General features: G+C 67.2%; 47 protein-coding genes and 13 pseudogenes (1 of these 60 running past the window's edge). 39 read left to right on the top strand and 21 right to left on the bottom strand.

All coding sequences use genetic code 11. The features are described from left to right. From ACTWP8_RS23190 to ACTWP8_RS23170, 5 genes and pseudogenes are all read left to right on the top strand, one after another. Positions 1-93, top strand: partial view of a serine hydrolase gene (locus ACTWP8_RS23190; protein WP_443324070.1) — the 3' portion only. It extends 108 nt beyond the left edge of the window; 93 of the gene's 201 nt are visible here — the last part of the coding sequence; the start codon falls outside the window, past its left edge; the stop codon is at positions 91-93. Positions 94-672: 579 nt separating this feature from the next. Next, a complete protein-coding gene (locus ACTWP8_RS23185; RefSeq protein ID WP_443324069.1) occupies positions 673-1,617 on the top strand; it encodes a PAS domain-containing protein in 945 nt (314 codons plus the stop codon). A gap of 105 nt (positions 1,618-1,722) precedes the next feature. Then, a pseudogene (locus tag ACTWP8_RS23180) lies at positions 1,723-1,884 on the top strand (hypothetical protein); the annotation flags it as partial. A gap of 53 nt (positions 1,885-1,937) precedes the next feature. After that, positions 1,938-2,237: pseudogene (locus ACTWP8_RS23175) on the top strand (aldehyde dehydrogenase family protein); the annotation flags it as partial. A gap of 673 nt (positions 2,238-2,910) precedes the next feature. Next, the gene (locus ACTWP8_RS23170) at positions 2,911-3,831 is read left to right on the top strand and encodes a PucR family transcriptional regulator (RefSeq protein ID WP_443324068.1); all 921 of its coding nucleotides are present in this window, start codon (positions 2,911-2,913) and stop codon (positions 3,829-3,831) included. A gap of 898 nt (positions 3,832-4,729) precedes the next feature. Here ACTWP8_RS23170 and ACTWP8_RS23165 read toward each other — a convergent pair. Further along, entirely contained in the window at positions 4,730-4,966 is a 237-nt protein-coding gene (locus ACTWP8_RS23165) for an IS3 family transposase (RefSeq protein ID WP_443324159.1), read from the bottom strand. Between the two features lie 180 nt (positions 4,967-5,146). Then, positions 5,147-5,446: pseudogene (locus tag ACTWP8_RS23160) on the bottom strand (transposase); the annotation flags it as partial. Between the two features lie 405 nt (positions 5,447-5,851). Between ACTWP8_RS23160 and ACTWP8_RS23155 the strand changes: the two are divergent. The 3 genes and pseudogenes from ACTWP8_RS23155 to ACTWP8_RS23145 all read left to right on the top strand — a co-directional run bounded on the left by ACTWP8_RS23155 (position 5,852) and on the right by ACTWP8_RS23145 (position 6,293). Further along, complete coding sequence (locus tag ACTWP8_RS23155) at positions 5,852-6,022, top strand: hypothetical protein (protein WP_443324067.1); 171 nt, start codon at positions 5,852-5,854, stop codon at positions 6,020-6,022. Positions 6,023-6,034: 12 nt separating this feature from the next. After that, positions 6,035-6,145, top strand: a pseudogene (locus ACTWP8_RS23150) (hypothetical protein); the annotation flags it as partial. Between the two features lie 13 nt (positions 6,146-6,158). Then, positions 6,159-6,293, top strand: a complete 135-nt coding sequence (locus ACTWP8_RS23145) for a hypothetical protein (protein ID WP_443324066.1) — start codon at positions 6,159-6,161, stop codon at positions 6,291-6,293. 204 nt (positions 6,294-6,497) lie between these two features. Here the strand turns inward: ACTWP8_RS23145 and ACTWP8_RS23140 are convergent, their stop codons facing one another. Further along, a complete protein-coding gene (locus ACTWP8_RS23140) occupies positions 6,498-6,785 on the bottom strand; it encodes a hypothetical protein (protein ID WP_443324065.1) in 288 nt (95 codons plus the stop codon). A gap of 307 nt (positions 6,786-7,092) precedes the next feature. Here ACTWP8_RS23140 and ACTWP8_RS23135 point away from each other — a divergent pair, with 307 nt between their 5' ends. After that, positions 7,093-7,386: a LuxR C-terminal-related transcriptional regulator gene (locus ACTWP8_RS23135; protein ID WP_443324064.1), complete on the top strand. Its 294-nt coding sequence runs from the start codon at positions 7,093-7,095 to the stop codon at positions 7,384-7,386. A gap of 308 nt (positions 7,387-7,694) precedes the next feature. Here the strand turns inward: ACTWP8_RS23135 and ispG are convergent, their stop codons facing one another. The 3 genes from ispG to ispH form a co-directional block, all read right to left on the bottom strand. Then, the gene (gene ispG, locus ACTWP8_RS23130; protein ID WP_443324063.1) at positions 7,695-8,837 is read right to left on the bottom strand and encodes a flavodoxin-dependent (E)-4-hydroxy-3-methylbut-2-enyl-diphosphate synthase; all 1,143 of its coding nucleotides are present in this window, start codon (positions 8,835-8,837) and stop codon (positions 7,695-7,697) included. After that, positions 8,834-10,657 carry a 1-deoxy-D-xylulose-5-phosphate synthase gene (locus ACTWP8_RS23125; protein ID WP_443324062.1) on the bottom strand — a complete coding sequence of 608 codons (1,824 nt, stop codon included), beginning with the start codon at positions 10,655-10,657 and terminating at the stop codon, positions 8,834-8,836. The genes ispG and ACTWP8_RS23125 overlap by 4 nt, the downstream gene beginning before the upstream one ends. 239 nt (positions 10,658-10,896) lie before the next feature. After that, the gene (ispH, locus tag ACTWP8_RS23120; RefSeq protein ID WP_443324061.1) at positions 10,897-11,847 is read right to left on the bottom strand and encodes a 4-hydroxy-3-methylbut-2-enyl diphosphate reductase; all 951 of its coding nucleotides are present in this window, start codon (positions 11,845-11,847) and stop codon (positions 10,897-10,899) included. A gap of 645 nt (positions 11,848-12,492) precedes the next feature. Here ispH and ACTWP8_RS23115 point away from each other — a divergent pair. Continuing rightward, on the top strand, positions 12,493-13,401 hold the full coding sequence (locus tag ACTWP8_RS23115; RefSeq protein ID WP_443324060.1) for a methyltransferase domain-containing protein: 909 nt from the start codon (positions 12,493-12,495) through the stop codon (positions 13,399-13,401). 416 nt (positions 13,402-13,817) lie between these two features. Here the strand turns inward: ACTWP8_RS23115 and ACTWP8_RS23110 are convergent, their stop codons facing one another. After that, the gene (locus ACTWP8_RS23110) at positions 13,818-14,021 is read right to left on the bottom strand and encodes a hypothetical protein (RefSeq protein ID WP_443324059.1); all 204 of its coding nucleotides are present in this window, start codon (positions 14,019-14,021) and stop codon (positions 13,818-13,820) included. Between the two features lie 156 nt (positions 14,022-14,177). On the opposite strand from ACTWP8_RS23110, the gene ACTWP8_RS23105 reads away from it, so the two are divergent. From ACTWP8_RS23105 to ACTWP8_RS23095, 3 genes and pseudogenes are all read left to right on the top strand, one after another. After that, positions 14,178-15,008 (top strand): methyltransferase domain-containing protein, encoded by an 831-nt coding sequence (locus ACTWP8_RS23105; protein ID WP_443324058.1) that lies wholly within the window; start codon positions 14,178-14,180, stop codon positions 15,006-15,008. A 256-nt stretch (positions 15,009-15,264) separates the two neighbouring features. Beyond that, positions 15,265-15,880 (top strand): annotated as a pseudogene (locus ACTWP8_RS23100) (transposase family protein); the annotation flags it as partial. 103 nt (positions 15,881-15,983) lie between these two features. Further along, positions 15,984-16,442: pseudogene (locus ACTWP8_RS23095) on the top strand (transposase family protein); the annotation flags it as partial. A 316-nt stretch (positions 16,443-16,758) separates the two neighbouring features. On the opposite strand, the pseudogene ACTWP8_RS23090 reads toward ACTWP8_RS23095, so the two are convergent. The 9 genes and pseudogenes from ACTWP8_RS23090 to ACTWP8_RS23050 form a co-directional block, all read right to left on the bottom strand. Continuing rightward, positions 16,759-18,276 (bottom strand): annotated as a pseudogene (locus ACTWP8_RS23090) (MDR family MFS transporter); the annotation flags it as partial. Then, a complete protein-coding gene (locus ACTWP8_RS23085; RefSeq protein ID WP_443324057.1) occupies positions 18,276-18,551 on the bottom strand; it encodes a hypothetical protein in 276 nt (91 codons plus the stop codon). The gene ACTWP8_RS23085 and the pseudogene ACTWP8_RS23090, both read right to left, overlap by 1 nt. Next, a complete protein-coding gene (locus ACTWP8_RS23080; protein WP_443324056.1) occupies positions 18,552-18,755 on the bottom strand; it encodes a transposase in 204 nt (67 codons plus the stop codon). Between the two features lie 190 nt (positions 18,756-18,945). Next, positions 18,946-19,944, bottom strand: coding sequence for an ABC transporter substrate-binding protein (locus tag ACTWP8_RS23075; protein WP_443324055.1), 999 nt, complete (start codon positions 19,942-19,944; stop codon positions 18,946-18,948). A 73-nt stretch (positions 19,945-20,017) separates the two neighbouring features. After that, complete coding sequence (locus ACTWP8_RS23070) at positions 20,018-20,761, bottom strand: ABC transporter ATP-binding protein (RefSeq protein ID WP_443324054.1); 744 nt, start codon at positions 20,759-20,761, stop codon at positions 20,018-20,020. A 7-nt stretch (positions 20,762-20,768) separates the two neighbouring features. Further along, positions 20,769-21,485 carry an ABC transporter permease gene (locus ACTWP8_RS23065; protein WP_443324053.1) on the bottom strand — a complete coding sequence of 239 codons (717 nt, stop codon included), beginning with the start codon at positions 21,483-21,485 and terminating at the stop codon, positions 20,769-20,771. Between the two features lie 334 nt (positions 21,486-21,819). Next, positions 21,820-21,945 (bottom strand): annotated as a pseudogene (locus ACTWP8_RS23060) (hypothetical protein); the annotation flags it as partial. Between the two features lie 62 nt (positions 21,946-22,007). Next, a pseudogene (locus ACTWP8_RS23055) lies at positions 22,008-22,232 on the bottom strand (IS3 family transposase); the annotation flags it as partial. Between the two features lie 295 nt (positions 22,233-22,527). Continuing rightward, positions 22,528-23,898 carry a cytochrome P450 gene (locus ACTWP8_RS23050; protein WP_443324052.1) on the bottom strand — a complete coding sequence of 457 codons (1,371 nt, stop codon included), beginning with the start codon at positions 23,896-23,898 and terminating at the stop codon, positions 22,528-22,530. Between the two features lie 687 nt (positions 23,899-24,585). Here ACTWP8_RS23050 and ACTWP8_RS23045 point away from each other — a divergent pair. The 12 genes and pseudogenes from ACTWP8_RS23045 to ACTWP8_RS22990 form a co-directional block, all read left to right on the top strand. After that, positions 24,586-25,623 (top strand): polyprenyl synthetase family protein, encoded by a 1,038-nt coding sequence (locus ACTWP8_RS23045; RefSeq protein WP_443324051.1) that lies wholly within the window; start codon positions 24,586-24,588, stop codon positions 25,621-25,623. Positions 25,624-25,663: 40 nt separating this feature from the next. Continuing rightward, on the top strand, positions 25,664-25,927 hold the full coding sequence (locus ACTWP8_RS23040; protein WP_443324050.1) for a hypothetical protein: 264 nt from the start codon (positions 25,664-25,666) through the stop codon (positions 25,925-25,927). Next, positions 25,924-27,096: a cytochrome P450 gene (locus tag ACTWP8_RS23035; protein WP_443324049.1), complete on the top strand. Its 1,173-nt coding sequence runs from the start codon at positions 25,924-25,926 to the stop codon at positions 27,094-27,096. The genes ACTWP8_RS23040 and ACTWP8_RS23035 overlap by 4 nt, the downstream gene beginning before the upstream one ends. Positions 27,097-27,175: 79 nt before the next feature. Further along, positions 27,176-28,003, top strand: a complete 828-nt coding sequence (locus ACTWP8_RS23030; protein ID WP_443324048.1) for a 4-hydroxybenzoate octaprenyltransferase — start codon at positions 27,176-27,178, stop codon at positions 28,001-28,003. A gap of 14 nt (positions 28,004-28,017) precedes the next feature. After that, positions 28,018-28,848, top strand: coding sequence for an arylamine N-acetyltransferase family protein (locus tag ACTWP8_RS23025; protein WP_443324047.1), 831 nt, complete (start codon positions 28,018-28,020; stop codon positions 28,846-28,848). Next, positions 28,848-30,950, top strand: coding sequence for an aminodeoxychorismate synthase component I (gene pabB / locus ACTWP8_RS23020; RefSeq protein ID WP_443324158.1), 2,103 nt, complete (start codon positions 28,848-28,850; stop codon positions 30,948-30,950). Before ACTWP8_RS23025 ends, pabB begins: the two co-directional genes overlap by 1 nt. Positions 30,951-30,958: 8 nt before the next feature. After that, a complete protein-coding gene (locus ACTWP8_RS23015) occupies positions 30,959-31,774 on the top strand; it encodes an aminotransferase class IV (RefSeq protein ID WP_443324046.1) in 816 nt (271 codons plus the stop codon). A gap of 13 nt (positions 31,775-31,787) precedes the next feature. Next, on the top strand, positions 31,788-32,717 hold the full coding sequence (locus ACTWP8_RS23010; protein ID WP_443324045.1) for an AurF N-oxygenase family protein: 930 nt from the start codon (positions 31,788-31,790) through the stop codon (positions 32,715-32,717). Between the two features lie 40 nt (positions 32,718-32,757). Next, positions 32,758-34,182 carry a class II 3-deoxy-7-phosphoheptulonate synthase gene (locus tag ACTWP8_RS23005; protein WP_443324044.1) on the top strand — a complete coding sequence of 475 codons (1,425 nt, stop codon included), beginning with the start codon at positions 32,758-32,760 and terminating at the stop codon, positions 34,180-34,182. A 28-nt stretch (positions 34,183-34,210) separates the two neighbouring features. After that, a complete protein-coding gene (locus ACTWP8_RS23000; RefSeq protein ID WP_443324043.1) occupies positions 34,211-35,449 on the top strand; it encodes a cytochrome P450 family protein in 1,239 nt (412 codons plus the stop codon). A gap of 234 nt (positions 35,450-35,683) precedes the next feature. Continuing rightward, complete coding sequence (locus ACTWP8_RS22995) at positions 35,684-37,345, top strand: carbamoyltransferase N-terminal domain-containing protein (protein ID WP_443324042.1); 1,662 nt, start codon at positions 35,684-35,686, stop codon at positions 37,343-37,345. A gap of 387 nt (positions 37,346-37,732) precedes the next feature. Then, positions 37,733-38,173, top strand: a pseudogene (locus ACTWP8_RS22990) (hypothetical protein); the annotation flags it as partial. Positions 38,174-38,495: 322 nt separating this feature from the next. Here ACTWP8_RS22990 and ACTWP8_RS22985 read toward each other — a convergent pair. Both ACTWP8_RS22985 and ACTWP8_RS22980 read right to left on the bottom strand, forming a co-directional pair. Then, positions 38,496-39,158, bottom strand: coding sequence for a 3-oxoacid CoA-transferase subunit B (locus tag ACTWP8_RS22985; protein ID WP_443324041.1), 663 nt, complete (start codon positions 39,156-39,158; stop codon positions 38,496-38,498). Then, positions 39,155-39,940, bottom strand: coding sequence for a CoA transferase subunit A (locus ACTWP8_RS22980; RefSeq protein ID WP_443324040.1), 786 nt, complete (start codon positions 39,938-39,940; stop codon positions 39,155-39,157). The genes ACTWP8_RS22985 and ACTWP8_RS22980 overlap by 4 nt, the downstream gene beginning before the upstream one ends. Before the next feature lie 209 nt (positions 39,941-40,149). On the opposite strand from ACTWP8_RS22980, the pseudogene ACTWP8_RS22975 reads away from it, so the two are divergent. After that, positions 40,150-40,479, top strand: a pseudogene (locus tag ACTWP8_RS22975) (helix-turn-helix domain-containing protein); the annotation flags it as partial. Between the two features lie 226 nt (positions 40,480-40,705). On the opposite strand, the gene ACTWP8_RS22970 reads toward ACTWP8_RS22975, so the two are convergent. Beyond that, the gene (locus ACTWP8_RS22970) at positions 40,706-42,361 is read right to left on the bottom strand and encodes an IclR family transcriptional regulator domain-containing protein (protein WP_443324039.1); all 1,656 of its coding nucleotides are present in this window, start codon (positions 42,359-42,361) and stop codon (positions 40,706-40,708) included. A gap of 561 nt (positions 42,362-42,922) precedes the next feature. On the opposite strand from ACTWP8_RS22970, the gene ACTWP8_RS22965 reads away from it, so the two are divergent. From ACTWP8_RS22965 to ACTWP8_RS22935, 7 genes and pseudogenes are all read left to right on the top strand, one after another. After that, complete coding sequence (locus ACTWP8_RS22965) at positions 42,923-44,110, top strand: thiolase family protein (protein ID WP_443324038.1); 1,188 nt, start codon at positions 42,923-42,925, stop codon at positions 44,108-44,110. Between the two features lie 12 nt (positions 44,111-44,122). Then, positions 44,123-44,905: a protocatechuate 3,4-dioxygenase subunit beta gene (pcaH, locus tag ACTWP8_RS22960; RefSeq protein ID WP_443324157.1), complete on the top strand. Its 783-nt coding sequence runs from the start codon at positions 44,123-44,125 to the stop codon at positions 44,903-44,905. Further along, the gene (gene pcaG, locus ACTWP8_RS22955) at positions 44,905-45,519 is read left to right on the top strand and encodes a protocatechuate 3,4-dioxygenase subunit alpha (protein ID WP_443324037.1); all 615 of its coding nucleotides are present in this window, start codon (positions 44,905-44,907) and stop codon (positions 45,517-45,519) included. The genes pcaH and pcaG overlap by 1 nt, the downstream gene beginning before the upstream one ends. Beyond that, positions 45,506-46,918, top strand: a complete 1,413-nt coding sequence (pcaB, locus tag ACTWP8_RS22950; RefSeq protein ID WP_443324036.1) for a 3-carboxy-cis,cis-muconate cycloisomerase — start codon at positions 45,506-45,508, stop codon at positions 46,916-46,918. Before pcaG ends, pcaB begins: the two co-directional genes overlap by 14 nt. Beyond that, complete coding sequence (gene pcaDC / locus ACTWP8_RS22945) at positions 46,915-48,081, top strand: bifunctional 3-oxoadipate enol-lactonase/4-carboxymuconolactone decarboxylase PcaDC (RefSeq protein WP_443324035.1); 1,167 nt, start codon at positions 46,915-46,917, stop codon at positions 48,079-48,081. The genes pcaB and pcaDC overlap by 4 nt, the downstream gene beginning before the upstream one ends. Continuing rightward, positions 48,081-49,273, top strand: a pseudogene (locus ACTWP8_RS22940) (4-hydroxybenzoate 3-monooxygenase). The gene pcaDC and the pseudogene ACTWP8_RS22940 overlap by 1 nt, the downstream one beginning before the upstream one ends. A gap of 204 nt (positions 49,274-49,477) precedes the next feature. Further along, positions 49,478-50,035: a DoxX family protein gene (locus ACTWP8_RS22935; RefSeq protein ID WP_443324034.1), complete on the top strand. Its 558-nt coding sequence runs from the start codon at positions 49,478-49,480 to the stop codon at positions 50,033-50,035. Between the two features lie 91 nt (positions 50,036-50,126). On the opposite strand, the gene ACTWP8_RS22930 is transcribed toward ACTWP8_RS22935, so the two are convergent. Beyond that, positions 50,127-50,555, bottom strand: a complete 429-nt coding sequence (locus tag ACTWP8_RS22930) for an ATP-binding protein (protein WP_443324033.1) — start codon at positions 50,553-50,555, stop codon at positions 50,127-50,129. A gap of 503 nt (positions 50,556-51,058) precedes the next feature. On the opposite strand from ACTWP8_RS22930, the pseudogene ACTWP8_RS22925 reads away from it, so the two are divergent. Continuing rightward, positions 51,059-51,145: pseudogene (locus tag ACTWP8_RS22925) on the top strand (DUF5326 family protein); the annotation flags it as partial. 15 nt (positions 51,146-51,160) lie between these two features. On the opposite strand, the gene ACTWP8_RS22920 reads toward ACTWP8_RS22925, so the two are convergent. After that, a complete protein-coding gene (locus tag ACTWP8_RS22920; protein ID WP_443324032.1) occupies positions 51,161-51,664 on the bottom strand; it encodes an ABC transporter substrate-binding protein in 504 nt (167 codons plus the stop codon). Positions 51,665-52,308: 644 nt separating this feature from the next. On the opposite strand from ACTWP8_RS22920, the gene ACTWP8_RS22915 reads away from it, so the two are divergent. The 5 genes from ACTWP8_RS22915 (at position 52,309) to ACTWP8_RS22895 (ending at position 57,383) form a co-directional block, all read left to right on the top strand. Then, positions 52,309-53,277, top strand: coding sequence for an ABC transporter substrate-binding protein (locus ACTWP8_RS22915; protein WP_443324031.1), 969 nt, complete (start codon positions 52,309-52,311; stop codon positions 53,275-53,277). After that, positions 53,274-54,128 (top strand): ABC transporter permease, encoded by an 855-nt coding sequence (locus tag ACTWP8_RS22910; RefSeq protein ID WP_443324030.1) that lies wholly within the window; start codon positions 53,274-53,276, stop codon positions 54,126-54,128. The genes ACTWP8_RS22915 and ACTWP8_RS22910 overlap by 4 nt, the downstream gene beginning before the upstream one ends. Before the next feature lie 2 nt (positions 54,129-54,130). Continuing rightward, the gene (locus tag ACTWP8_RS22905) at positions 54,131-54,913 is read left to right on the top strand and encodes an ABC transporter permease (RefSeq protein ID WP_443324029.1); all 783 of its coding nucleotides are present in this window, start codon (positions 54,131-54,133) and stop codon (positions 54,911-54,913) included. Between the two features lie 34 nt (positions 54,914-54,947). After that, complete coding sequence (locus ACTWP8_RS22900) at positions 54,948-55,787, top strand: ABC transporter ATP-binding protein (RefSeq protein ID WP_443324028.1); 840 nt, start codon at positions 54,948-54,950, stop codon at positions 55,785-55,787. Between the two features lie 402 nt (positions 55,788-56,189). Next, the gene (locus ACTWP8_RS22895; protein ID WP_443324027.1) at positions 56,190-57,383 is read left to right on the top strand and encodes an IS3 family transposase; all 1,194 of its coding nucleotides are present in this window, start codon (positions 56,190-56,192) and stop codon (positions 57,381-57,383) included. Positions 57,384-57,671: the final 288 nt, after the last annotated feature.

The following is a 57,671-nucleotide window of genomic DNA, read 5'->3' as shown; positions in this document are numbered from 1 at the left end:
ACCGTAACCAGCGATCCCCGAGCCCAGGCACTCGTCCACGCGGTACGAGGGGCACTGGCCCACCCCCGCCTTCTGACAGCGGTACGAACCTGATCGAGCCGACTCAGTCGGCGCGGCGGATGCAGCCGTGAGGCATCAGCCGTACAGCCCGCCGTGTCAACGGCCATTCACTTCCGGGTGATCGATCACGCTGCGACGCTTCCCGCCACGGCCTCGGGCCGCGAGGGCGTCCGTCCGACCGCGTACCCGTGCAGGTGCATCACCGCCGCGCCGGAGCGCAGTTATGAGATTTGGAACATCACCGACAGCGGCGCCAACTCCTGTGGATGTATCCGTTTCGTCGTAGGGCGTCGGCCACGACGTGCCCTGCGGCCGGATGCCAGGTCTGTCAGCAAGCCGTGCGTTTCTACGGCACCACTTGGCGTCCGACTTCGGGTGCGTCCACAATTTCGTCGGATGGGAGGCCGGATCAGGCACTGTTGGGCGTCCCCGCCAGGCTGCCGCTCGGAGGCCGCAGGGTCCGCGACCGGGATGAACGCAGCGGTGATCCGTACGGAGCTCATGTCCCGCAACGTATCCCCATCCACCAATCGGAGGCGAGCCGCCGACAGGGTTCAGAGGCATCATGGGAATGGTCGGGGAGAGACATCATCAAGGGCGAGATGAGCGGTGATGATGCGATGCCGAACCAATCCCGGTAACTGGTCGGATGACATTCCCGACGCGGCGTTCGCAGCCACGGCCACCACCGATGAGTGGGGCATTGTGACGGGGTGGAGCGAAGGTGCCCAGCAGCTGCTCGGCTATCGTCCCGAGGCCATCGTGGGGCGGGCGGCGGCCGACCTGCTCGCCGAGGACGTGAAGGAGATGGCCCGGCAGCCCCGGGACGGACGGGTGGAGAGATGGAGTGGAAGGGCGACGCTCCGGCACCGGGACGGCCACCGAGTGGGGGTGAGGCTACTCGCGAACCGCCGGGTGACAGAGGACGGAATCGCCGAGTGGTTCCTGGTCTCCGCGGTGCCGCGTCACCTGCACCCCCATCGCAGCAACGCGCTGGTGGAGTGGACGTTCAGCCAGTCGCCGTACGCCCTCGCCATCTACGACATAGATCTGCGACTGGAGCGGGCGAACGCCGACATGGAACGCGTACTCGCCCTTCCCGAGGACCAGATTCGCGGGCTCCGTATGACCGAGATCGCGACTGGCCCCGAGGCCGACAGGACTGAGGGGGCTATGCGGCTGGCACTGGCCAGCGGCGAACCGCAGCACCTGGAGAGCTACTTCCGTGCACCCGGCGAGAGCCGTAAGCACGCCTGGTCGGTCTCTGTCGCCCCGCTGAAGGACGGGACCGGCCGGCTGCGCGGTGTGTGCCACGTGGTCTATGACATGACCGAGCGGTACGAGGCCCAGCAGCGTCTGATGCTCGTCAGCGAGGCCGGTATCCGCATCGGCACCACACTGGACATCACACACACCGCACAGGAACTGGCCGACGTGACCGTCCCCCGGCTCGCGGATTGCACATCCGTCGACCTGTACACGTTCTTGCAGCGCGGCGACGAGCCACGCGCCGGCCTGCCGACCGGCCAGCCCACCCTGTGCCGCGCCGCCCAGTAGTCCGTCCTCGAGGGCTGTCCCGAGGCGCTGGTCGGGACGGGAGCCATAACGACCTATCCGGCGTTCTCGGCACCGGCCGAGTGCCTGGCCACGGGCCGACCAGCGATGTTTGAGATGACCGACTCCGCCATCACCCGGTGGGCGGCCCACGATCCTGCCGTGGCCGCCTGGATCCGCGAGTACGCGATGCACTCGGTGATGGTGGTGCCGATGCGTGCTCGCGGCATCACCCTCGGCGTAGCCCTCTTCGTTCGCCACCGGCGCCCTGAACCTTTCGAACAGGACGACCTGCTGCTCGCCGAGGAAATCACCGCCAGAGCGGCGCGGTCATCAAGGGGTTCGTCTACAACACCGGGCAGTTCTGTATGGGCGCCCCCCGGCTGCTCGTCCACGGTTCCCTGCACGACACGATCGTCGGCATCCTCACGCAGGCCGTGCCCGGGGTACCCGTCGGCGACCCCTTCGACCCGGCCGCCGTGGTCGGCCCGATGGCAGGCGAGCGGCACCTGGAGAACGTCGAGAAGTACGTCGAACTCGCCAGGAAGGACGGCGGCCAGGTCGTCGTCGGCGGTGAACGACTGGAACTCGGCGGGGGCTACTACTACAAGCCCACCGTCATCACCGGACAGCCAGCTCGCGGCCCTGCCATGGCGGGACATTCCCGTCCAGCACACCGCCTCCGCCTCCGGGCACGGCAGGCGGGAGTCCCGCTCGATCAGGACCTGCGCCATCGCGGACCAACTCGGCGGGATCTCCTTCCCTCACGCGTCTAGTAACTGGCGGGTAGTTGAAGGGTAATTGAACGGACCTCGTGGGGTTCGCGTATCAGCAAGCGCCTGTCGCGGTTGTGGCCCATTGGCTTGACAGGGACGACGTGTGGCTGGCACTGGAAAACGGAGCGGCCAGCTACATGCTGGAGAACCAAGATGCATTTGAGTCCCTCGACGAGATGTTGCTGTGCACGGTACGCGGGGACAGTTGTCTCCCCCGTGATCGTCGCCGAGTCGTTCCGAGTCGCCGTGCGGGCGAGAGTCGGCGGGTCGGAGGCGGACGGCGGCGGCGTCGGCGCAACCGACTCCGGGGGTGAGGGGAAGGCAAAAGCGTACTGTCCCGGCTGTCGCACCGGGAAAAGCGGATTATGGCGCTGCTCGCTTCCGGCTTGCTGACCCGCGAAGTGGCCTCAATATGTGCCTGACCGAAAAGACCGTCAGGAACTATCTGAGCGTCATCTACAGAAAGCGTCAGGTGCGGGCTTATGGGGCAACCGCGCCGTTCGGACAGATGAGGTAAGAAATGACCGAAATGAGGGGCGGATCGTCATCTCCGATCGAGGCGCTCCGCTCGACGCCGGAGGAGGACAGGGCCGCTGACTTCAGGGCGAAGATGCGGGCCGCAGGGCAGGAGTGGACCGGTAACGAGCCGGACGAACTGGTTGAGCTGCTGACCAAGGCGGCGGCAGGTGATCCGAGGCTGGCCGCCATCGTGCGCGCCGTGGGTAGCCTGCTGCAGGACTTCCTCGATGGCTACCGGCAAAAAACCACTGCGAATGTTTCGCGTGATCTGGCAGGCGACCTCGCCGACGGTCATCCGCTGCCCGCGGACGTGCTCGAAGGGCTTACTCCTCGATACCTGATCGCCGTGGTGAGGCTTGCGGAGCCCGGCCGTGAGGTGGATGCGTTGCGCGCGGTGGCGGGAGAGGACACGCTGCTGACGCACCGGGACGGCAACGTCGTTCTCTTCATCCCGGCAGCCGGTCCAGGCATCGGCGAACGCTCGGTGACGAGGCTGACCCAGTGTCTTGGCGGCAGGGGCTGGCTCGCGACTGCGGAACGAGACAGGGCACGCCTCGTCGATGGGTTCAACGAGGCGTCCTACGTGCTGAGGCTGGTGGTGGCGGGACTTCGCCCGAGCGGTGCCTACACGATCTCGGACGTGTTGGTCGAGTATGCGGTCACGCTGAACGAGAAGGTGCGGACCGACCTGGCTGCGGTGATCAGGCCGCTTCGGGCGCACAAGGTCCTGTGGGAGACGTTCACTGCCTTCGTCGACTCTGACTACAGCAGGAAGAAGGCGGCCCGCAGCCTGTTCATCCACCGCAGCACGCTGGACTACCGCCTGAGGCGGATCGGAGACGTCACCGGCTGCGACCCGACCAGTGGCAGGGGCGCGCAGATGCTGACGGCGGCGATGATCGCCGAGGCCCTGCAGGGATGACCAGGTGTGCGCTGATCGCTGTGCAGGACGGCGCGTAGCCGACCGCGCGTCGCTGCTTCCACAGCGGACCTGCAGCGGTCGGACGACGCTCACGACTTGGGCGTGATCGCGTGCGTGCAGATGTAGTGGTAACAGGGACCCAGCGGCGTTCCCGTACCGGATCGCACACTCACGCACCGTGGACAGGTCCGCCCCGACAGCACTACCGCTCGGTCAGCGATTCCGCCGCGGACCGGCTCGCGGCAGACTCGAGCACCTCTACCAATCCTGCCCTGCTCCGACTACGAGCTTGCGACAGCAGATGATGAGGTTTCTCGACAGCACGCCTGCTGGCCTCGAGCGTTGCAGCGATCTCAGTGTTGGTTCTCCCTGTCGCGAGGAAGCACGTTCGTGACCGGGTGACCCTGCGTCGCGAAGCCTGTTCGCAAGCGACCGCAGCGCCGCGGCGAGCTCCCAATGACGGTCCGACGGCGCTAGCACGTCGACGGCGTCCTGCAGCAGCGCCATGCCGCGGGCCCCTTCGGTCAGCTCACCGAGCATCCGCAACGCCCGCCCGTGGGCACCTGGTGCACCCCAGGCAGCCACCAGTTGACATTGTTCCTCGGCGAGCCGCCAGGCCTGCGGCGTGTCAGCGAGTCGGCGGTGCAACCGCGACGCCCACGACGGGATCAGGACCGGATTCCGCCAACCGATTCGGTCGAACAAGCGCCCGACCTCCATCACAGTGCATGATGCAGTCGTTTGCCAGGCCACCTCGCCCGGCTGCCATCCGCAGGGCGGCGACCCCAGCCCGGCGCGGTGGTGGTCGGCCATCGCCCAGCCGACCACCTCCCGCGTCGCGAGATCGATACAGGTCGCCAGTTACAACTTCCCTTCCAGCTTGAGTAGTTCCGTCATGTCACCAACCAGCCGCATCCCGGGGCGGGATGTGGCGAAGTCCCGGCCGATCAGGTCGACGGCGAACACCGCCCGCTTCGCCTGCCGGGTCAGGCCCCCGACGGCGGGTGATCCCGACAATCCGGTGCTTGCGGACCAGCCGCTCGCCCCTCTTCGGGTTCACCACCCGTCCGACCCGCCGCAGGTCGGCATGGATCCGCGGGGCTCCGTAGGTGCCGCGCGATCCAGCGTGGAGCACGTGGATCTCGTCCACAAGACGTTCCTCCTCGCGCCGTGCGGCCCGCCGCGCCGATACGGCCGCCTGGTGCGCATAGTAGGTAGAGCGTGGCACTCCCAGCGCAGCAGCGCCATGCTGTGACCTGCAAGATTTCCGTCCGAGGCCGTCTCCGCGTCGATGAAGCGGCACCCGCGGCAGTGTCTACCTCATCTTGTCCTGCGCGAAGAAGGCGGTCGCTTTTCCCGGAATGTCCATGAGCAGGACGTCCGCGTCGGTGGCCAGGGGGGCGGGCGAGGCCGAACCGTCTTCTCCAACTCGCGGACTTTGCGCCGCGACTGGGCGAGTTCTTCCCGCTCGGCGCTGGGTCAGAGCCCCGGCATGCCCCTCGCCCCGATCGACCTTGGCCTGCTTCACCCAGCCACGCAGACACTCCGGACTCACCCCCAGGTCCCGGGCGACCGCGGTGACCGTCTTGTCCGACGACAGTGCCAACACGACGGCATCCCGCTTGAACTACGCCGTGTACCGCTTGCTCATATTGCTCTTCTTGCCCACTACCTGTGACTGCTTCCTCCGGAACCTTCCGTCCCAGGATCAGGCTGTCCAGGTCAAAGGCTGGGCTGTGACCGCAGTTCGACGAGCCGGACAGGTTCGCCGCCTGGTGGTGCGGCCTGAGTGACGCCATCCAACTGGCGAGCCGGCCGCTGTGCCGGAGAAGAGGCGTCCGCGAAGCCGGTGCGACTGGTGGCCGACTTCAATGAGTTCTCGGGCGGTTCTCCGCGAATTGCGGAAAATCGGAGCTGAGTCACGATGAACCCTGCGCGGGCGCCTAGCATTCGTTCTCCCGAGCGGAGAAATTTGAGGACTGAATGGACTGGTTCGATTGAGTGGACTAAACAGATGGTTATGCTCATCGGCTCGTTCGTGGCCTACATGTTTGACGCGCTGGAAATCTTGCTGATGTCGTTCACGTTGCCTGTGATCCGCGCCGATCTGGGACTCACGACGACACAGGGCGGCCTGCTCGCCACGGCGACGTTGCTCGGGATCGGGGTGAGCAGCGTAACTGTCGGCTAGCTCGCCGACAACTACGGCCGCAAACGGGCATTGATGGTTTCGCTCGCGGTGTTCGGCGTGTTCACCGCGGCGATCTTGGTGGTTCATAGTTTCACGATGTTCCTGGTGCTGCGTTTCGTGGCGGGCGCTGGGTGTGTTGGCTGTCAACGCGGGGTTCGGTGCCGGTCTGCTGGTGTGCGCGGGCTTCATGGCTTACGCGGCGATCGCCATGACCTTCCTGCCTGACCTGCCCGGCACGACCCAGCTGCGAGCCTCAGGGGCACGCAGCTGACAGCTGGCCGTGAGCCCAGCCGGAAGCCGGTGGCGAAACTGGCGTTCGTCGATCTGTCGAACGCCAGCGTCGCGCACGTAATACCAGCACTGGCGCCTCGTCAGTCAAGTGTTTCAACCGGCTTCTTCGCCACTGTGTCGTCCGGGTGGGGGTCGCCCTGCGAGGAACAGCTGAGCGGCCACTTCTTGTGGCGGCTCGAGCATCTCACTTCCGGTCTACCCGATCGTTGTCACCGGTCCGCCACAGGTAGCTGCGTACCGAGAGCGACGCGGCGCGCATGGCCGCGCGGATGTCGTCGAGGTCTTCGCCGGCGAGCTCGCCACGCGCCGGGGTGAGCGTGGGCAGCATCAGCCTGGCCGCCTCCAGCAGGCACAGCATCGCGTCCAGCTGTGCGCTGGCCGGCAGTCTGCTCAGGTCCTCGTACAGGGTCTGAATCTGGGCGTCCGGTTCTGCCGGCGCTGCGGTCTTGGTATCGCGCGCGAAGTTCGTCACGGCCGTTCCTCGAAGCTGCTCCACTGTGGACACAAGGCTGAGTCTCCTCCCCGGGGTTGGATGCGCGGGAACTGATGATCTTCATGTCGTAACTCATCGGTCAACGCCATTCCCTGGCACACGTCAATACGAACAAGGCCGGAATTCCGCAAAATTTGGAGAGAATTCCGAGGTGGACGGAAATTGATGGGTTGCGACGGCGTAACAGTGACAAGAGTGAGGGGTCCGCCTAGGATATTATGCCAGTACTTCTCGCTCCTGCATTTCTCCGTTTACGGTCTTGGCCTAGCCGGGCTGTACGGAATGGATGGGTACCATGGATAATGATCAGAACGGCTGCGAAGTGTCCCAGCCGGTCGATGGCTTGGTTCTCAGCTCGGTCCAGGCCAGGATCCTGGAGGGTGTTGCGGCCGGCTTCTCCAGCGGGCGACTTTCGAGAGAGTTATACCTCAGTTCGAAGACCATCGACTATCACGTCCGCGTCATGTCCGACAAGCTGCAGGCGCCGAATCGTGTCGCGTTAGTTTCGAGGGCGTTTGTCCTCCAGATTCTGAGAACAGATTCGTGGCCCCCGCGCATTGGGTGTGAAACTGTGGATTAATGCTCGGTGGTTCGCGAGATCGTAATCCGTACGTTCATGCATGAACTGCATTTTGTGTCATGTTTCCTGGACGTTTACTTTATGTCGCTCCTCGGAGGTCAGGGGCTGACCGGCCACGAGTGCGCGGGCCACGCCGTGACCTGTGACGAGCCAGTCTCCGCGGCCGTTGGCGAGGGCGGCGTGGGTCAGCGGGCGGTGGTGGGGACAGGTCAAGTTCCGGTGGAGGGAGACGAGTTGCGTTCCCCGTGAAGCTCGTCGGGTTCGTCATGGAAGACCTCTCCTCTCGTCGTCGGACCGGGTGCGGCCGGTCACGCCTCGACGTCCACGCCCATCTCCTCGGCGATGCGTGCGGCCTCGGCCAGGAGGGTCTCCACGATCTGTGACTCGGGGACCGTGCGGATCACCTTGCCCTTGACGAAGATCTGGCCCTTGCCGTTGCCGGCGGCGACACCGATGTCGGCCTCGCGCGCCTCGCCAGGCCCGTTGACGACACAGCCCATCACCGCCACCCGCAACGGCACCGGGAACCCCTCGAGTGCCGCGGTGACCCGCTCGGCGAGGGTGTGCACATCGACCTGGGCCCGGCCGCAGGACGGGCACGACACGATGTCCAGTCCCCGTGGCCGCAACCCAAGCGACTCCAGGATCTGCGCTCCGACCTTGACCTCCTCGACCGGTGGTGCGGAGAGCGAGACGCGGATGGTGTCGCCGATGCCCTCCGCGAGCAGCGCGCCGAACGCGACCGCGGACTTGATAGTGCCCTGGAACCGGGGGCCTGCCTCAGTCACGCCGAGGTGCAGCGGGTAGTCGCACCGGCCGGCGAGCTTGCGGTACGCCTCGATCATCACCACCGGGTCGTGGTGCTTCACCGAGATCTTCAGGTCGGTGTAGCCGTGCTCCTCGAACAACGAGCACTCCCACAACGCCGACTCCACCAGCGCCTCCGGGGTGACGCCGCCGTGCCTGTGCAGCAACCGCTTGTCCAGCGACCCGGCGTTCACGCCGATCCGGATCGGGATGCCCGCGTCCTTGGCCGCACGGGCGATCGCGCCGACCTGGTCGTCGAACTGGCGGATGTTGCCGGGGTTGACCCGTACTGCGGCGCAGCCGGCGTCGATCGCGGCGAACACGTACTTCGGCTGGAAGTGGATGTCAGCGATCAGCGGGATGCCCGACTTGCGGGCGATCACCGGCAGCGCGGCCGCGTCGTCCGCCGACGGCACGGCGACCCGCACGATCTCGCAGCCCGCCGCAGTGAGCTCGGCGATCTGCTGCAGCGTGGCGTCGATGTCGGCGGTGGACGTGGTGGTCATCGACTGCACCGACACCGGCGCGACGCCGCCGACCGGCACCGTGCCCACCATGATCTGGCGGGAGGTCCGCCGCGTGGCCACCGAGAGCGGGACCTCGTCCTTGCGTGGCAAGGGCATTCCCAAATCGACGGTCGTCAATGTTCCTCCCCTGAGTGAACCGGCCAGGTGCCGGGGTCGTCGATGCCTGCCGACGCCGGTGCGGCGTCGAGGCCGGTCAGCAGCTCCACCACGACCCTGGTGATGTTCCGCGCGGTCAGCCCGCAGGCGGCGAGCACCTCGGCCCTGGAGCCGTGGCTGAGGAACCGCCTCGGGATGCCGAACTCGCGCAGCGGGGTGTGCACGTCGGCGTCCCGCAGCGCCTGCGCGATCGCGGAACCGACACCACCCACGCGGCTGTTGTCCTCGACCGTGATCGCGAGCCGGTGGCGGCGGGCCAGGTCGGCCAGCGCGGGGTTGACCGGGGTGACCCACCTCGGGTCCACCACCGTCACCCCGATGCCCTGTGCCCGCACACCGTCGGCGACGGTGACCGCGAGCCCGGCCAGCGCACCTACCGCGATGATCAGAACGTCCAGCCGGCCGGAACGGCGCAGCACGTCAATCCCGTTGAACGTTGCGGTGGCGGGCAGGTCCTCACCGGCGGGGCCTTTGGGGAACCGCAGCAGTGTCGGACCTTCGTGCCACGCAACCGCCTCAGCCAGCAGTTCGGCCAGCCGGGTGCCGTCCCGCGGCGCCGCGATCCGCAGCCCCGGCACCACCTGCAGCACCGACAGGTCCCACATGCCGTTGTGGCTCGGCCCGTCGTCGCCAGTCACCCCGGACCGGTCGAGGACGAACGTCACCGGGCGGCGGTGCAGCGCGACGTCCATGAGCAGTTGGTCGAACGCGCGGTTGACGAACGTGGAGTAGATGGCCACCACCGGGTGCACGCCGCCCATGGACAACCCGGCGGCCATCGTGACCGCGTGCTGCTCGGCGATGCCGACGTCGATCACCCGGTGCGGAAACCTGCGCTGCAGCGGCAGGAGCCCGGTCGGCTCGGTCATCGCGGCCGTGATCGCCACGAGGTCGTCGCGCTGCTCGGCCAGTTCGACCAGCTTCTCGCCGAACACCGACGTGAACGACGGGGGCGACGCCTTCAGCGCCTCCCCGGTGTGCGGGTCCATCGGTTTGACGGTGTGGCCGAGGTCGAGGTCGTTGGTCTCGGTGTGTCGGTATCCCTTGCCCTTGGCGGTGATCACATGTACCACCACCGGCCCGCCCAGTGCGACCGCGTGGCGCAGGGAGTCCTGGACGGCGGAGAGGTCGTGACCGTCGACGGGGCCGAGGTAACCGAGCCCGAGTTGTTCGAACACGCCCGGCCCGCGCCCGGCGTGCAGGTCGGCCAGGTGCTCGGCCAGCCCGCCGACGGTCGGCGCGTAGGAGCGTTGGTTGTCATTGAGCACGATGACGAGCGGCCGCTCCGGCCCGCCCGAGATGTTGTTGAGCGCCTCCCAGGCCATGCCGCCGGTCATCGCGCCGTCGCCGATGATCGCGACGGTCGCCCGGTCGCGTCGGCCGAGGTGGGTGTCCGCCCTGGCCAGCCCGTCCGCATAGGACAGCGCGGTGGACGCGTGCGAGTTCTCCACCAGGTCGTGCTCGGACTCCTCCCGGCTCGGGTAGCCGGAGACCCCGCCCGACTTGCGCAGCCGGTCGAACCCGGCCTGGCGGCCCGTGAGGATCTTGTGCGCGTAGGACTGGTGCCCGGTGTCCCACAGCAACCGGTCCCGCGGGGACTCGAACACCGTGTGCAACGCGATGGTCAGCTCGACCACACCCAGGTTGGGCCCGAGATGTCCCCCGGTCGCGGAGACCCGCTCTATCAGGAACGCGCGGATCTCCCCGGCGAGGTCGCGGAGCTCCCCGGCGGTCAGCTCACGCAGCCGCGCCGGGTCGCGCACGGTTTCCAGCAGCGCCATGTCGAACAGTGCTCCTCACCGGGTGTGGTAGGCGGCCGCGGCCACCCTCTCGGTCAGTTGGGGCCGACTGCCCGGCGCGATGCCGGTTCGGCCGACGGCCTCGTGTGCCGGCTGACGCCTGGAAGGACCCTCATGGCATGGGGTGGCCGCGGGGCCGACGCGGCTCACCGCCGACGCGCTCTTGCCAACAGAGTCCTTGCCGGCGCCATCAGCGACAGAGGTCGCCCGGTCTCGATCGGTCACGGTACGTCCGCCACTCCGGTCAGCCGCGTGGGCGGGGAGAACACGATGTCCTCGGTCGCCACCCGTTCTACGGACGTGTCCGCGTAACCCAGTTCGGCGAGCCAGTCGAGCAGCTGGTCGACGAGGATCTCCGGCGCGCTCGCCCCGGCGCTCACGCCGACCGTGCTCACGCCGGCCAGCCACGTGGGGTCGAAGTGGGTCACGTCCGGCACCAGTTCGGCCCTGCCGCCGAGCCTGCGTGCCACCTCGACCATCCGGATCGAGTTGCTGGAGTTGGTCGAACCGACCACCAGCACCAGGTCGCACCGGTCCACGATGGCCCTGATGCCGTCCTGGCGGTTCTGGCTGGCGTAACAGATGTCGTCGGTGGCGGGCCCGCGCAGGTCGGTGAACCTGCGCTGGAGCACGGCGATGATGTCCCTGGTCTCGTCCACCGAGAGCGTGGTCTGGGTGAGGTAGGCGACCGGTGCGTCGGGGGGAAGGTCCAGTGCCTCCGCGTCGGCAACCGTCTCGACGATGACCGTCTGGTCGGGAGCGTGCCCGAAGGTGCCCTCGACCTCCTCGTGGTCCGCGTGCCCGACCAGCAGCAACGTCCGCCCGTCGCGGGCGAACCGGCGGGCCTCCTGGTGCACCTTGGCCACCAGGGGGCAGGTCGCGTCGATCACGTCCAGCCCGCGTGCGTCCGCGTTCTGCCGCACCTGCGGGGAGACACCGTGCGCGGAGAAGACACACACCGCGCCCTTCGGTACCTCCTGCTCGGAGTCGACGAACCGGACACCCCGGCGCTGGAACTCGCGCACCACGTAGTGGTTGTGCACGATCTCCTTGCGAACGTAGATCGGCGCGCCGTGCCGTTCCAGCGCGAGGTCGATGATGGCTATCGCCCGGCGCACACCGGCACACAAACTCCGCGGCTCGGCCAGCAGGACCTGCTTACCGCCACTCATTCCCACTCCGTTCCGTGCCATGACGTCCGCGTCGGAACGCCTGGCTTGCGTTGCCGAACAGGCATCCATGCCGGTCAGTAGAAACCGAGTCCTTCTCGGGAAGTCTTGTCCGCCGTTGGGTGCCGGCTTAATAGCCGGACTCGAACACGGCCTTGGTGCCGCCCAGCAGCCACCAATCCGCAGAGTAGTCCAAGTCCAGGCCCGTCCAGGCCTTACGCCGTCTTCTTTGGGGATTTCCCTAAATGCTCACGCCGCGTCGTTGACACGCCCCGGGTTGTCCTCCAGGATGGAATCCGATAGCCGCCACTCAATTCAATTTCGGGGCGACTGCAAGATTCCGGATCATGAGGGCGGCTCTGCATTTCGAACGAGACGCTGCTATGGCAACAATCTCGGATCAAGGCTGGCACAACCGCCCAGCCCTGGCCTACTCGGGCCGCAAACCCCTTCATGGATCGCCTACTTGCCTCGGTGCCGGGTGACTCTCGCATGTGGGAGGTGCCGGCACAGTTGATGAACATGGAATCCGGTCCGGCGATCCTTGTCAAACCACGTATCCTCGCCAAATTCATGACGAGCACAGCGTAACGACCAAAGCAATCCATTCACCGACGTCGTCGGCATTCGAGCTCTGGAGGAGTGACCGTGTCAAATCTGAATGAACTTTCAAGTTCACCTCAAACAGCGCTGGAGTCTGAGGATGAGGTAAGGATAGTTGGCCAATACTACGACGGCAAAACAGCTAGGCTTGTTCGCAAATACGGGCCTGGACCCAGGATTCACTATCATGTAGGTTACTACCCTTCCTCTGAAACGCCACCGCATGCTCACGATGCGACGCCAGATGCCATTCGCGGCAGCATACGGCGTCATCAAGAGGGTTTGCTGCGGTATGCGGCCAAGGTCTGGGGCGCTGAACAGCGGCTGTCGGGGAAAATCCTGGATGTCGGCTGCGGTCTTGGCGGGGGCTCGCTCTTCTGGGCACAGGAATACGGCGCCGACGTCACGGCGGTCACCAACGCGCCGGAACACGCGCCGATAGTTGACGAGTTCGCGCGGGAATGCGGTTTGGACGGGAAGGTCCGAACACTGGTCTGTGATGCAATGCATCTCCCCTTGGGCGGCCCCTACGACGCAGCAGTAGCAATCGAGAGCAGCGGATATTTCAACCGTCCTCTGTGGTTCGAGCGTCTGGCGCGCGTGCTTCGTCCAGGCGGGAGTGTGTGCATCGAGGAAGTATTCATTACACGCCCTCACGGGGCCGATGTGTGGGCCGAATACTTCTACACAAAACCGGCTACGGTGCTCGACTACGCAGAAGCCGCGCAGTCTGCGGGTTTTGAATTGGTCGATGAAGTCGATGCTACGTCAGAAACCTTGCCATTCTGGGAGGAGAGTGCCGCCTGGACGAAGGCGGTACTGGACAGTGACAGCAGCCTTTCGGCAGTTGACCGCAGGCAGCTGAGGATATCTCTGATGGCGAACCAGGCGCTTGGTACTGAATGGCAAGCAGGGGGCTTGCGGCTGGGTTTCTTGCGCTTCGAGTTGAAGTGAGCAAAGAATGGGACAAGATGCCGGAAACATGCCAGAGATCAACATTCCACGTGCCGGCTTCAATCCGCACGCAAGCTGAGCTGCAGGGCAAGCAATGTAATGGGCGCACGAAGCAGAGTTGCTCCAGGGAACTCACGACGAGCGGAGAATAGTAGGCGGCCAGTATTTTGCCCCGGCAGCACTGACATATTCAACAGCCCCGCGCGGCCACTTGGCCATGCTCAACGCGATGGACCTCCTCGTGTTGGCGGATTCTCGGGGTCCTCGCAACACCTGATGGCTTACGTAGTCGTCAGTAGATCACGCAGGCGCTCGGCTGGGGTTGCCCAGCCGAGCGCAGCGGGTCTCCGCCCGCCTTTCGATGTGACTGCCGGATTTCAGGGCGGTTGACTGAGATCCTCGCCGCAGAGGGTCTGTCATCGGCCGACATGGACCAGCTCGTGGTCGACGGCTGGTACACGAAAGACGCCGCGGACAAGCCCACCGTCGAGGTAAACGGCGGCGGCCAGCCGGTACAGCTCCGAGTCGCGCCGTACCACGAGAGCCCTGGGGGCGACGGGCCGCCGCAACGCCACGCCTTCGGCGGCCAACGTCTCAAGGACTACGTCAGCTGTATCCACATCGCCACCATCGCCTCGACGCGTTCCCCGGCATGTGGCTCGCGGTCGACCCGCAGGACCTTCGGTGGCGTACCAACACGATCTTCGCGGGCTCACCGCCGGACGGCTGAACCGCCGCCGACTTCCCGCCACCTTCACAACGATACGGAGCTCCTCATGACGCTCGACCACTCACCCTCCCCCAACGACGTCGCCGGCATCTACGAGGGGATCGGTCCGGTCTACCGTACCGTGTGGGGCCCAAACATCCACTACGGCTACTGGGAGAACGACGCCGACGACAGCTCCATCGAGGAAGCCACTGACCGCCTGACCGACCTGATGATCTCAGGTCTGGCCGCGCAGGCCGGCCAGCGGGTCCTGGACATCGGCTGCGGCATCGGCCATCCCGCGCTGCGGCTCATCAGCGCTTGTGACGTGAACGTGGTGGGCATCACTGTCAGCCACGACCAGGTGGCGCAGGCCACGGAACGCGCGGCCGCGGCTGGGCTCGCCGACCGGGCCACGTTCCAGTTCGCGGACGCGATGGACATGCCCTTCCCCGACGGCTCGTTCGACGCGGCCTGGGCGTTTGAGTCGATGTGGCACATGCCCGACCGCAGGCATGTGCTCGCCGAGACCGCCCGCGTCCTGCGCCCCGGCGGCCGCCTCGCCATCGCCGACGTCATCGAGCGCGGCCCGGTCAGCCCTGAGGGACGCGTGGTCCTGGACCACATCTGCGAGAACTACGCGGTGCGCTCCTTGGGCACCGTGGACGAATACCAGAAGGCGTTGGCCGCCAACGGTTTCGTCGACGTGGAGATCCGTGACATCAGCGACAACGTCTCCCGTACCCTCGCGGTCATGGCCGACGCCGTGGAGACCGTCCGCGACAAGCTGGCCGACCTGGTCGGCGAGGAACAGGCCACCTCGCTCATCGACTTCATGCGTTTGTCCGCGGTCACCCCGGAGAGCGGCTACCTCTTCCTGACCGCGGTCCGCGCATGACCGCGGGCGCCGTCCCCGGTTTTCAGCTCGGCGTCTCATGGCGTAAGGCTGAGGTCGAGGTACTTCCTGAATAGTGAGCCATTCTCGGTAATGGTCTGTCACGTCAAGTGATGACGGTGGACGCCAGGTCCGGCCGGTGCACGTCACGCGTGGCCCCGAGTACGAAATAGGGGTGAAGCCCCTGGTAGGACTGTTCATCACAAGATCAAGTCCGTAGGACCAGAGGTCTCACGTGAGTAGCAGTGTCACGTAGGACATGAACAAGGACACCGTCGAGTTCCTGTCCCGGCTGCTGGCCGCCAGCTGCGGCCAGCAGCGTACTCGGCGTGGGCGACGCGCGCTGAGCTGCTTCAAACAGGCCGTGCTGGTGATCCCCTGGTTCCTCGACGGCACCCGTGTCGCGCAACTGGCCTGCGACAACGAGCTCAGCGACAAAACCTGCTACCGGTACCTACACGAAGGTACCGACCTGCTCGCCGCACACGCCCTTGGCCTGCGCCACGCCCTGGCGCAGGCCAAGCAAGCCGGCGTGACGCACGTGAACCTCGACGGGGTGGTGATCCCCACCGACCGGGTCGCGATCCCCGGCCCCAGCAGTCATGACCTGCGCTGGAGCGGGAAACACAAGCATCACGGCGGCAACGTCCAGGTCATCTCCGCGCCGGACGGCTGGCCGATCTGGGTCTCCGCGGTGCGATCCGGCCGTGAGCACGACATCACCTGCGCCCGCCACCACGACGTCATCGACTCCCTGGCCGACATACGCGACGATCTGCCCGCCCTGACCGATCTGGGCTACGAGGGCGCCCGGGAACACCGTTCGCATCCCGGTCAAGAAGCCGGTCACCGGCACGCTGACTGACGACCAGAAGAGGGTCTGTACGGTCTTCGGCCCTGTCGTACATTCGGTGATGACGGAGAGTCGTGAGGGTCGTTGACGCTCGCGTGAAGGATGTCAACGAGCTTGTGTAGACCGTGTTTTCGGTTCTTTCCCCGCTGGTCATTGAGGATGTGGCCGATGAGGGCGAGAGGATCGCAGTGCGGGCACGGACTCCGCAGGGCACCGCGGTCTGCCCGGTGTGCGGGGCGTCGTCGGGGCGGGTGCACGGATTTCACTTGCGGACGGTGGCCGACATGCCGGTCGACGGACGGCGGACGGCGGGTGGTGGTCCGTGTGCGGGTGCGGCGCTTGGTGTGTCCCACACGCGGCTGCCGGCAGACCTTTCGCGAGCAGATGCCCGGAGTGCTGGAGCGATACCAGCGACGCACGGCCCGTCTGACCAGGCAAGTCAAGCTGTGGTCAAGGAGTTGGCGCGCCGGGTGGGATTACGTTTGCTGGCGATACCCGCGGCGGGCCTGTCTCGCCACACGGCCCTGCGCGCCCTGCTGCGCATCCCGTTGCCCACCGGGCGGACGCCCCGCGTGATCGGCGTCGGGTCAGCTTGAGCCGTGAAGCCTTCGGCCGCCGGTGCCTGCCTGTCATCGTGGTCTGCATCGGACGCTCCTTGAGGAGGAAGGCTGCCACCAGCGCCCCCAGAGCGAGCGGTATCGCGGCGGTGAAGAGGTCGCCGAACGCGCTCCCGAACGCCTGGTAGGTCATCGTCTGCAGCAGCTCCTGCATCTGCTGGATGGCCCCGAGGTCCGGCGGGGAGGCCTCGGCGCCGCCTCCGTCGGTGGGCAGTTGGGACAGGTACTGGACGAGCCGGCTCGAGAAGACCGCGCCGAGGACCGCTGTGCAGATGGCCGAGCCGAGCTGCCGGGCGAACTGCGAGGAACTGGTGGCGGCCGCCAGGTCGCCCGGCTCGACCGAGTTCTGGATCGCGGTATTGAGCGGTTGGCTCGTCAGGCCGAGGCCGACGCCGATCATGGCCTGGCAGGCGAGCACCGTCACGAGAGAAGCATCGCCGGGAGCGATCGCCAGGATTGCTACCGCGACGACTGTCGTTGCCGCGCCGATGATGGTGATTCTCTTGTACTTTCCGGTGCGGCTGACCATCCTGCCGGAGACGAGCGACATGATGAAGATGCCGGCAGCCAGTGGGAGGGCCGCCGCGCCAGACCCTGCGGGAGACACCCCGAGGACGAACTGGAGATACGACGGCAGATTGCTGGTGACTCCGAGCACAACGCCGAAGATCAGGAAGCCGTTGATGCAGCCGAGGGCGAAGGTCTGATCCCGTAAAAGGTGCATGGGGAAGATCGGGTCCGCCGCCCTGCGTTCCACCATGACGAAGACCGGAATCATCGCCAGGAATAGCGCCAGCAGTAGGAGGCCGAGCGGATCGGCCCATCCGTAGTCAACGCTCCGCCAGTCTATGTACAGCATGAGCGACGTGGTTCCGATGACCGTTGTCACAGCTCCGAGGTAATCGGTGCGCAACGGCTTGCGCTCGACCGGAATCCGTCCCGAGAAAAACGTGAGAGCCAGCGAGGCGACACCGATCGGCACATTGATGTAGAAGATCCATCGCCAGCCGAGGGCACTGTCGGCGAGCACGCCGCCGAGTGTCGGCCCGATCGCGCCGGACACCCCGAAGATGGCTCCGAAGTAGCCGCCGTAGCGAGCCCGTTCACCGGGGGGAAGGGCCTTCCCTACGATGATCAGTGCGATGGTCAGCAGTCCGCCTCCACCGGCCCCCTGCAGTCCCCGAAAGAGGATCAGTTGCTCTATGTTCTGGCTCAGTCCGGCCAGCAGAGACCCCGCGATGAAGATGGTGATGGCGCCGCGGAACACGAGCCTCGGGTCGTAGGCATCGCACGTCCTTCCCCACAGCGGGGCCACGACCGTGGCCGCCAGGACGTACGTGGTTACCAGCCATGACTGTTTGTCGATCCCACCGACGTCGCTGACGATGTTGGGCACTGCCGTGATCACGATGGTTTGGTCAAGGGACGACAGAAGTACACCCGCAAGAAGGCTGAAGATCAGCAACCTGGCTTGAGGTGCGGTCTTCTTGGCCTTTTCCTGGCCAGAGCCCTTGGTGCGTCGGTGAAGCGCGGTCGAGGAACCGCGGATGACTCTGCGGTCCACCGGTGAATCGTTCCGGGATTCCACCAACTCGTTGACCCTGAGAGACACCTTGAGGGAAAGGCGCTCAATCTCTCGTCGATCCGCTTCGTCCCAGTCCTCTATCGCTTTGACGATGAGAGGCACTCGGGATTCCACCAGAGCGGTCACGAGAGCTATGATGATCGGTAGACTTCGGTTTACTTCAGAGTCTTCTTGCCAATCATCCTCGGAGTCGCTCTCCAGCAATTCATTGTTCATCAGCGATCTATCTGCCTGACTCGTATATCGTGATGCTGATTATGTTGCTTCGAGTTATTGTTGATGATTTTCTTTACGCTGGTCTGGATGAGTCGGACCTTGCCGAGGATCTCGTCGGCGGTGGCGGTGGCGGTCCAGGTGAAGGGTTTCGCTTTCTCGTTCCAGGAGTCGATGTAGTCGCGGATCTGATAGGCCAGGACATTGACACTGGAGAACGTGCCACGGCGGATGGACTGCCGGGTGATGATCCCGAACCAGATCTCGATCTGGTTCAACTACGAGGACCCCACGGGGGTGAAACGGAAGTGGACGTGCGGGTTCGTCGGCAGCCACGCCTTCGCGTCCGGGGTGGTATGCGTGGACAGGTTGTCCAGGACGACATGGATCTCCTTCCCTGCATGCGGTTTGACGGCCTTCTTCAGGAACGCCAGGAAGTTCGCGCCCTTCCCGGCTGGGCTTGCACTCGCCCAGCACTTCACCGGTCGTGACGTTCAGCGCGGCGAACAGGTTCGTGGTGCCATGCCGTGCCGGACGTAGTCGTGAGTGCGCTTGTCGGTGGCCGCGAACGTTCACCGGCAGCACCGGCTCGGTCCGGTCCAGAGCCTGCACCTGCGTCTTCTCGTCGACCGACAACACTGAGTGCTGGAGCGAGCGCCCAGCCCAGTCTGGCTACGTTCGCGTGGGGGAAGCGTCGGTCTGCGTGTCGGATCCGCCGGACTTCGCTTTGACGACGCCGGCGTCCACGGCTGAGGCGGCGGTGATCTTACGAGTCAGCCACTTGGCCTCGTACATGGTGTCCGCGACCGTCTGGATCTTGCTCACGGTGTTCGCGTCCAGCGGTATCAGATTTTGCGGCGTCAGGGAGATCACCAGCTTGGCGAGCGGGATCTCCATCCCGCTGGCGGAGGCTAGCGCCTCGGCCCACTCGTCGGTATGGGCGCGGGACCAGATCATCGCCTTTCGGATCCGGGCGAGGACGTCGGCGAGGGCCGCCTTCTTCTGCGGATCGTCGAGGCTCTTGGACGACGCCGCGATGAGAGTGAGGCCGCTCGTCCGACCGTCGGTGCCGTCGACGAGCATGCGAGCGCCGCTCTTCTGCGCCATCACCGTGAAGGGGGCGATGGTGGCCCACACCTCGACCTGCCCGGAACTGAACGCGGACTGGCCCGCAGCAGGGAGCAGGTACTTGGTCTCGACGTCGTCGGGAGCCAGCCCGGCGTCCTTCAGGGCACGGTAGAGGAGGTAGTCGGCCAGGGAGCCCTCGGCCGGCGACACCGCCACCGTCTTGCCCTTCAGATCACCGATCGAGCGAACCGACGAGCTCTTGTGCGCCACGATCGCCACAGCGGAGCCGTTGGTCTGGATACCGGACACCAACTTCAGCGCGCTTCCGTTCCCCATGGCCTGGAGAGTCGTGGAGTCGCCGCCGTAGGTGGTGTCGATCTGTCCGGCCTGGAGTGCGGCGAACATCGGAGGTGCTGCTTGGAATTCCGCCCATTTGACTTTGTATGGCGCCCCCTTGAGTGCGCCCGCCACTTCAACCAGGGGCTTCAGGAAGCCCTGATCGCCGAGCGTCAGGGTGACGCCGGACAGCGAGGACGACTCGGTGGGGGCTTCACTGGCGGAACCGCAACCGGCGAGTCCCACGGCCATCGCAATAGCCGTCACACAGCTCAGGAAACGAGTCATTCTACGCATGATTCAGTCCTTTCTTGATCAAAAAATCGAGGAAATACAGGCCCTAGTGGGGCTCCAGAGCGCCCAGCCATGCGAGCAATTGGGAGCGCAGCTCGACGAACTCGGGGGCGGTCATGTCCCGAGGGCGCGACAGGTCCACGCGGACCTCGCGGCTGATCACCCCGTCACGCATCACCACCACGCGGTCGGCGAGCAGGAGCGCCTCTTCGACGTCGTGCGTGACCAGCAGCACCGTGCAACCGTGCTTCTGCCAGAGCTGGGCGACCAGACGCTGAGCCTTCACCCGGGTGAGGGCGTCGAGGGCGCCGAACGGCTCGTCGAGCAGGAGGAGTTGAGGTTCACGGACCAGGGCGCGGGCCAGCGACACCCGCTGCGCCTCACCGCCGGAGAGCGTCTTGGGCCATGCCTCGGCGTGCCGGGCCAGCCCGACTTCTTCGAGGTACGACTCGGCGAGCTGCCGGCCCGGTCGGCCGGGCAACCCGAGCACCACGTTGCGCCAGACCCGTTTCCAGGGCATCAGCCGGGGAGCCTGGAAGGCAATGGCCCGGCGTTCCGGCACCGCGACACTCCCCTCGAACTCCCGGTCCAGCCCGGCGAGGATCCGCAGGAGTGTGCTCTTGCCGCAGCCGCTGGCGCCGAGCATCACGACGAACTCTCCCGCCGACAGGTCCAGGTCCAGTTGGTCGAGCACGGTACGGTCGTCGAAACGCCTGGTCAGATTGTGCACTTCGACGTGCGTGGCCTGCGGTGCCCGGTCGTCGGCGAGCGCGATCTGGTTTTCGATCATGGCGACGTCACGCTCCGTCGAATGAGGTGTGCCATGACAACAACAGGCGCTCGAGTACGCGGACGATGCCATCGCCGACCATTCCGAGAGACGCGTAGGTGGCCAGGCACATGATCAGAACGTCGGTGCGGAAGCTCTGCTGGGCAAGGGCCATCAGATGCCCGATGCCGGCGTCGGCGTTGAGCTGCTCGGCGAAGACCAGCGCGAGCCAGGCGGTGCCCAGGGATAGCCGCAGGCCGACCAGGGTTCCAGGCAGCGATCCCGGCAGAATCACGTGCCGAATCAGGCCGAGACGGTTCAGCCCCAGAATGCCGCCGGCTTCGATGAGCTGACTGTCAACGGCTCGTATGGCGCCGTAAAGGTTGAAATACAGCGGAAAGCCGACGCCCAGGGCGACCAGGGCGATCTTCGGGGTCTCCTCGATGCCAAACCACACGACAAAGAGCGGCACCAAACCGGCGAAGGGGATGGTACGGAACATACCGACCGACGAGTCGACCAGGTCCTCTCCGAGACGAAACAGGCCGGCGATCAGAGCGAGGGCGACCGCCGTCGTAGAGCCAAACAGGAAGCCGTACAGGACTCGGACGACCGAAGTGCCGATCGCGCTCGGCAACTCGCCGCTGGCGATCATCTCCCATCCGGCCCGGACGACGTCCACCGGGGACGACAGGACGGCGGTGGACACCACGCCGGTGACGCTGAGGACGTACCAGAGAACCACCGCAGCCACCGGACCCATCAGGCGCCGCAGAGACCTCGGTGGCGTCCAGCGCCGACTCGGCGGTAGCGGATGGATGGTGTCCAGGCCCCCGGGGTCCGCGGCGGCGAGGACGGAAATCGCTGATTTCTTTGACAGCTGATGTTGTCGGGGCTCTTCGGGTAAGAGTCGGCTGGTCGTCAGGGGGACCACCTCGCGTAATGTGGCAGTATTTACCGAGCGACGACTTCTTGATCGGAATCCTGCGCTTACGTGGCGCAGGCATGCTCGTCGTCAAACGTGATGCGACTCGAAAACATCCGACCACGAGGGCCGCGCGGTGGTGGTCGGCCATCGCATAGCCGCTGACCTCGCGGGTGGCCAGGTCCAGCCAGCAGGCCAGATACAACCGACCCTCCTGGGTGGGCAGGTACGTGATGTCCCCGACCAGCCGGGTGCCGGGCCGGGCGGCGGTGAAGTCACGGCCGAGAGGTCCGGGGCCGGGTGCCTGCTTGTCTGGATGGGCAGCGAACGGCGTCTTCGGCGCGTGACGCCGGCGATCCCGCGTTCGCGCATGACCCGCTCCACTCGCTTGCGGTTGACCGTCCGGCCCAGCCGCCGCAGCTCGGCGTGCACGTGCGGGATACCGTAGGCCTCCTTCGAGGCCAGGTGAATCACGGTGATCTCATGGGCAAGCGCGTCATCCGCCCGCGTCCCGGCCTGTCTGGCCTCCTCCGCCTCCAGCCAGGCGTAGAACGAGGAGCGGACCACGCCCAGGACATGGCACAGCAGGGCCACCGGGTAGACGGCCTTCTCCGCAGCGGCGAACTGGTAGACCTCGCTCACCGGTCGCTGTCCTCGGCGAAGAGGGCCGCCGCTTTTTTTCAGGATCTCGATCGTCTTCTGCTGCTCGGCACTCTGCCTTTTGTCGGAGGAACGCGCCAACGCGATCGCGTCTCGCTTGAACTCCTCCGAATACCGCTTCGAATACTGATTACCCACCTGGCACTACTTCCTCTGGAACCTCATGTCCCAGTCTCCAGGTGTCCAGTCACAAGGGGAAGCTTCAACTCTCCGTCACCACCGAATGTGAGTCAGGGCCGTTGGCTGGACAGACCCGCACCCGCAACTCGCTCAACGCCCGAAGCGGAAACACTGGCCGGTGACGTGGCGGCAGCCCCGGTGCCAGAGTCAGACCTGGCATCCTGGTGGCGATGGCCTGTATCGCGATCTCCAGTTCCAGGCGGGCGAATCCGGCTCCGAGGCAGAAATGGATGCCGTGCCCAAACGCGAGATGCGTGGCAGACCCACTGCCTGGACTGAACCCGGCCGGACATGTGTGGGAGCGACGGTCCCGGCCGGCCGCTCCGTACAGCAGAAGTAGCCGGCTCCCCGCGGCCAGGTGGACGTCGCCGACCACTACGTCACGGACCGCGGTCCGGTACATGCCCGCCAGCGGACTGTCGAACCGCAACCCCTCCTCGACAAGGTCCCGTGTGGCGATCGTCCCGTCGACCACCTCGGCCCAGCCGCCGGGTGACTGAAGCTGCTGGAAGAGGATCGTGCCAAGCGCCTCGGCACAGGTCATGTGTCCCGCGAAGATCAGTGTGGGGATATGGACAGAAACCTCGTCGGCGGTGAGCGTGTGGCCTGCCTTGCCGTCGTGGAGCAGTTCACTGATCAGGTCGTCTTGCGGTGAGGCGAGACGCTCCTGAACGAGTGATCGGGAGAACGCTCCGAAGTCCATCAGCCCGCGGGCACATTCACGCAGCCGGTCAGGATCGGTGTAACGCTGCAACATCATGAGTTCGATGCGTTGCTCGGACCACGTGCGGCAGCGGTCGAGGTATTCGTCCGGGATCCCAAGGCGCCGGCAGATCACCTCGAGGGCGTACGGAATGGCGAACGTCGTGATGAAGTCGAACTCCGCCGCGACCGCAGCACGCTCGACGCAATCGGTGGCGATCTCACGCATGGTGGGTTCGAACGCCCTGACCCTGGCCGGCGTGAACCCGATGTTGAGCACTTCTCTGATCCTGGCGTGCTCGGGAGGGTCGAGTGAGCCGACGGCTAGAGCACCAGCGCCGCGCCAGGTGCGGAACATCCGACTCACGTCCTCGGGCAACGCGACCGCGGGGCGGGGGTTGTGGTCGCGCGCCGAGAAGCTTCGGTCGTCCCGCAGCACGGCAACCATGTCCTCGCGCCGGGTGACGCACCACGCGTCGAGCAAAGGGGCGTAGAACACCGGCTCCGCATCTCCGATGTCGGCGAGGAATGAGTACGGGTCGTCGCGATGTGCGCCATACGGGTCGAACGGCCTGCCTTCATGTAATTGCCCAGAATCAGCCAATATAGCCATTTCGCCTCTCAAGCTTTCAGTGAACCATTCCCGGCGCTGACTTGGTGCGGCCGACCCGGTCGAAGCGCGGCAGTTCATCGCCGTTCCATTTCCGTGGTGTGTCGGGAGGAAGGTCCAGTGCCTCCGCGTCGGCAACCGTCTCGATGATGATCGTCTGGTCGGGAGCGTGCCCGTAGGTACCCTCGACTTCCTCGTGATCCGCGTGTCCGGCTGGCTTTGCGTTGCCGAACAGGGCATCCCGCCGGTCAGCAGGACTCGAGTCCCTCTCAGGAAGTCTTGTCTGCCGTTGGATGCCGGCTTAATAGCCGGACTCGAACACGGCCTTGTGCCGCCCAGCAGCCACCAACCCGCAGAATAGTCCAAGTCCAGGCCGTCCAGGCCTTACCCCGTCTTCTTTGGGGATTTCCCTAAAGTCGAACATACTCACGCCGCGTTGTTGACACGACAGGAGAGGTCGTTACAGGATAGCGATCGGAACTACCACCTAAATTCCCGGGGCATCACTCCAGATTCCGATTGCGCGTAGATCGGGAGTCGTCTGTATATTTACCTGCGGTGATGACGGGTGATTATTAGCCTCGCGCAAGCCTTCGTCATCGACAGTTCGCCGAGTTTTCACCGCGCGGCGAATTGGGGCAAAGGCTGAGGAGATATGTACGCAACATATCCAAGGCAGCGATGAGTTTTCAGTGGTTCAATTCGCGAACACCATGTGCGTAGGTCTGACCAGGAATCGGGAAGGCGTGCGACCGGAGGAGAATCCCGATGAGCACACTCGACACCTCGTCGACCGGGCTCCAAGCCCTCCTGTCGCCGAGGATGGTGCAGTCCACGGTATTGCCCGTTATGCGGCAGCAGGTTTCCGTGCTGGAGCCGACCCTGGACCGGATCTGCTCCTACCACCTCGGCTTCATCGACGAACACGGTGACCCAAGCAGTGCAGAGGGCGGCAAGCTGACCCGCGCCGCGCTCATGATGGCGGCGGCTGATGGAGTCGGCCTGCGGCCGGAGGACGTGCGGTCCCAGGCGGCAGCACTGGAGTTGCTGCACAACGCGACCCTGATCCACGACGACATCATCGACGCGGACGAGCTGCGTCGCGGCCGTCCAGCCGCGTGGAAGGTGTTCGGCGCCAGTCTGGCCATCCTGGCCGGGGACGCCTTGCAGGCTCTTGGGCTGCAGACGGTCGTCGACGACCCCGGCCCCGGCCGTGCGGAAATCTCCAGCGTGTTCGCCGAAGCCCTCCGTCTGGTTCTCGCGGGCCAGTCTCGCGAGCTCACCGTCCGGCTGGGTTCGGGCGCCGGCATCGCGGAGTACGACCGAATCGTGGAGGAGAAAACGTCCGCTCTGCTGGAGTGCGCACTGGTGACGCCTGCACTGCGGGCGGGCAAACCGGAGCACGTCCTGGCTGCCCTGCGCGGTGCGGGCAGGCATCTGGGCCTCGCCTTTCAGATCTTCAACGACGTCGAGGACATCTGGGGCGACCCCGCGGTGACCGGCAAGCCCGTCCGGGGCGACATCCAGCGGCGCAACCCGTCTTTTCCGGTGCTGGCGGCGTTGTCCGCCGACAGCCCGGTCAGCGAGCGACTGCGCGGGCTGTGGCACGCCGAACGCACCACGGCGGCGCACTTGCAGGAGATGGCCGGCCTAGTCGAGGAGTCCGGCGGCCGTCACACGGCCGAGCAGCGGTCCCGGGGCCATCTCGACTCGGCTCTGGAGCACCTCGGACGAGCCGAGCTGTCCCCGGCCGCGTCCGCCGAACTGACCACCTTGTTCGACCGCATCGTCAATCGCACGGCATGACCCGTGACTCCCGGCAGGGACGGCATCCGGATCGGAGCACATGATCATGGCCAGCGCCCACGACAACCCGGCCGCGCCCGTCGTCCGCGGCGAGTTCGAGCGCCTGGCGCGGGCCCGCTACGTGACCAGGACCCAGGATCCGATCAACCTGGCGCAGGGCGACCTTCTGTCCATCGCGAGCGGGCTGGACGGCGGGTCGGCCTTCCTCGTTCCTCGACGAACACCGGTGCGACGAGCTCCGGTACATCGTGATCGTCTTCGACAAGGCGGTCTGAACCTCGATTCCGGCGGAGGTCGTCAGTGAGTACCCCGGCTCAACTGCCTTTCGAGCAGACGAATGTGCTGCAACTCGCGCCAGGGCTGCGCACGCTCCAATCCCAGGGCGCGGTCCATCGGGTTCGTACTGCCGAGGGCGACGAGGCGTGGCTGGTCACCGGTCATGCCCGGGTGAGGCAGTTGCTCGACGATGACCGGCTCGGCCGCTCCCATCCCGATCCGGAGGCCGCGGCGAAGGACAGCGGGTCGGCGCTTCTCGCCAACCTGCTGGGCGGCTTCGCCACCGACCATGCTCGGTTGCGTGCGCTGCTGGAGCCTCACTTCTCACCCGAGCGGATGCTGGCGCTGCGGCCCTGCGTCGAAAAACTGACAGGGCAACTCCTGGACGGATTGGCCGGGCAGAAGCCACCGGTGGACCTGCTCCAGGCGTTGGCGCTGCCGCTGCCGATTCAGGTGATGTGCGAGTGGTTGGGCGTGCTCCAGGAGGACAAGGACCAGTTCGGCACCTGGACCCAGGACGCAGCCAACGTCGAGGACCCGGTCAGGTCCAAACAAGGGCTGGGCGAGTTGTTCGGCTATTGCAGGCAACTTGTCGCTGACAAACGGCAAAATCCGGGCGATGACGTGATCTCCAGGATCTGCGCGACCGAGGGGATCAACGACAACGAGGTCATCGGGCTGACGGCGTTGTTGCTGTTCGGTGGTTATGAGACCACGGTGGCCCGGATCGGCACCTGTGTGTTGCTGTTGTTGGCCAACTCCGAGCAGTGGCAAGCGTTGCTGCACGACCCGAGTCTCATCCCCGGCGCGGTTGAGGAAACCCTGCGGATGTCGATGCCGAACCCGCACAACGGCGGCATGCCCCGTTACGCGCTCACGGACTTCGAGATCGACGGAGTCACCATCCGGACCGGCGACTTCGTGCTGCTGAACATCATCGCGGCCAACCACGACGAGACGGTCTTTGCCGACGCCGGCCGGGTCGATGTCACTCGCAACACCACGGGCAGCCTCATGTTCGGGCACGGTGCGCACTCCTGCGTCGGCGCGATGCTGGCCCGGATGCAGCTGCAGGTGGTGCTCACCCAGCTCGTCGCACGATTCCCGACCATGCGTCTGGCTGTTGGTGTAGAGGAGCTGAGGCTGCGCCACAACACGCTGATCGGCGGGTTGATCCAACTTCCGGTGACATGGTGATTGGATCCTGATGCTGTACAAAATATCTACAGGCGTAGTCACGAAGAGCCCGGATTCGGTCCGCGCATATCTCAAGTTGATGCGACTGGACAGGCCTACGGGGTACGTGCTCTACCTGCTTCCAGGGCTGTGGGCTGCCGTCCTCGCCTCCGGGCAACGACCAGACCTGCTGGCGGTGGTGGTTCTCGCTGTCGCCGCGGTGCTGGTGCGCGGCGCGGCCTGCGCGGTCAACGATGTGGTCGACAGGGACATCGACGCCCGAGTCGCCCGCACCGTGTCGCGTCCTGTCGCGTCGGGGACGATCAGCGTCGGGAACGCACTCCTGTTCGCCGCCGCACAGGCCGTGGTCGCACTGCTGGTCCTGGCGGTGGCGAACGTGGAGACGGCCCTGGTCGCCGGGGCCTCGTACCCGTTGATCGTCGCGTACCCCTACATGAAGCGCATCTTCTTCTGGCCCTCGGCGTTCCTGGCGTTGGTGATGAGCGTCTACGTGCTGATCGGCTGGACGGCGGTGACCGGGAGCGTCGACTACCCGCTTGCGGCGTACTGCCTGTACGCCTGCGGGGCCTTCTGGACCCTGATTCACGACGGGATCTACTCCCATCAGGACAAGGAGTACGACCGGAACATCGGTGTCAGGTCTTCCGCTCTGCTGTTCGGCCAGGCCACCAAGGCGTGGCTGGCGATTTTCGCCGTGCTCAGCGTCGGCGGCGTGCTGTGGGCCGGTTCCCAGACGCCGATGGGGTGGGCGTTCTACCTGATCGTCATGCTCGCGGGAATCTTTTTGTCCTATCTGCTCGTACGTGTGGACCTGGATGATCCGACATCGTGCTGGGACGCCTTTGTCGCCAACACCTACTTCGGCTGGATCATTCTCGCGGCCGTGATCGCCGGGCAGTTCACATGAACGATGAGCTACGTGTGACAGATTCGATGTGGCAGGGGAGCGGCGTCGACCTGGACGCCTACCTGACCCGCGTGGGCTACCAGGGCGACGTGGCTCCGGACCTCTCCACGCTGCGGGGCCTGCACGCCGCCCACGTCGACGCGATCGCCTTCGACAACCTCGACGCGGTGCTCAGGCGGCCGACGGTGCCGCTGGACCTGGACAGCGTCCAGGAGAAGATCGTGCGGCAGGGCCGCGGCGGCTGGTGTCTGGAACAGGTCGTGCTGATGGCGGCCGTGCTGGACCGCATCGGGTTCACGTTCACGGCGTTCGCCGGCAGGACGCGGATCCGCACCGGGAGCAAGTTCGGGCCGGCCCTGCACGTGGCCCTGTGCGTGGAGCTCGACGGCGAACGCTGGCTCCACGACGTGAGTTTCGGTGGCTACGGGCCGCACGAGCCGATCCAGCTCGCGGAGAACGCGCGGCTGGACGGCGACTGGTCGTTCGATCTCGTGCGAGAGCCGACCGGTGAACACGTGCTGCGGTTCCTGCGGCCGGAGGGACCGGCGGAGCTCTACGGCTTCACCACGGACGTGCGCTATCCGTCGGACTTCGAGCTCCTCAACCACTTCTGCCTCACGCATCCGCGCTCGCCGTTCAACCACCGGATGGTCCTCCAGCGCACACAGCCCGAAGTGAGGCACGTCCTCGCCGGCAGCACTCTCACGGAAATACGTTCTGCAGAGCCGGCGACCTTCCGGGAACTCAATGTGGGCGAAATGCTTTCCGCTCCCGAGGAGATCTTCGGGATCACCTTGGAACCGGGCGACGTCCAGGCGCTCTGGAAAATCTTGGACGGTCCATGATGCGTACCTTGTTGCTGGACAACTATGACTCGTACACCTTCAACCTGTACCAGTTGATCGCCGACATCAACGGCCAGGAGCCGGTCGTCATGGTCAACGACGATCCGATGTTGTCCAGCCTGCGGCTGGAGAACTTCGGCAACATCGTGGTCTCACCCGGCCCTGGACGGCCGCAGAACCCCCGCGACGTCGGCCTCCTCGGCGACCTGCTGCGCCGCACCACGCTGCCCGTGCTGGGCGTCTGCTTCGGCCATCAGATGATCGCGCACCTGGCCGGAGCGTCGGTGGTCGCCGCGCCCGAACCGAAACACGGGCACCTCGCCAAGGTCTCCCACGAGGGAGATCCGCTGTTCGCCGGAATTCCGCGTGAATTCGTCGCGGTTCGCTACCACTCGCTGTGCGTGCAGGAGCCCCTGCCCGAGGAACTCGTCGCCACCGCGTGGGCAGACGACGGTGTGCTCATGGCGCTGCGTCACCGCGATCTGCCGCAGTGGGGCGTGCAGTTCCACCCCGAGTCGATCGCTTCCCAGTACGGGCGTGAGATCCTGCAGAACTTCGCCGAACTGACCCGCCGGACGCAGCACGGACAACGGCCATCCGTCCCGGACACCGACACCGTCACCGCACTGTCCGACGGCACGCCCGGCGCGGTCGAGGGACTGGGAATCATCAGCACGGTCGTGTCGACCGCTGCCGATTCCGAGGCCATTTTTCTCGAGCTCTTCGACAACATCCCGTACTGCTTCTGGCTGGACAGCAGCCGGGTGGAGGAAGGCCTGTCCCGGTTCTCGTTCCTCGGCGACACGTCAGGTCCGCTCAGCGAGGTCCTGACCTACCGCACCGGCAGCGGGACAGTGGAAGTGCGCGATGCGAACGGCGTCCACATCGTCACCGGCAGCGTGTTCGACGTCCTCCAACAGCGGCTGCGCGAACGGCGCATCCCCGACTCGGACCTGCCCTTCGACCTGACCGGCGGCTACGTCGGCTACTTCGGCTACGAACTCAAGGCCGAATGCGGGGCCACGGCCCGCCACACCGCCGAAACGCCGGACGCCATCTGGACGTTCGCCGATCGCGTCATCGCGGTCGACCATCAGGAGGGACTGACCTACCTGGTGGCCGTCCACGACGAGAAGACCCGGCGCGACGCGCAGGAGTGGGTGGAACGGACGTCCGCGCTCCTGATGGGCCTGAACCCGGCCGACGCCGAGCCGCCGCGCGAACCTGCCGCCGGCCCGCCCCCGAATGCCGAGGAGTACCTCGGCCGCGGCCGGAGCCAGTACCTGGCGGACATCACGGAGTGTCGACGGCAGCTGAACCGGGGCGAGAGCTACGAGATCTGCCTGACCAACAAGTTGCACATGCCGTTCCATGACGACGACACGTCCTTCTACCTGAGGCTGCGCCGGGCGAACCCGGCACCGTACGCTGCGCTCTTACGCCTCGGCGACGTCACGGTCTTCAGCTCCTCGCCGGAGCGGTTCCTGCGCATTGAGAGAGACCGCACGGTCACCAGCAAGCCGATCAAGGGCACAGCCCCTCGCGACGCTGACGCGGTGCGCGACGCCGAATTGGCTGCCACCCTCGCCTCGAGCGCCAAGACTCAGGCCGAGAACCTGATGATCGTCGACCTGTTGCGCAACGACCTGGGCCGGGTGTGTGAGGTGGGCAGCATCGAGGTCGACCCGTACCTGGCCGTCGAGAGCTACGAGACCGTGCACCAACTGGTCTCCACTGTTCGTGGACGGCTCAAGGACGGGGTCAGCGCGATGGACTGCGCCCGGCAGTGCTTCCCAGGCGGGTCGATGACCGGGGCGCCGAAGCTGCGCACCATGGAGATCATCGACCGCTTGGAGACGGAGGCCCGGGGTGTCTACTCCGGCGCCCTCGGCTACTTCGGCCTCTCCGGCGGCACGGACCTGAACATCGTGATCCGCACCGCGGTCCGCGTCGGTGACCGGTTGACCATCGGAGCCGGCGGGGCGATCGTGCTCGACTCCGACCCGCATGAAGAGTACGAGGAGATGCTGCTCAAGGCGGCAGCGTCGCTCCGCGCCTGGCGTGCGCCGGCGGTGTCGGACGTGGGCGGCTCCCAACGATGAGCACAGCGATGAGCACAGCGACCGCCCCGGGCGTCCGCCGGTGGTGGGACGCCGATGGCGGATGGTCGACGGCCGACGCCGCCGGGACGGTGCTGGTCATCGACTCCTGGCTCGTGGACGAGGGGCGGGTGCGGGGACTCGACCGGCACGCCGAACGCTTCGGTTCGGCCTGCGACCGGTTCTCCGAACCGGGAGCGGAACAGACGAACCGGTTCCTGCGGGCGGTCGCCGAGTCGTTGCCCGCGCGAGGCCGATGGTTTCCTCGCGTCGAACTCGTGGAGATCGGGTCGGGAACGCGGCTGCGGATGTGGCTGCGCCCCGCGCCACCGCGCACCGCGACCGTCCGGTTGTGGACCGCGGCGGGACCCGACCGTCGTCGACTGCCAGCCGTCAAGGGCGCCGACCTGGACCACCTGGCTTCCCTGCGCGCTGCCGCGGCCACGGCGGGAGCTGACGAGGCGCTGCTGGTCTCGACGGAAGGGCACGTGGTCGAAGGGGCGTCCACGAGCATCGTCTGGTGGCGGGGCGACATGCTGTGCGGGCCATCACCCGGCCCCGGCCTGCTCCCCGGGATCACCCGCGCCCTGCTCGGCGAGCTCGCCGGTACGGCAGGGCACCAGGTCGTCACCGAGCAGGCCACCGCACCGGATCTCGCCGGCGTGCCCGTCTGGACACTGAACGCCCTGCACGGCATCCGGCCGGTCACCGAGGGGCTGGGCCGGTTCCAGGACACGGACGCCGCAGTGGCCGAGCGCTGGCAGTCGCGCCTGGCTGCGCTCGCCGTTCCGGCCGGCGCCTCCCTGATTCCTGTGGTGAACCCATGAAGGAGGTTTCCCGATGACTACGGCACGTGAAGTGCCCGAGTACGAGCGTGACTTGCTGGTGCAGTTGACGCTCCGCTGGGGGAAGCGAGTGGCCGTCAAGAAGGACGAGCTCGACCTCGACGGTCATTTCGACGCGGCGCTGCCGGACTTCCCCGAACACCTCGTCCCGGTGCTGGGCCTGCCGGGTGCCGACCGGCTCGACCGGGACGCCCGCGAGCGCATCCTGTCCGCGGCGTGGATCGCGTACAACGCCAAGACCGCGGCCATCGAGGACGAGATCATCCTGCCGGCCTGCCGGTTGATGCTCCAGGAACGGATCCCCGTCCGCCGCGACGACTTCGCCGTCGACGCCCTGCACCAGACGATCATCGATGAGCACTATCACATCCTGATGTGCCACAACGCCGTCGGCGTCACCCGCAGGCGGCGCGACCTGGCGGACGTGCGGTTTGCGCCGGGCGTCTGGTCGGTCGTCCAGGGACTGGACGCGGTCCGCACCGGGCTGTCCGGGCTCGACCGCGACATCGTCGACATCGCGTTCTCCCTGGCCGCCGAGACGACGATCAGCGGGTTCCTCTCCGCACTCAGCACCGCCCAGGAGATCCAGCCGATGAACCGGATCACCACCGATCTGCACCGGCGGGACGAGAGCGGACACGCGGTGGTGTTCCGCGAGTTGTGCGGCTCGCTCTACCGGAACCTGGACGGCGCACAGCAGCGGACGTTCCGCAAAGCACTCGTCACCGGGCTGACCGCGTTCCGCTCCGCGGACCTGGACCCCTGGGTGACCGTGGCGGCCCAGGGCGGCTTCGAGATCGACACCGGTCAGCTGAGGGAGTGGGCCGCGTCCCGTCCCGTGCCCGCGCGGGACACCGGACCGTTGCAGCTGCTGCTCGACGACCTGGGCATCAGCCACGACCTCGTCGAGATGGTCCAGAGCTGACCGCCCCGCACCGTTGAGCCATGGGAAGCGGACGGAGATCATGTTGACCCTCACCGGCGAAGCCGCCGCGCACTGGCGGACACTCGTCGCCCACCAGCGGCCGGAGTGGCCGAGCCTGGCCAAGCTCGGCGACGTGGCGGATCACCTGGCAGCCTTGCTCCCGTTGGTCACGCCGCAGGAATGCGACACGCTCACCGCACGACTCGCCGAGGCGGCAGAGGGCAAAGCGTTCCTGCTGCAGGGTGGCGACTGCGCCGAACGTTTCGACTGTCTCTCGACGCATGCGATTCACCGCAAACTGCGCCTCCTGCAGCAGATGGCCGTGATCCTGACGTACGCGTCAGCGGTGCCGGTGGTCAAGGTGGGCCGGATGGCCGGGCAGTACGCGAAGCCCCGATCCCGTCCGACCGAGACCGTCGACGGGCGCACGCTGCCGGTCTACCGGGGCGACGCGGTGAACGGCATCGGCTTCAGCCAGGCCGAACGACGGCCGGACCCGGCCCGGCTACTTCGGATGTACGACGCTTCGCGCTACACCCTGGACGTCATACGCGCATTTGCCCGTGGCGGCACCGACCTACGCCGACTGCACAAGGAGAACCAGGACTTCGTCTCACGCTCGCCCTCCGGTGAACGCTACAACGAACTCGCCAGTCGAATCGGCCAGGCACTGTCCTGCAAAGACGCGTGCGGCGGCGGCGATCCGTTGCGCACCGCGGAGTTGTTCGCCAGCCACGAGGGACTGCTGCTCGACTACGAGGCCGCGCTGACCCGCTACAACCCGCGTTCCGGCCGAAGGTATGCGGGGAGCGGCCACATGCTGTGGATCGGCGACCGCACCAGACAGCTCGACGGCGCCCACGTCGCCTACTTCGCGACCATCGACAACCCGATCGCGGTGAAGCTGGGCCCTGCCACCACGCCCGAGCAGGCGCTGGCCCTGATCGACCGCCTCGACCCCGACCGACGGCCGGGCCGGCTGACGTTCATCGTGCGCATGGGGGCGCACCGCGTGCGGCACCTGCTGCCGGAGCTCGTGGAGAAGGTCACGGCTTCCGGCGCGCCCGTGCTGTGGGTGTGCGATCCGATGCACGGCAACACCTTCGAGGCGCCCAGCGGGCACAAGACCAGGCGGTTCGACGACATCCTCGCCGAGGTCGCCGGCTTCTTCGAGGTGCACGAGGCGCTCGGCACCCACGCCGGCGGACTGCACGTGGAGCTGACCGGCGAGGACGTGACCGAGTGCGTCGGCGGCGGCGCCGAACTGGGTTTCGACGACCTGCACCGCAGCTACGAGTCGGCGTGCGACCCGCGCCTCAACGGAGGCCAGGCGCTTGACCTGGCCTTCCTGGTCGCCGAGATGTTCAACCCGGGAGCAACCGGTGTCGGGGCGCCGGACGCAGTGGTGAATGCCGCGGCCTGGAGCGCAAGTCACGGCAATTCTCACGCCTCGTTCGGCGCGTGAAACCAACAACATTTTCGAGGATGCGCCCATGGATCAGGATTCCCCCCCTCTGGAACTCGACGACGCGTTCGTGCAGGACCCTTACTCGGTGTACGCAAAGCTCAGCGCCGAAGGCACGACGCACCGGGTGAAGATGCCCCCCGGAGTCCCCGTGTGCGGCGGGCAACCGGTCTGGCTCATCACCGGATACGAGGCGGTGCGCTCCGCACTGGCGGATCCCCGGTTGAGCACCGATCTGAACAGGATGGACAGGCTGTTCGCGCAGAACGAGCCGGACAACAACAGACGTGCCGGTTTCTCACCGGTCATTGCCAGCCACATGCTGAACTCCGACCCGCCGGACCACACCCGGATGCGCAAGCTCGTGAGCAGGGCCTTCACCAGCCGCGCTGTCGAAGTGCTCCGGCCGGAGATCGAGCAGATCACCGGCGGGCTGATCGATGCCCTCTCGGACGACGACACGGTGGACTTGCTAGACGCCTTCGCGTTTCCGCTGCCGATCCGGGTGATCTGTCTGCTGCTGGGTGTGCCGATCGAGGAGCAGGAGAACTTCAAGTCCTGGTCCAAGGCGCTCGTCTCCGGCGACTCCCCCGAAGCGGCCGCCGCCGCCACGACCGAGGTGGTCGAGTATCTCGGCGAACTCATCGAGCGCAAACGCCGCGTGCCCACTGACGACGTGCTCGCCGCCTTGGTCTCGGCACACGACGTCGACAACCAGCTGACCGAGACCGAACTGGTCTCGATGGCCTACCTGTTGTTCATCGCCGGTTTCGAGACCACCCTCAACGCCCTGGGCAACGGCACGCTCCACCTGATGCGGAACCTGGACCAATGGGAGGCACTGCGCGAGGACCGTTCCCTCCTCCCCGGCGCGGTCGAGGAATTCCTGAGGCTGGAGAGCCCGCTGAAGCACGCCTCCTTCCGGTGTGCGACGGAGTCCCTGACCATTGGTGACGTCGAGATCCCGGCCGGCGACTTCGTGCTGCTGGCGATTGCCTCCGCCAATCGTGATCCACAGCGCTTCGGCGATCCGCATTCGCTGGACGTCCGCAGGCCCACTGACGGCGGCCATCTGGCCTTCGGACATGGCATCCACCACTGCCTCGGGGCGCCGCTGGCCAGGGTGGAGGTGCGGGCGGCGTTCGACGCCCTGCTCGACGCGTTCCCCGCCATGAGGCTCGCGGTCGACCCCGAGGAACTGCGGTGGCGTAACAGCACGATCATTCGCGGGCTCCACTCACTGCCGGTACGGCTGAACTGCCGCTAATGGCGCGTGAATGGAATTCCCTGGACGCTGGGGGGTGTGACGTGTTCAGGGTACTTCCTGACGCTTCCTGAATATTGCGTCAGGAACCCTTTTGGAGTGGGTGACGTATTCGTTTTCGATGTCGGACGGCAGGGCATCTGCATGACGTGCGTCGAGTTGCCCGATTCTGTCCGCCTTCTGATGTGACTGCCGGATTCCCGGCTGCTCTGCGGCCAGAAAGGTGTGGCTGACCACATGCTCATATGCGGGATTAAGGCATCGCACGACGGTGGGGTTGCCGTCATCGAAGGTGGTCGCCTTCTCTTCAGCTACGAGATCGAGAAGCTGAACAACGGCGAACGCTACAGCTCCCTCGGAGACCTGGAACGCGTGACTGAGATCCTCGCCGCAGAGGGTCTGTCACCCGCTGACATTGACCAATTCGTGGTCGACGGCTGGTACACGAAAGACGCCGCGGGCGAGCCCGCCGTCAAGGTGAACGCCGGCGGCCTGCCGGTACAGTTCCGGGTCGCACCGTACGTCGAGAGCCCTGGCGGCGACGGGCCGCTGCAACGCCGCATCTTCAGCGGCCACGGTTTCGACAACTACGCCAGCTACACCCACGTCGCCAACCATCTCATCGGCACATACTGCTCAAGCCCGTTCGCCGCCAGGGGCGAAGACGCGTTCGCCGTGGTCTGGGACGGCATCATCACGCCACGCCTCTACCAGGTGCGGGCCGCGACCCGTGAAGTCACCTTCGTCGAGGCCCTGATGCCCGTCTTCGGAGGCAGCTTCGCGGCCTTCTGCTCGCGGTTCGAACCGTACTTGCTCAACACCGACGACGTTACGTCGGACAAGTACATCCGCCAACACCTCTCCGTCGCGGGGAAGGCCATGGCGTACGCGGCCAAAGGCCGGGTCGAGACCGGTGCGTTCGCCGTCTTCGACGACCTCATGGCCGAGTTCCGCGACATTCCCGTCGACAAGGTGGGCGTGCTGGGCGACAAGGTCGCCGCGAACCGGGACGAGCTGATGCCGGACCTGTCCAACGCGGACCTCATCGCCACCTATCAGGCCTACATCGGCCACAACCTGCTCGAGCGGCTCACCACGGCGGTGCGGAGCCGCTTCCCGGACGGCGGCCACAACCTGGTGCTCGGCGGCGGCTGCGCGCTCAACATCAAGTGGAACACCGCGATTCGGGCCAGCAAGGTCTTCCAGGAGGTCTTTGTCCCGCCCTTCCCCAACGACGCGGGGGCGGCGATCGGAACAGCGGCCTGTGAGATGTTCCGGCGCGGCCGGACGGCGCTGGAGTGGGATGTCTACAGCGGACCGCGGATCACCACTGGCACACTTCCCGACGGGTGGCGGGCGCAGCCCTGTGACGAACGGCAGCTGGCCGCCCTACTGCACGCCGAGGGTGAACCGGTGGTAGTCCTTTCCGGCCGGGCGGAGCTGGGCCCGCGCGCTCTGGGCAACCGGAGCATCCTGGCGCCCGCGACCGACACCCGGATGAAGGACCGGCTCAACGACATCAAGAACCGAGCCTCGTACCGGCCCGTCGCGCCCATCTGCCTGGAGGACCGCGCGCCGGAGGTCTTCGCCCCCGGCACGCCCGACCCCTACATGATCTTCGAGCACCGCATGCGGCCCGGTTGGGCCGAACGCGTCCCGGCGGTCGTTCACCTGGACGGCACCGCTCGGCTCCAGACCATCGCGTCCACTCAGGACACCGACACCGCCCGTATCCTCGCTGCCTACGCGGAAATCAGCGGAGTACCTGTGCTGTGCAACACGAGCGCCAACCTTGAGGGACGGGGTTTCTTTCCCGACGTCGAGTCAGCGGCCAGGTGGGGCGGGACTCGTTACATCTGGTCCGAGGGGACGCTTTATACGAACCCCGGCGTGGGGTGATGCTCCCTTGCCGATCCGTGCACAGGCCCGGCTGAAATCGCCACCTGGAGCACCGGGTTCCGTAACACCCGCTGACTGCACAGCGCCCGTAGAACGCCACGCCCCGGAGAAACGGCCTGCGACGCCCGGCGAGGCGAAGCCGCAGGCCGACAGGCCGACTGTCTCCAGACAAGTCCGCCAACTATGCGACGCGGAGATCACAGTGCGACTCGCGCAAGTCATGGCACATGCCTTTGAGCGCTATCAGGACCGGCCCGCAGTCGGTGAGCGTGCGAGGGAGTTCGTGCGGGACGCCCGGACCGGGCGCGTTTCGGCCCGTCTGCTGCCGCGCTACGAAATGACCACCTACAGTCAGCTGTGGAGCCGCGTCCGTGCGGTGGCGGGCGAATGGCACCACCACCCGCAGCGCCCTCTCGTCGCGGGCGACCGTGTGGCCCTCCTCGGCTTCACGAGCCGGGACTACGCGACACTAGACCTGCGTGCGGCTATCTGGGCGCCGTCAACGTTCCGTTGCAGATCAGTGCATCGACCGAGAACTTGACGTCCATCATGGCGGAGACTGAGCCGTTCCTCGTCGCCGCGAGCATCGAGCGACTGGACGCCGCGACCGAGCTGTCCCTGCGCACGCCCTCAGTCCAGCGGCTGGTCGTGTTCGACTGTCACCCGCGTGCCGAGGACCAGGCGGAGCGATTCGCCGGCGCCCGCGACAGCCTGACCCAGGCTGGACGGGACGTGGAGGTCGTCGCCCTGTCGGAAGTTCTCGACTGCGGCGCGGTCCTGCCCGAGGTGCCGCTGTACATTCCCGGCGACGACGAGGATCCCCTCTCGATGCTCGTCTACACCTCGGGGAGTACGGGAACGCCGAAGGGCGCGATGTACACCGAGCGGCTCGCCAGGGTGATGTGGGAGAAGCGTTGCGCTCCGCCAACGCTGCGGAAGCCCTTCATCGCGCGTTCGCGCTGTCGGGTGGGCGGCAGCGGCCGCTGCAACCGCCGCGGACGACGGTGAGTCCCGGGCCGCGGCGGCCCCCTCCCCAAGGCGGGCTCCGCGGCCGGGAGGTTCACCAGAGCCGTCGGGCGCGACGCCCTCGTCGGCCGCCCGCGACAACACCTGCTTCAACTCCCGAGGCGCGCACGGACGGACAGTTCGGTCATGATTGCCCCCCGTGCGGTTCGGGAGCGGAGGGGACACGGACGGATGCCCCTGTCCGCTCCAGTACCTCGTCGGGGGTGACTCCGGGCGCGGTCTCGACGAGGACCAGGCCGTCGCCTGTCACGTCCAGCACGCCAAGGTCGGTGATGACCCGGTGCACACACGCTCTGCCGGTCAGCGGCAGAGTGCATTCCTCGACGAGCTTCGGAGAGCCGTCCTTGGAGGTGTGGTCCGTCAGGACGATCACCCGGCGGGCGCCGTGGACCAGGTCCATGGCCCCGCCCATGCCCTTGATCATCTTTCCGGGGATGGACCAGTTTGCCAGGTCGCCGGTCGCGGACACCTGCATGGCGCCGAGGATCGCGACGTCGATGTGGCCCCCGCGGATCATTCCGAACGAGAGGGCGGAATCGAAGAACGCGGCGCCGGGCAGGACGCTGACGGTTTCCTTGCCTGCGTTGATCAGGTCGGGGTCGACTCGGTCCGCCAAAGGGTACGGTCCTACGCCGAGGATGCCGTTCTCGGAGTGCAGCACCACATTCACCTCTTGGGGAAGGAAGTTGGGTACGCGCGTCGGCAGCCCGATCCCGAGATTGACATAGGAGCCGTCGGCCAGCTCGGCGGCGGCGCGGGCGGCCATTTCGTCGCGGGTCCAACTCATCGGTCTCGTACCGTCCCTCGTTCGTCAGGTGCGGAAATGGTGCGCCGTTCGATGCCCTTGTCGAGGGACTGTTCACGCGTGAGGACGATCAAGCGCTGGACGAAGACGCCGGGTACGTGGATCGCATCCGGATCGAGCTCGCCCGGCTCGACCAGCTCCTCCACTTCGGCGATCGTCACCCGCCCAGCCATCGCGGCCAGCGGATTGAAGTTGCGGGCGGCCTTGTTGAAGACGAGGTTGCCGTGCCGGTCGCCCCTCGCAGCCCGCACCAGCGCGAAGTCCGTGGTGACGCTGTGTTCCAGGACGTGATCACGCCCGCCGAACGTACGGATCTCCTTCGCCGGGGAGACGAGCGCCGCCGATCCGTCGGGGGCGTAGCGCCGGGGCAGTCCGCCGTCGGCGACCTGGGTTCCCACCCCGGCCGGGGTGTAGAAGGCGGGAATGCCGCAGCCCCCGGCCCGCAGTCGCTCGGCGAGCGTGCCCTGCGGCACGAGCTCGACCTCCAGCTCACCGCCAAGGTACTGGCGGGCGAACTCCTTGTTGTCACCGATGTACGAACCGGTGACCCGGGCGATCCGGCCCGCCGCGAGCAGAATGCCCAGTCCTCTGCCGTCCACCCCGCAGTTGTTGGAGACCACGCTCAGGCCGCTGGCACCGTGCGCGTACACCGCCTCGATCAATACATGGGGCACACCGCTCAGGCCGAAGCCGCCCACGGCGAGTGACGCATGATCGGATATGTCACCGACCGCTTCGGCGGCGGTCTGTTTGACCTTGTCCATGGAGGGTCCTTTGTCGCACACGGCGAAACTCAACAGAAGATCGTTCGCTAGGTGAATTGAAGTTCACTTATGTGTCAAGTGTCGCCCAGGCCTGGCGTGCATGTCAACGCCGGGTACCGCACGAATGGCACACGCCCCGGCCCCCGATCACCACTCAGCGGCACTGATTACGGTTGCCCAAGGCCCTACCCGGAGAGCTGATGTCATCCATGCCCCTGGCCGAGACCACGCCTGCCGGGCCGCCCGAGGCCGTGAGCCCATTGATGCGCGGAATCTCTGTGCTGCGCGAACTCAGTGAGGCCGGCGGCCATATGAGCCTCAGCGAACTCGTCCGTGCCACCGGTCTCGCCCGCTCCATGCTCGACCGGGTCGCCGCCACCCTGGCGCGTATGGGCTACGTCCGGCTCGACGACCACGACGCCGAGCTCGCCCCCCGCCTCATGGAGCTGGGCAACGCCTGTCTGGCCGCCCTCCGCCTGCCCGGCCTGCTGGGCCCGTTCACCGACCGGCTCGCCGAGGAAGTCGACGAGTCGGTGTCCCGGCGAACTGCGGCAGACGTCTCCCGCCGAGCCGGTCCCGGCTTCAGGGCTCGCCGCGTGGTCCGCCGTCTCCGAGCAGGAGCTCGGCCGGGACTTCGTCGAGTCGGAACAGTGCCTCGGTGCGTTCTGCAGGAACTCCGTACACGGCAACGCATTGAGGCCCATCTGCGTATCGCCAGCCGCTTCACCCGTGTACCCGCCGTCTGAGGGCGTGCCCAGAAGGTCGTTATGCGTTCCGAATCCGCGCGAAACGTCCAGCCACCCGCAGGTCCGCCTCAACAGCTGCTGCCGCCTCCCGCAGATGCGGCAGCAGTTCCCGGAGCGACTGCTCGGCGGGGTATCGCCCCGCGTGAAGCGCGACGTTGACGGCGGCGATCACGCGCCCCGTCCGGTCGTGCACCGGCACGGCGATGGAGCGCAGACCCTCCTCCAGCTCCTCGTCCACCAGTGCGTGCCCCTCCCGGTCGACCCGGTCGAGTACGTCGGCCAGCTCGCGTGGATCGGTGATGGTGTGCCGGGTGATCGGCTTGGGGCTGGCGCGCTCGAGCCGGGCGGTCCGCTCGGCCGGGGTCAGGTCCGCGAGCAGGACGCGGCCCAGGGAGGTGGCGTACGCCGGGAACCGGGAGCCGAGCGCGACGTCGACGCTCATGATCCGGACCGTCGGTACCCGTGCCACGTAGAGGATGTCGTCCCCGTCCAGGACGGCCATGGACGCCGAGTCGTGCACCCGGGCCACCAGCTCGGCCAGGTGCGGCTCGGCGATCTCGGGAAGTGTCAGCCTGGACAGCTGCGGGAAGCCCAGCTCGAGCACGCGCGGGGTCGGGCTGAACAGCCCGTCGTGCGAGGTCATGTAGCCGAGGTGCTGCAAGGTGATCAAGGCGCGGCGGGCGGTGGCCCGGGCGAGGCCGGTCGCCTCGGCGACGGCGGTGAGTGGCAGCGCCTCGCGCCCCTCGGTGAAGGCGCTCAGTACCGCGAGCCCGCGAGCGAGCGACTCCACGAACTCCGGGCCGAGTTCCTGCTTGGAGGCGCGAGTCCAGGCGGCGGCGCCGGCTGCGTCGTCGGCGGGACCGGCGGGGGGCACCGGTAGTTGCAGGGCATCCTCCATCGCGCCGACGGTCTCGCGCAGCGGCGGCAGCACTGCCTCGCGCAGCGACTGCGGGCTGTGCCGGCTGGTGTGGCTGACCACACTCACCGAGCACACCGTTCGGCCGTCGGCGTCCCGTACCGGTGCGGCGATGGCTACCAGTCCGGGTTCGATGAGCTGGTCGTCCAGTGACCAGCCGCGCTCGCGGGCGGCGGCCGTACGGTCGGCGAAAGACGCGGCCGCGCTTCCGTCGCCGGGCGGTACGACTGGGAAGAGGGTGTCTTCCGGGTCGGAAGCCCGTCGCCGCTCCCAGCGGTCCCAGTCGTTTGCTTCCCAGTCCGCGGCGAAGAGCGCTCCGGGCGCGCAGCGTTCGGCCGGGAGCAGGTCGCCGATCCGGAAGGCGATCGACATGGCGCGGCGCCGGTGCACCTGATGGACGAAGCGCACCCCGTCCCCGTCCGGTACGGCCAGCGACACCGACTCGTCCAGGCGGTCGGCGAGCCGGTCGGCCGACGATCCGAGCAGGCCGGGCAGGCGGCAGGCGGCGAGGTAGGCGTTCCCGACCTCCATCAGCCGTGGGGTGAGTACCGCATCCCGGCCTTCCAGCCGTAGATAGCCCATCCGCTGCAGCGTGCTGAGCGACCGGTCGACGGTCGAGCGGGCCAGAGCGGCGTCGCGCACCAGATCCCCGACGCTGCGCCGCCCGCCGGCCGCGGCCAGGGCGCGGAGCACAGTGAGTCCGCGGATCAGCGGGCGTACCGCCTCCTGCGGCGGCGTCAGCGTGTCGGTCGTGGTCATCAGGAGCTCCCCACCGTCCGGGATCTCACCGGAACCTATCGGTAATCCGGCATTGACAAGGCCTTATGTCCAGAGCAAGCTTGCAGTCCCATGATAATGAATTAGAGTTCGCAAGGCGAACCGCCTGATCGCGAACACCGACGACACCGACGACACCGACGATACCGACGAGAGACATGGCTTCTATCCGCTCCCTGCGCGGCACTGTCGCGGACCTGATTCACGACCGCGACACCGTCGCTCCCGGGCTTCCCCGCCGACATCCAGGGGTCGGCCGGCCGTGCAACCTGCAGTTTGGCCTGACCCGCATCCTCACCACCACCGCCGGCCACGGCTCCGGGCCGGGCGGCCCTGCGGTTCGGTCTGCGTGGCCGGGGCCCCACCGCCGAACTCGTCCTCACCGCAAGCTCCATCCTGCGCCACGGCCGGGCAGGTGCGCGCCACCACGGGCGGGCAGCCGGAGATCCGGCGCCGTCGGCACGACAGCCCTGCCCACCGAGGACGAACTGACAGCCCTGCCCGTTCTCAAGACCGCTTGACCAGATCCCTTGAAGGAAGACGATGACGACGCTGCGCGACGTATACGTGGTGGACGCGGTACGCACCCCGATCGGCAAGTACGGCGGTGCACTGTCGGGTGTGCGCCCCGACGACCTGGCGGCCCATGTCGTACGGTCCCTCGCGGCGCGTACCCCGCAGCTGGATCCGGCGCGGATCGACGACGTCTTCTTCGGCAACGCCAACGGCGCCGGTGAGGAGAACCGTGACGTTGCCCGGATGGCCGTGCTGCTGGCGGGGCTGCCGGTGACGGTACCCGGCACCACCGTCAACCGGCTCTGCGGCTCCGGCCTGGAAGCTGTCATCCAGGCGGCTCGCGCCATCGCCGTCGGCAGCGCGTCCATCGCATTGGCGGGCGGCGTGGAGTCGATGAGCAGGGCGCCGTGGGTCCTGCGCAAACCGGAGAAGGCCTTTCCGGCCGGCCACCAGGAGCTGTACTCGACGACTCTCGGCTGGCGCATGGTCAACCCGGCGATGCCCGGCGCGTGGACCGTGAGCCTCGGTGAGGGCGCCGAGCTCATCGCCGAAAAGCACCACATCACCCGCGAGCGGCAGGACGCCTTCGCCCTCGCCAGTCACCAGAAGGCGGCCCGCGCCTGGAAGGAGGGCGCCTACGACGCCGAGGTGGTGCATTACGAGGGCGCGGAACTCATCCGGGACGAGTGCGTCCGCGACAGTACGTCGATGGAGGCGCTTGCCGAACTCAAGCCGGTCTTCCGCAAGGGTGGGACGGTCACCGCGGGCAACTCCTCCCCGCTCAACGACGGCGCCGCCGCCCTGCTTCTCGTCGACGAGGAGGGGCTGAAGGCCACCGGCCGCGAGCCGCTCGCCCGTGTCCGCGCCTCGGCCGTCACCGGCATCCAGCCGCAGTACTTCGGCCTCGGCCCGGTCGAGGCCGCGCAGCGCGCGCTCGCCAGGGCCGGCCGCGGCTTCATCGACCTCGATGTCTTCGAACTCAACGAAGCGTTCGCCGCCCAGGCACTCGGCTGCCTCGCCGAATGGCCCGAACTCGATCCGGACGTCCTCAACCCGCGCGGCGGCGCTGTTGCGATCGGGCACCCGCTCGGCGCCTCGGGCGCCCGCATCACCGGCGCGGTCGCCCACCAGCTCGCCGCCAAGGGCTCCGGAACGGGCATGGCAGCGCTGTGCATCGGCGTCGGCCAGGGCCTCGCCCTCGTACTGGAAAGGTAGATCGCCGTGACCATCCCAGCCAGGCCAGCGGCCGCCGAGACGCAGGAGCAGATCAGCGCCGAGATCGCCGACGCGCGCGCGGCGTACGTCAAGCGCCGCGCTGACGGCGCGCCTGCGCAGCACCAGCCGTCCCGCGGCTACCCGCCCTACCGCAGCAGCCTCCTGCGCCATCCCAAGCAGCCGCTGGTGACCTTGAACGACCCGGAAGCGGTGGAGCTTACGGGACCGGTCTTCGGCATCACCGACATCACCGAGCTCGACTCCGACCTGACGCGCCGGTACAACGGGGAACCACTGGGCGAGCGGATCACCGTCACCGGCCGGGTCCTGGACCGGGACGGACGACCGGTACGCGGCCAGCTGGTGGAGATCTGGCAGGCCAACGCGTCCGGCCGCTATGCCCACCAGCGCGACCAGCACCCCGCTCCGCTGGACCCCAACTTCACCGGCGCAGGCCGCTGCCTGACCGACGACGAGGGCCGCTACCACTTCACGACGATCAAGCCTGGCGCCTACCCGTGGCGCAACCACACAGGCGCCTGGCGCCCGGCGCACATCCACTTCTCCTTCTTCGGTACGGCGTTCACCCAAAGGCTCGTGACGCAGATGTACTTTCCCGGTGATCCACTGTTCCTCTACGACCCGATCCTCCAGTCGGTCACCGACGAGGCCGCCCGGCAACGACTGGTCGCCGATTACGACCATGCCCTGTCGGTACCGGAGTGGTCACTGGGCTACCGCTGGGACATCGTCCTGGACGGCCCCGCCGCCACCTGGATCGAGGAGGGCCGCTGATGTCCCGTCCTGCTCCCACCACCACCTTCGCCGGAGGCGCCGCACGCCGCGCCTCCGCGCTGCCCCCCACCGCCTCGCAGACCGTCGGCCCGTTCTTCGGCTACGCGCTGCCATTCACCGGCGGGGCCGACATCGCCCCCGCCGGGCCGGACGCGATCACTCTGCACGGGCGGGTCTACGACGGCGCGAGCAACCCGGTCCCCGACGCGCTGCTGGAGTTCTGGCAGCCCGCCCCGGACGGCTCACGCACCGGCGCCCCCGGCACGCTGCGCCGCGATCCGGTCACCGGCGCCGTGATAGGCCGCCACGGGGCGGACTTCACCGGCTTCGGCCGCGTTCCCACCGACGCCGACGGGCACTACACCCTCCGCACGCTGCCGCCGGGAGGAGCGCCCTACCTGTCGGTGTGCGTCTTCGCCCGCGGCCTGCTGCACCACCTGTTCACCCGCGCCTACCTCGCCGACGCCCCGAACGACCCGCTGCTGTCCGCTCTCGAGCCGAGGCGGCGCACCACGCTCATCGCCGCCCCGGAGGACGAACGGCAGCTGCGCTTCGACATCCACCTGCAGGGGGCCGACACGCACGAGGAGACGGTCTTCCTTGACTTCGCCTGACAACCAGCCTGATTCCGCAGCTGATTTCGGCCTGCTCTCCCCGGTCCGCGTCGGTTCGGGCGCCGAAGAGGCCACCGGTGATGCGGCCTTCCTCCAGGCCATGCTCGACGCGGAGGCCGCGCTGACGCGCGCCCAAGCCGTCGTCGGTCTCGCCTCGGCCTCGGCGGCCGAGGTGGTGACCTCGGCCGCGCGGGCCGGGGGCTTCGACGCACGCGACCTCGCACTGCGCGCCCGCTTGAGCGGCAACCCGGTGATTCCCCTGGTCGCCGATCTGACCGCGGCCGTTACGACCCAGGACCCGCAGGCGGCGCCCTTCGTGCACCGGGGAGCCACGAGCCAGGACATCCTCGACACGGCGACCATGCTGGTCGCCCGGCGTACCCTCGGGCCGGTCCTGGGCGACCTCGAGCACACGGCGGCAGCGCTCGCCGGACTCGCCGCGGCACACCGTGGCACGCCGATGGCTGGGCGTACTCTCACGCAGCACGCCGTCCCCACCACCTTCGGGCTCAAGGCGGCCGGCTGGCACAGCCTCCTCCTCGACTCCCACGACCGGCTGTCCGCGGCACGGGACAGCCTCCCCGCCCAACTCGGCGGTGCGGCAGGCACGCTTGCAGCGTTCCACGCCTACGCCGAAGCCGACGGGCTGGACAGCAGCGGGATCGGCCTGCGGCTGCTCGAGGCCTACGCCGTCGAAACCGGGCTCGCCCAACCGCGTCTGCCCTGGCACACGCTGCGCGCCCCGATCGCCGACCTCGCCGCCGCGCTGGCATTCACTGCGGGTGCGCTCGGCAAGCTCGCCGCCGACGTGCTGGTGCTCTCCCGCACCGAGATCGCCGAAGTCGCCGAGGGCACGGGCGGAGGATCATCGGCCATGCCGCACAAGGCAAACCCGGTACGCTCCGCGTTGATCGCCTCCGCCGCCCGCCAACTTCCCTCGCTCACCTGTGTGTTGTATGCCTCCATGGCTGCCGAGGACGAACGGCCCGCCGGGGCCTGGCACGCCGAGTGGCAGCCGCTGCGCGAGGCGCTGCGCCTGGTCGGCGGCGCCGCACGGGCCGCCGCAGAGCTCGCCGCTGGGCTGTGCGTCCGGCCGGAGAGGATGCGCGCCAACCTCGATGCCACCGGCGGGCTTGTCATCTCTGAACGTCTCGCCGCGGCCCTCACTGCCCTGATCGGCCGCGGCGAGGCCCGGCGGCTGCTCACCGACGCCGCCCGCCGGGCCGCCGAGGACGGCCTGCGGCTCGCCGACGTGCTCGCAGACGACCCCGCCCTGAAGGGCCGCATCGGCGAAGAGCGGCTCCGCGACCTCGCCGACCCCGCCGCATATACGGGCTCCGCCGCCGCGCTCACCGACCGCGGCCTGAACCGTCCCCTGAAAGCCGATCCGTCACCATGACCGCTCCGCTCCTCCACCACCGCATCGACGGGCCGCCCGGCGCGCCTCCGCTGCTGCTCGGCCCGTCGGTCGGCACCTCGCTCGCCGTCTGGGACCCCCAGGTCCCGGAGCTCGCGCGCGCCCATCGGGTCATCCGCTACGACCTGCCCGGCCACGGCGGCACCCCCGCCAACGTCCTGCCCAGTACCGAGCCCGGCGCGACCACCGTCGCCGACCTCGTAGCACCGGTACTCGCCCTCGCCGACCACCTGGGGCTCGACCGGTTCGCCTATGCAGGGATCTCCCTGGGCGGAGCCGTCGGCGCCTGGCTCGCGGTGCACCATCCCGAGCGGATCGCTTCGCTGGCGATGATCTGCTCGTCCGCGCGCTTCGGCGAGCCCGAATACTGGCACGAACGTGCCACGCTGGTCCGGGCCAACGGCACCGAAGCCGTCGTCCCGACCGTCTGGTTCACCGGCGCCTACGCGAGCAGCGGCTCCCCGGCCGTTGCGCAGCTCCGCGCTGACCTGCGCAGCGCCGACAACACCGGCTACGCCGCCTGCTGCGACGCGCTCGCCGCATACGACCTGGTGAACCAGCTGCACCGCATCACTGCGCCCACGCTGATCGTCGCCGGGCGGGAGGATCCGGCGACCCCGCCCGAGCACGCCCGCCTCCTGGCCGACCGCATCCCCGGTGCCGGCCTGCTCGAGGTGGGCGGCGCCGCTCACCTTGCCGGAGTGGAGCGTCCCGCACCTGTCACCGCCGCCCTCCTGGTCCACCTCGGTGCCGACGCGGTCCCCGCCGACCACGACACCCGGCACGCCGCCGGCATGGCGGTGCGCCGCGAGGTGCTCGGCGACGCCCATGTCGACGACGCCCAGCAGCGGACCACCACCTTCACCGCACGCTTCCAGGACTTCATCACCGACTACGCCTGGGGCGAGATCTGGACCGACCCGACACTCTCCCGCCGCGAACGCAGCCTGATCACCCTCACCGCGCTGGTCGCCCGCGGCCACCACGATGAGCTGGCCATGCACGTCCGCGCCGCCGTCAACAACGGCCTGAGTCCGGAGGAGATCGCGGCTGCCCTGCTGCAGACCGCCGTCTACTGCGGAGTCCCCGCAGCCAACACCGCGTTCGCTGTCGCCCAGCGCACGCTCGAGGAGGAAGAACACTGATGCACACCACCGTCGGCATCATCGGTGGCGGCCCGGCCGGGCTGCTGCTCGGCTGCCTGCTGCGCCGCTCCGGCATCGACTGCGTGATCCTGGAGAGTCGGGACCGCAACTACGTCGAGCACCGTCAGCGTGCGGGCATCCTGGAGCAGGGGACCGTCGACGCGCTTCGCGCCTGCGGCGCGGGGGAGCGGCTGGAACGCGAAGGTCTCGTGCACGACGGCATCGAACTGCGCTTCGACCGCCGTTCCCACCGCGTGGACTTTCCCCTCCCTCACCGGCGGCCGACGGGTGTGGGTCTACGCGCAAACGGAGGTCGTCAAGGACCTGATAGCCCTCCACGAGCGGGAGAGCACGCCGCTGCGTTTCGAGGCCCAGGTGACGGCCGTCGAAGGCGCGGACACCGACCTTCCCCTCGTCCGCTTCACCCACCAGGGCCGCGACCAGGTCCTCACCTGCGACTACGTGGTCGGTTGCGACGGCTTCCACGGCGTGACGCGGACCGCGATCCCGGCCGTCTCCCGGAGGGACTACGAGCGGATTTACCCGTACTTGGCTCGGCATCCTCGCCGATGTGCCGCCGTCCTGCGACGAGCTGATCTACGCGCACTCGCCGCGCGGTTTCGCCCTGCACAGCATGCGATCCACCACCGTCAGCCGCCTCTACCTGCAGGTCCCCAACGGCACGGACCCGGCCGACTGGTCCGACGAGCGCATCTGGGACGAACTCGACGCGCGGTTCGCCATCGACGGGGACTGGAAGCTGGAGCGCGGTCCGATCACCGACAAGTCGGTGCTGCCCATGCGCAGTTCCGTCACCGAGCCGATGCGCTTCGGCCGGATTCTGCTCGCCGGGGACGCGGCCCACATCGTCCCGCCCACCGGCGCCAAAGGCCTCAATCTGGCCGTCGCCGACGTCGTGGTCCTCGCCCGGGCGTTCGCTCAGCTGAAGGAAACCGCTTCCAGCGACCTGCTCGACGCATACTCCGACACCTGCCTTCGCCGGGTGTGGCGGGCCGAGCACTTCTCGTACTTCATGACCACGACCCTGCACACCGACCCCGAACAGCCCCCGTTCGAGACCCGGTTGCAGCTCGCCCAGCTCGACCGCGTGGCCGCCTCCCGGCACGCCGCCGCGGAGCTGGCCGAGAACTATGTGGGTCTGCCCATCTCACAGATCCAGCACGAGGCGTGAGCCCCGGCACGGGGGTACCGACTGCCCGCGAGCCACTGGCCGTTCGCTGCTGGCGGCCGGGAACGAGCTGGGCGCGCCCAGCGGAGCGTGATCAATAGTTTCTGGATGGGCATGGCCAGCGGTCCATCCAGATCGGCCCGACCGGAATCACACGCGGCAGCCGCACCCGTGCCCTGTCCCAGGATGATTGGAGACCACCTCGTCATGCCCCATTCTGCTGCAACACTCACAGCGTCCTCCGACGACCGTGCCGCCGTGCCCAGGTATGCCGCCACGGTGCATGCGTATGACGCGGGCCTGCTGCTGCTCCGTCTGACCCTCGGGCTGGCCATGGCCGCCCATGGCTGCCAGAAGCTGTTCGGCTGGTTCGGCGGCGGTGGCCTGGCGGGGACCGGCCAGTTCTTCACCATGAGCGGTTACCCGTCGGGCAAGGTGATGGCCGCCGTGGCCGGCCTCAGTGAGACCCTGGGCGGCATCGGCCTCGCCGCCGGACTGCTCACCCCACTGGCAGCCGCGGCCGTGGTCGGCACCATGGTGAACGCGCTCGCGGTCAAGTGGGGCGGTGGCTTCTTCGTCCCGAAGGGTATGGAGTACGAGCTGCTGCTCATCACCGCCGCTGCGGCTCTTGCTCTCACCGGCCCGGGCCGCTGCGCGCTGGACCGTTTCGTGCCGGGCTTGCGCACGCACCGTCTGGTGTTCGGCATCGCAGCGGTGGTGCTGGGGTTGCTGGTCGCCGGGCTGGTCCTGCTCCTGCGCAGGTAACCGTACGGCGGGGGCCTGGGTCGGCATCGGGCCGATCCAGGGCCCACTTTGGCATGCCGTTCCCGGGAGCGGCCACAGGGATGGGAACCGGTCAGGCGAGCAAGCCCGGCAGGCGGGCCCAGACGGTCTTGCCGCTCGGGTGCTGTTCCGTTGCCAGATGCCCACCCAGTTCGGTGAGCAGTGCGTCGACTATGGCCGTACCGCGGCCCCCGGTGGCATCAGGGGACGATGCCTGCGGCTGCGGACAGGTGTTGTGGTTGTCGCGTATACCGAGCTCGAGCGTTCCGTCATCATCGACCTCGAGGAAGACGAAGATGCTCGGAGTGAGCGTGCCGGCGTGTGTGACGGCGTTGGTGATCAGCTCGGATGCGATGAGGCCGAGCGTGTATGCCAGTTCCCTCTCCTCGGGGAGACCCCACTCGATGAGGGTGTCCAGCACGGCGCGGCGGGTTCCGGCAACCGCGGCCGCCGTGGGTGGCAACGCGAAGGTCGTGTGACCCCGGCAGAGTGTCGTGTTCATGGATCTCATGGGGAGTGAGTCGCCGACGCAGCGGGGAGCGGTGTCTAGTTCGCTTAGTGAACTTTTTTTCATAATGATTGCTTCAGTCTGCGCCGCCCTCCACGGGCTGTCAATGCCGCCGACCAGGGGATTCTGGTGGACGAGGAGGTCATCGGCGTGGGGTCACCGCCCCTGCCCGCGGCGGGCGCCGCGGGCAGGGGGAGTTGCCGAGGACAATCTTCACCGCCACAGAACTCCCCGTAGTTCGGTGCGCACGGCCGGGGCAGCCACTCGCCGCACCGAACCGCCAGTGTGGTCATGTCGAAACCCACCTGGCCCGTTTCGCATTCGAGAGAGGCGAACGTCCATCCGCGACCTTCCTTATCCGCTCGTCGACGTCATCCGCTAGTCGACGTCGCGGCGAGGCCTGGCTGGATCGACCTTGAGTCGGTAGGAGGCGAAGTGGCGGGCGGTCAGGTCCCGCTCTGCCTCCAACCTCCAACGCATGGGCGAGGTCGGCCTCGATGGAGATTTTCGCGGGCCTGCCGTGGCGGGTGACGTGGGTCGCGGCGCCAGTCCTCGCGCTCGTCTTGTCCGTCGGCCTCATCCTGAGCGTGGTTTCTCGCTCAGCCGATCATCACGGTCACGTCGAATCTGCTCCTGAGAACGCTGAAGCGCCGCATCAGGTCGGCGACCCGCTGGATCCGGATCGGGTTGACGGAAGCGGGGAAGGCGCCGACGTTCACGAACCAAGCCGTCCGCTTGTCGATCTGCGTGTACGTCGGCAGGATCGCGGCGACCACGGCCCGATCGGCGCGCGTCTGCTGCGCCCGCTTCATGGCTCGGGTGAATGCTGCAGCTGTGGCCGGATTGCGTGCGACCCATGAGGCACTGGAGGCATAACCCGCGATCGGCAGGTTCTCCGTGGGCCCGCTCGTGGCGTCCCCCAGTTGTTCGACCCTCAGGGCGCGCTGCGCCTCGGTGATGAACGGATCGACCATGACTGCCGCGTCGACGTGGCCTTCCCTCAGGGCGCCTGCCATGTCGGGGAATGGAACCTTGAAGAGCCCGTCGCGCACCGCCAGATGAAAGGGGGCGCAGTCGACGAAGGGCATGACCCCGACGGCCACCGTCCCATGCTCCAAGTCCTCTGAGGTTCCCGCCCTCGACCACGCCTTGGGCCTCTCCGTCGTCTCCGAGCAGGCCACGAGGGACGCGGCGGAGACCGCGGTCATGCCGGACAGGAAAAAACGACGGGTGAAGCTGGTACCCGTCTGTCATCCCGTCGTCAGCGGCGCGCGTGCCATGGCAGCTGCCGTCCGGTGGTCGCGGACCTCACAACCGAGCTGCTGGAGTGCCGCCGGAGTGCCGGTCTCGGCTACGGGTGCGGTGGGTGCTGTCGCGGGTCCGCCGGGCGGACAGATGTGGGGGCGCCGAGGGTGTGTCGCCGGGGATCTGAGTGCCATGGGAGTGGTCAGAGGCCTTCGGTGTCGTAGACGGGCTCGTCGCCAGTGGAGCGACGCACGGCGTGAGTTCGCTCAGTGAACTTCTGTTCGTTTAGCGCCCGAGTGTGATGCCGAACCTCCGGAGCTGTCAATGTCTCTCTATTGTGAACTTCAGTTCGCACGATGCACACTTTTCCAGTCAGGCCCATTGACGTGTCAGTCGTGGGGTCATACGGTTCGTTTCGTTCATCTGATGGACTTAAGTTCACTACATGAACCATCGTGTACCTCTCCGTCGACCCCGTCGACCGTCACACTCAGGAGGCGTTATGCGCCGACCACTTGTCGGGCTTGCCGTGGCTACCGCGACTGTCCTCGTCCTGGCTGGCTGCGGGGCCACAGGTCCCTCGGGAAGCGACTCGTCGCCGCCGAGCGACATGGCGAAGGTCAAGGTCGGTGTCATCCCGATCGTCGATGTGGCACCGATCTATTTGGGCAAGGCAAAGGGCTTCTTCAGCAGCCGTGGCATCGACCTGACTCTCGAGAGTGGGCAGGGCGGCGCGGCGATTGTGCCCGGCGTGGTGAGCGGGCAGTTCCAGTTCGGGTTCAGCAACGTCACCTCCCTCATGATCGCCGGGAGCAAGGGCGTCCCGCTCAAGGCAGTGGCCAGTGGTAACGCCTCGACGGGCAAGGCCGAAGCCGACTTCAGCGGCGTTGCCGTCAAGAAGAACAGCCCGATCAAGTCCGCCAAGGACCTGGCCGACCGCAAGGTTGCCGTCAATACGCTGAAGAACATCGGCGACACCACCGTGCGCGAGTCGGTGCGCAAGGCCGGTGGCAATGCGAAGCGCATCAAGTTCGTCGAGCTGCCCTTCGACCAGATGCCCGCTGCGCTGGACGACGGCACGGTCGACGCTGCCTGGATGGTCGAGCCTGCGCTGTCCATCGCGGTTTCGAAGGGAGCCCGTGTCGTGGCGTCGAACTTCGTCGACACGGCCCCCGACCTCACGGTGGCCGCCTACTTCACCTCGGAACAGCTCATCAAGGAGAACCCCGACCTCGTCAAGCGGTTCAAAGCGGCCATGACCGAGTCGCTCAAGTACGCCGCCGGCCACCCGGATGAGGTGCGGAAGGTGCTCGGCACGTACACCAAGATCGACCCGTCACTCGGCAAGTCGCTGACTCTGCCGGTCTGGCCAGAGAAGATCAATCGGGACTCTCTGGCGACTCTCGCTGAGCTGGGCGAGAAGGATGGCATCTTCAGCAAGAAGCCGGACCTCGACGCCCTGTTCTCATGACATCACCAACTAATTCCGCCTTCGCTCGGGCCCGCCGGCGGTCCGGCGGCCCGAGCGCTGCGCCCGGTCGCGGGCGCCTCCACCGGGCCCGGACGCCGCTGGCGGGGCTGGCCGGCCTGGTCGGCTTCCTTGTCCTGCTCGAGGTGCTGCCGTACAGCGGTCTGGTCTCGCGTGAGTTCCTCCCGCCGACCACGTCCATTGGCGGCGCGTTGGGGGGCATGCTCGACGACACCGCGTTCTGGGCCGCTCTGGGAGACACCCTCACGGGTTGGGCCTTGGGCCTGGCGATCGCTGTCTGCGCCGGCGTCGTGCTCGGAGTCCTGATCGGCTCCGTCCCGGTGCTCCGGGCGGCCACGGCCTCGACCATCGAGTTCCTGAGGCCGATCCCGTCCGTCGCCCTGATCCCCGTTGCCGTCCTCCTCTACGGGACCGACCTGAGGTCCACCCTGCTGCTCGTGGTGTACGCCTCTTTCTGGCAGGTCCTCGTCCAGGTACTGGCCGGAGTCCAGGACCTCGACCCCGTCGCGGACGAAACGGCCCGCAGCTACCGCCTGAGCCGTTGGAGAAGGATCCGGTACATCCTGTGGCCCACCGCCTTGCCGTACGTGATGACGGGGATACGCCTCGCCGCCGCCGTGGCGCTGGTGCTCGCCATCACCGCCGAACTGATCATCGGCGCCCCGGGTCTGGGCAACGAGATAGCTGTCGCACAGACCTCCGGCGCCGTGCCTCAGGTCTACGCCCTGGTGCTGGTCACCGGCCTTCTCGGAGTCGGGATCAACCTGGTGGCCCGGTCGGTCGAACGCCGGGCGCTGGCCTGGCACCCGTCCGTACGCAAGGAAGGACGCTGACGATGACTGTGCTCGCAGTGGCGCGACGTGTCCTGTTCGTCCTGGGGCTCCCGGCGATGCTGTTCACGGCCTGGTGGTACTCCACAGCCGACAGCGCCAACTTCTACTTTCCACCGGTGCCCGATGTCCTGAACGCCTTCACGACGGTGTGGACCGGCGAGCGCCTGAGCATGGACGTGCTGCCCAGCGTCATCCGGCTGGCACAGGGCTACTCGCTCGCCGTCGTCGTCGGCGTCGCCCTCGGCACCCTCGTCGGCACACGGCAGGCCGTGCGCGCCGTACTGGAGCCGGTCCTGGAACTCTTCCGGGCGATCCCGCCGCCCGTGCTCGTACCGGTGATCATGCTCTTCGCCGGCATCGGCGACATGATGAAGGTACTCGTCATCGTCAGCGGGTGCGTATGGCCGGTACTGCTCAACACCGTCGAGGGCGTCCGAGCGGTCGACGAGGTGCTGAGCGACACCTGCCGGTCCTACGGCATCAGCGGCACCGCCCGCCTGCGCCACCTCGTGCTCCGTTCGGCGAGCCCGCAGATCGTCACCGGCATGCGCCAGGCGCTTTCCATCGGAATCATCCTGATGGTCATCAGCGAGATGTTCGCGGCCAGCAATGGCCTCGGCTTCACCATCGTGCAGTTCCAGCGAAGCTTTGCGATCCCGGAGATGTGGAGCGGGGTCTTGCTTCTCGGTCTGCTCGGCTTCGGCCTCTCGGTGCTCTTCCGGCTGCTGGAGAACCGCGCTCTGGCCTGGTACCACGGCCTGCGCCGAGCCCAGCGCTCATCATGACCGTCCGTCCGGTCGCTTTTGGAAGGAGACGTCGATGCTCGACGTACAAGGCTTGCAGAAGATATACACGGCCCGTCACCGCAGCGTGGAGGCACTGCGGGACCTGACCTTCAGCATCGGCACCGGGGAACTGGTCTGCCTCGTCGGGCCGTCCGGGTGTGGCAAGACCACCCTGCTCAAATGCATGGCAGGGCTGCTTGCGCCGAGTTCGGGACAGGTGAAGCTGCAGGGTGAACCGGTCACCGGCCCGCCGCCCGGCATGGCCGTGGTCTTCCAGGAGTACGGCCGCAGCCTGTTCGCCTGGATGAACGTGCACGACAACGTGGCTCTGCCACTGCGCCAGAAGAAAGTACCCAAGCCGCGCCGGGAGGAGATGGTCGACCGCGCACTCGAGATGGTCGGCCTTGCGGACGCCCGTCTGGCGTACCCGTGGCAGCTGTCCGGGGGCATGCAGCAGCGCGTCGCCATCGCCCGCGCCGTCGCCTACGAGCCGCAGGTGCTCTTGATGGACGAGCCGTTCGCGGCCGTGGACGCACAGACCCGCGCGGAGCTGGAGGACCTCATCCGGCGCCTGTGGCACGAGCTCGGCGTGACCGTACTGTTCGTCACCCATGACATCGACGAGGCGGTGTACCTCGGTCAGCGGACGATCATCCTGTCGGCATCTCCGACTGTGGTGCAGGAGGACCTCGCCATCGATCTCCCGGACGAACGCGACCAGCTGAACACCCGGTCCAGCCCTCGCTTCGCCGAACTTCGGGCGCACGTCTACGAGCGGATCCAGCAAGCCAAGCATCACGCCGCTGCGGTGGAACCCACGTACCCCGACCACACCGACCCTCAGGAAGTGACATTGGAATCAGCGAAGTCCTAGCGTCCGCCTGACATCGCGGAAAGTTCGCGATGCGAACGGAGCAGTGAAGGGGCTCGATGGCGGATGTTGAACGCGAGCGCGAGCCGTACATCGGGGTCGCATCGCGACCGCCATCACCCGAGAGCCGGAGCGCCGCGCGGGTGGAACGTGACCAGGGCGGCGTGGTCCGGGTTTCCGCGCGGCGGTTCTGGCGACTCGAACCGTGGCCCTGCCGTGGCCGTACGGGGGCTGGGGCGTCGGCTGGTCAGGAGAGCAGCGGGTCGCAACTCCTACGACACGAGCGTCTCGACGGAGGTGCAGGGCAGCCTGCAGGGGATGGATCTGTCGATCTGAGCTGACCTCGGTTTCGTGGAGTCCCTGAAGCCAGGCTTATGATCCTGGCCCGAAGGAGAACCACGAACAGTGCCAGCACCACGTAAATACCCGGACGAGCTCCGTGAGCGGGCCGTCCGCGAGGTCCGCACGACGGGCCGTCCGATCGCGCACGTCGCCAAGGACCTGGGCATCCACAAGGAGGCCCTGCGGGGCTGGCTCCGCCAGGCCGAGGCGGACACCGGGGAACGCGACGACCGGCTGACCACCGCCGAGCGCGAGGAGCTGAGGCAACTCCGCAAAGAAGTAGCCGGAGTTGAGGCGGGCGAACGACATCCTCAAAGCGGCGAGTGCGCTTTTTGCCCAGGAGCTCGACCGTCCACGGACGAGGCCGACCAGGTGATCGACAGCCTGAAGGAGAACGGCTTCGGGGTCGGGCCCGTATGCCGGGTGCTGGAATGGTCCGAGTCGGCCTATTACGCCCGCAAGAAGCGGCCGAAGTCCGCGCGCCAGCTCCGGGACGAGCAGCTCATGCCGCTGATCGAGCAGATCCACACCGAGTCGGGTGGCACCTATGGGGCCCGGCGGATCACCCGCGCGCTGCGGCGCAAGGGCATCGATGTGGCCCGCTGCACCGTCGAGCGGCTGATGCGCGAGCTGAGCCTGGAGGGCGTCATCCGCGGGCAGCGGCGGCGGACCACCGTGCCGGAACCGTCGGCGCCCCACCCGCCGGACCTGGTCGACCGCGACTTCACAGCCTCACGGCCGGACCAGCTGTGGGTGGCGGATATGACGTATTTCCGCACCTGGTCCGGCTGGGCGTATGTGGCGTTCGTCCTGGACGTGTTCTCCAGGACGATCGTCGGCTGGCAGGTCGCGAATCACATGCGCACTGAACTTCCCCTGGACGCCTTGGAGGTGGCCCTGTGGAGGCGCCGCATCAAGAAGGACTCCGGCCTCATCCACCACAGCGACCGCGGCTCGCAATATGTGTCAATTCGCTACACCGACCGGCTCGCCGACATCGGCGCCTCCGCGTCGGTCGGCTCCGTCGCCGACTCGTACGATAACGCGATGGCCGAGGCGCTGAAGGGCAATTTCAAGGCCGAGCTGATCGAAATGCAGGGGCCGTGGCGGGACGTTGACCAGGTCGAGCGGGCGATCTTCCAGTGGGTCACGTGGTACAACGAAGAGCGCCTCCACTCCGCGCTTGACTACGTGCCGCCTGCCGAGTACGAACGCGACTTCTGGCGAAGCCAGGAACAAGCCCTGCAGTCCGCCTGAAACAGGATTACCAGACTCTACGAAACTCGGTGCAGCTCACAGCAGTTCCCACACCATCTTGTCGGCCCCAAACAAACCGCCTCCAGCCCGGAGCCAAAAAGCGGTCCCGTAACTTCCGTAACACTCACGAGCATGCTTGGCCGTTACCACACACGGATACGTAAGGGCTCGCAGAGAATCAACCTGTTGCTTCCCGCGATTCCGCTCGTTGGTGTGGTATGCGCGTCTCCGAGTCGATCTGCCACCAACTCGCCGTGAAGTTTGAGGTGTTGTTCCCGCATCTGGACG

This window comes from Streptomyces sp. 7N604 (assembly GCF_052245475.1).
GTDB lineage: Bacteria > Actinomycetota > Actinomycetes > Streptomycetales > Streptomycetaceae > Streptomyces.
This window is presented reverse-complemented; position numbering and strand designations above follow the sequence as displayed.

Bases quoted from the DNA above. Each gene is read 5' to 3' on its own strand.
- ACTWP8_RS23040 (WP_443324050.1), top strand. From the start codon at position 25,664: ATGATCATGGCCAGCGCCCACGACAACCCGGCCGCGCCCGTCGTCCGC.
- pcaDC (WP_443324035.1), top strand. From the start codon at position 46,915: ATGACCGCTCCGCTCCTCCACCACCGCATCGACGGGCCGCCCGGCGCG.
- ACTWP8_RS22930 (WP_443324033.1), bottom strand. From the start codon at position 50,555: ATGAACACGACACTCTGCCGGGGTCACACGACCTTCGCGTTGCCACCC.
- ACTWP8_RS22900 (WP_443324028.1), top strand. From the start codon at position 54,948: ATGCTCGACGTACAAGGCTTGCAGAAGATATACACGGCCCGTCACCGC.
- ACTWP8_RS22995 (WP_443324042.1), top strand. From the start codon at position 35,684: ATGCTCATATGCGGGATTAAGGCATCGCACGACGGTGGGGTTGCCGTC.
- ACTWP8_RS23135 (WP_443324064.1), top strand. From the start codon at position 7,093: ATGGGTACCATGGATAATGATCAGAACGGCTGCGAAGTGTCCCAGCCG.
- ACTWP8_RS23185 (WP_443324069.1), top strand. From the start codon at position 673: ATGATGCGATGCCGAACCAATCCCGGTAACTGGTCGGATGACATTCCC.
- ACTWP8_RS23015 (WP_443324046.1), top strand. From the start codon at position 30,959: ATGAGCACAGCGACCGCCCCGGGCGTCCGCCGGTGGTGGGACGCCGAT.
- pabB (WP_443324158.1), top strand. From the start codon at position 28,848: ATGCGTACCTTGTTGCTGGACAACTATGACTCGTACACCTTCAACCTG.
- pcaG (WP_443324037.1), top strand. From the start codon at position 44,905: ATGTCCCGTCCTGCTCCCACCACCACCTTCGCCGGAGGCGCCGCACGC.
- ACTWP8_RS23005 (WP_443324044.1), top strand. From the start codon at position 32,758: ATGTTGACCCTCACCGGCGAAGCCGCCGCGCACTGGCGGACACTCGTC.
- ACTWP8_RS22935 (WP_443324034.1), top strand. From the start codon at position 49,478: ATGCCCCATTCTGCTGCAACACTCACAGCGTCCTCCGACGACCGTGCC.
- ACTWP8_RS23000 (WP_443324043.1), top strand. From the start codon at position 34,211: ATGGATCAGGATTCCCCCCCTCTGGAACTCGACGACGCGTTCGTGCAG.
- ispH (WP_443324061.1), bottom strand. From the start codon at position 11,847: ATGAGTGGCGGTAAGCAGGTCCTGCTGGCCGAGCCGCGGAGTTTGTGT.
- ACTWP8_RS23030 (WP_443324048.1), top strand. From the start codon at position 27,176: ATGCGACTGGACAGGCCTACGGGGTACGTGCTCTACCTGCTTCCAGGG.
- ACTWP8_RS23050 (WP_443324052.1), bottom strand. From the start codon at position 23,898: ATGAACTGCCGCGCTTCGACCGGGTCGGCCGCACCAAGTCAGCGCCGG.
- ACTWP8_RS23105 (WP_443324058.1), top strand. From the start codon at position 14,178: ATGACGCTCGACCACTCACCCTCCCCCAACGACGTCGCCGGCATCTAC.
- ACTWP8_RS22905 (WP_443324029.1), top strand. From the start codon at position 54,131: ATGACTGTGCTCGCAGTGGCGCGACGTGTCCTGTTCGTCCTGGGGCTC.
- ACTWP8_RS23125 (WP_443324062.1), bottom strand. From the start codon at position 10,657: ATGGCGCTGCTGGAAACCGTGCGCGACCCGGCGCGGCTGCGTGAGCTG.
- ACTWP8_RS23045 (WP_443324051.1), top strand. From the start codon at position 24,586: ATGAGCACACTCGACACCTCGTCGACCGGGCTCCAAGCCCTCCTGTCG.
- ACTWP8_RS23070 (WP_443324054.1), bottom strand. From the start codon at position 20,761: ATGATCGAAAACCAGATCGCGCTCGCCGACGACCGGGCACCGCAGGCC.
- ACTWP8_RS22980 (WP_443324040.1), bottom strand. From the start codon at position 39,940: ATGGACAAGGTCAAACAGACCGCCGCCGAAGCGGTCGGTGACATATCC.
- ACTWP8_RS22970 (WP_443324039.1), bottom strand. From the start codon at position 42,361: ATGACCACGACCGACACGCTGACGCCGCCGCAGGAGGCGGTACGCCCG.
- ACTWP8_RS22965 (WP_443324038.1), top strand. From the start codon at position 42,923: ATGACGACGCTGCGCGACGTATACGTGGTGGACGCGGTACGCACCCCG.
- ACTWP8_RS22915 (WP_443324031.1), top strand. From the start codon at position 52,309: ATGCGCCGACCACTTGTCGGGCTTGCCGTGGCTACCGCGACTGTCCTC.
- ACTWP8_RS23010 (WP_443324045.1), top strand. From the start codon at position 31,788: ATGACTACGGCACGTGAAGTGCCCGAGTACGAGCGTGACTTGCTGGTG.
- ACTWP8_RS22985 (WP_443324041.1), bottom strand. From the start codon at position 39,158: ATGAGTTGGACCCGCGACGAAATGGCCGCCCGCGCCGCCGCCGAGCTG.
- ACTWP8_RS22910 (WP_443324030.1), top strand. From the start codon at position 53,274: ATGACATCACCAACTAATTCCGCCTTCGCTCGGGCCCGCCGGCGGTCC.
- ACTWP8_RS23155 (WP_443324067.1), top strand. From the start codon at position 5,852: ATGCTCATCGGCTCGTTCGTGGCCTACATGTTTGACGCGCTGGAAATC.
- ACTWP8_RS23170 (WP_443324068.1), top strand. From the start codon at position 2,911: ATGACCGAAATGAGGGGCGGATCGTCATCTCCGATCGAGGCGCTCCGC.